Source organism: Vibrio sp. 1978, assembly GCF_033344345.1.
This window is the reverse complement of the sequence record NZ_JAWPOP010000010.1, coordinates 115,343-173,013: the sequence shown is the minus strand read 5'-3', so window position 1 is coordinate 173,013 and position 57,671 is coordinate 115,343. Positions and strand designations below refer to the sequence as shown.

The 57,671-nt window shown below is 44.4% G+C and carries 52 protein-coding genes and 1 other annotated feature (1 of these 53 cut by a window edge); of the genes, 20 read left to right on the top strand and 32 right to left on the bottom strand.

Annotated features, from left to right (window positions below; all coding sequences use genetic code 11):
- The first annotated feature begins 96 nt into the window (after positions 1 to 96).
- Positions 97 to 218, top strand: a sequence feature (Phe leader region).
- 12 nt (positions 219 to 230) lie between these two features.
- Together pheA and yjjX are read left to right on the top strand one after the other, a co-directional pair.
- Positions 231 to 1,409 carry a prephenate dehydratase gene (pheA, locus tag R8N49_RS12310; protein ID WP_017636154.1) on the top strand — a complete coding sequence of 393 codons (1,179 nt, stop codon included), beginning with the start codon at positions 231 to 233 and terminating at the stop codon, positions 1,407 to 1,409.
- Positions 1,410 to 1,433: 24 nt separating this feature from the next.
- Entirely contained in the window at positions 1,434 to 1,967 is a 534-nt protein-coding gene (gene yjjX / locus R8N49_RS12305) for an inosine/xanthosine triphosphatase (protein ID WP_005381891.1), read from the top strand.
- A gap of 110 nt (positions 1,968 to 2,077) precedes the next feature.
- Here yjjX and trpR read toward each other — a convergent pair whose 3' ends face one another.
- Positions 2,078 to 2,386 carry a trp operon repressor gene (gene trpR, locus R8N49_RS12300; RefSeq protein WP_005381892.1) on the bottom strand — a complete coding sequence of 103 codons (309 nt, stop codon included), beginning with the start codon at positions 2,384 to 2,386 and terminating at the stop codon, positions 2,078 to 2,080.
- Between the two features lie 13 nt (positions 2,387 to 2,399).
- On the bottom strand, positions 2,400 to 4,346 hold the full coding sequence (sltY, locus tag R8N49_RS12295) for a murein transglycosylase (RefSeq protein ID WP_031777190.1): 1,947 nt from the start codon (positions 4,344 to 4,346) through the stop codon (positions 2,400 to 2,402).
- A gap of 364 nt (positions 4,347 to 4,710) precedes the next feature.
- Between sltY and ettA the strand changes: the two genes are divergently transcribed.
- The 3 genes from ettA to R8N49_RS12280 all read left to right on the top strand — a co-directional run bounded on the left by ettA (position 4,711) and on the right by R8N49_RS12280 (position 8,009).
- Positions 4,711 to 6,378, top strand: coding sequence for an energy-dependent translational throttle protein EttA (gene ettA, locus R8N49_RS12290; RefSeq protein WP_005381894.1), 1,668 nt, complete (start codon positions 4,711 to 4,713; stop codon positions 6,376 to 6,378).
- A gap of 230 nt (positions 6,379 to 6,608) precedes the next feature.
- Positions 6,609 to 6,968 carry a PilZ domain-containing protein gene (locus R8N49_RS12285; RefSeq protein ID WP_318189992.1) on the top strand — a complete coding sequence of 120 codons (360 nt, stop codon included), beginning with the start codon at positions 6,609 to 6,611 and terminating at the stop codon, positions 6,966 to 6,968.
- Between the two features lie 39 nt (positions 6,969 to 7,007).
- Positions 7,008 to 8,009: a M23 family metallopeptidase gene (locus R8N49_RS12280; protein WP_005381900.1), complete on the top strand. Its 1,002-nt coding sequence runs from the start codon at positions 7,008 to 7,010 to the stop codon at positions 8,007 to 8,009.
- Positions 8,010 to 8,086: 77 nt separating this feature from the next.
- On the opposite strand, the gene tyrA is transcribed toward R8N49_RS12280, so the two are convergent.
- The 3 genes from tyrA to nagZ form a co-directional block, all read right to left on the bottom strand.
- A complete protein-coding gene (gene tyrA, locus R8N49_RS12275) occupies positions 8,087 to 9,214 on the bottom strand; it encodes a bifunctional chorismate mutase/prephenate dehydrogenase (protein WP_065274195.1) in 1,128 nt (375 codons plus the stop codon).
- 21 nt (positions 9,215 to 9,235) lie between these two features.
- A complete protein-coding gene (locus R8N49_RS12270; RefSeq protein ID WP_005381904.1) occupies positions 9,236 to 10,312 on the bottom strand; it encodes a 3-deoxy-7-phosphoheptulonate synthase in 1,077 nt (358 codons plus the stop codon).
- Positions 10,313 to 10,519: 207 nt separating this feature from the next.
- Entirely contained in the window at positions 10,520 to 11,503 is a 984-nt protein-coding gene (gene nagZ, locus R8N49_RS12265) for a beta-N-acetylhexosaminidase (RefSeq protein ID WP_065274194.1), read from the bottom strand.
- Positions 11,504 to 11,602: 99 nt separating this feature from the next.
- Between nagZ and R8N49_RS12260 the strand changes: the two genes are divergently transcribed.
- Together R8N49_RS12260 and murQ are read left to right on the top strand one after the other, a co-directional pair.
- Positions 11,603 to 12,715: an anhydro-N-acetylmuramic acid kinase gene (locus tag R8N49_RS12260; protein ID WP_033906112.1), complete on the top strand. Its 1,113-nt coding sequence runs from the start codon at positions 11,603 to 11,605 to the stop codon at positions 12,713 to 12,715.
- Between the two features lie 36 nt (positions 12,716 to 12,751).
- Positions 12,752 to 13,681, top strand: coding sequence for an N-acetylmuramic acid 6-phosphate etherase (murQ, locus tag R8N49_RS12255; protein ID WP_017636161.1), 930 nt, complete (start codon positions 12,752 to 12,754; stop codon positions 13,679 to 13,681).
- Between the two features lie 51 nt (positions 13,682 to 13,732).
- Here murQ and R8N49_RS12250 read toward each other — a convergent pair whose 3' ends face one another.
- Complete coding sequence (locus R8N49_RS12250; protein WP_053306896.1) at positions 13,733 to 14,005, bottom strand: hypothetical protein; 273 nt, start codon at positions 14,003 to 14,005, stop codon at positions 13,733 to 13,735.
- Positions 14,006 to 14,119: 114 nt separating this feature from the next.
- On the bottom strand, positions 14,120 to 14,461 hold the full coding sequence (locus R8N49_RS12245; protein ID WP_005381912.1) for a DUF2799 domain-containing protein: 342 nt from the start codon (positions 14,459 to 14,461) through the stop codon (positions 14,120 to 14,122).
- 280 nt (positions 14,462 to 14,741) lie between these two features.
- On the opposite strand from R8N49_RS12245, the gene R8N49_RS12240 reads away from it, so the two are divergent.
- The 4 genes from R8N49_RS12240 to R8N49_RS12225 all read left to right on the top strand — a co-directional run bounded on the left by R8N49_RS12240 (position 14,742) and on the right by R8N49_RS12225 (position 19,395).
- The gene (locus R8N49_RS12240) at positions 14,742 to 16,226 is read left to right on the top strand and encodes a carbon starvation protein A (protein WP_005381914.1); all 1,485 of its coding nucleotides are present in this window, start codon (positions 14,742 to 14,744) and stop codon (positions 16,224 to 16,226) included.
- 193 nt (positions 16,227 to 16,419) lie between these two features.
- A complete protein-coding gene (locus R8N49_RS12235) occupies positions 16,420 to 18,090 on the top strand; it encodes a sensor histidine kinase (protein WP_318189991.1) in 1,671 nt (556 codons plus the stop codon).
- Positions 18,091 to 18,121: 31 nt separating this feature from the next.
- Positions 18,122 to 18,850, top strand: coding sequence for a two-component system response regulator BtsR (btsR, locus tag R8N49_RS12230; protein ID WP_005381917.1), 729 nt, complete (start codon positions 18,122 to 18,124; stop codon positions 18,848 to 18,850).
- A gap of 71 nt (positions 18,851 to 18,921) precedes the next feature.
- Positions 18,922 to 19,395 (top strand): low molecular weight phosphatase family protein, encoded by a 474-nt coding sequence (locus R8N49_RS12225; protein ID WP_017636163.1) that lies wholly within the window; start codon positions 18,922 to 18,924, stop codon positions 19,393 to 19,395.
- Positions 19,396 to 19,441: 46 nt separating this feature from the next.
- Here R8N49_RS12225 and ispH read toward each other — a convergent pair whose 3' ends face one another.
- From ispH to murJ, 6 genes are all read right to left on the bottom strand, one after another.
- The gene (gene ispH / locus R8N49_RS12220) at positions 19,442 to 20,407 is read right to left on the bottom strand and encodes a 4-hydroxy-3-methylbut-2-enyl diphosphate reductase (RefSeq protein WP_017636164.1); all 966 of its coding nucleotides are present in this window, start codon (positions 20,405 to 20,407) and stop codon (positions 19,442 to 19,444) included.
- 24 nt (positions 20,408 to 20,431) lie between these two features.
- On the bottom strand, positions 20,432 to 20,863 hold the full coding sequence (gene fkpB, locus R8N49_RS12215; protein ID WP_005381922.1) for an FKBP-type peptidyl-prolyl cis-trans isomerase: 432 nt from the start codon (positions 20,861 to 20,863) through the stop codon (positions 20,432 to 20,434).
- 144 nt (positions 20,864 to 21,007) lie between these two features.
- On the bottom strand, positions 21,008 to 21,514 hold the full coding sequence (lspA, locus tag R8N49_RS12210) for a signal peptidase II (RefSeq protein ID WP_005385948.1): 507 nt from the start codon (positions 21,512 to 21,514) through the stop codon (positions 21,008 to 21,010).
- A gap of 73 nt (positions 21,515 to 21,587) precedes the next feature.
- On the bottom strand, positions 21,588 to 24,416 hold the full coding sequence (gene ileS / locus R8N49_RS12205; RefSeq protein WP_017821497.1) for an isoleucine--tRNA ligase: 2,829 nt from the start codon (positions 24,414 to 24,416) through the stop codon (positions 21,588 to 21,590).
- Between the two features lie 64 nt (positions 24,417 to 24,480).
- Positions 24,481 to 25,416 (bottom strand): bifunctional riboflavin kinase/FAD synthetase, encoded by a 936-nt coding sequence (ribF, locus tag R8N49_RS12200; RefSeq protein WP_005381933.1) that lies wholly within the window; start codon positions 25,414 to 25,416, stop codon positions 24,481 to 24,483.
- A 69-nt stretch (positions 25,417 to 25,485) separates the two neighbouring features.
- Positions 25,486 to 27,048, bottom strand: a complete 1,563-nt coding sequence (gene murJ / locus R8N49_RS12195; protein WP_167415019.1) for a murein biosynthesis integral membrane protein MurJ — start codon at positions 27,046 to 27,048, stop codon at positions 25,486 to 25,488.
- A gap of 305 nt (positions 27,049 to 27,353) precedes the next feature.
- Between murJ and rpsT the strand changes: the two genes are divergently transcribed.
- Positions 27,354 to 27,614, top strand: coding sequence for a 30S ribosomal protein S20 (gene rpsT / locus R8N49_RS12190; protein WP_005381938.1), 261 nt, complete (start codon positions 27,354 to 27,356; stop codon positions 27,612 to 27,614).
- 304 nt (positions 27,615 to 27,918) lie between these two features.
- Here the strand turns inward: rpsT and R8N49_RS12185 are convergent, their stop codons facing one another.
- Together R8N49_RS12185 and nhaR are read right to left on the bottom strand one after the other, a co-directional pair.
- On the bottom strand, positions 27,919 to 28,227 hold the full coding sequence (locus R8N49_RS12185) for an ArsR/SmtB family transcription factor (protein WP_005381940.1): 309 nt from the start codon (positions 28,225 to 28,227) through the stop codon (positions 27,919 to 27,921).
- A gap of 288 nt (positions 28,228 to 28,515) precedes the next feature.
- Positions 28,516 to 29,406, bottom strand: coding sequence for a transcriptional activator NhaR (nhaR, locus tag R8N49_RS12180; protein WP_005381942.1), 891 nt, complete (start codon positions 29,404 to 29,406; stop codon positions 28,516 to 28,518).
- Positions 29,407 to 29,792: 386 nt separating this feature from the next.
- Here nhaR and R8N49_RS12175 point away from each other — a divergent pair, with 386 nt between their 5' ends.
- Both R8N49_RS12175 and R8N49_RS12170 read left to right on the top strand, forming a co-directional pair.
- Positions 29,793 to 30,938 carry a Na/Pi symporter gene (locus tag R8N49_RS12175; RefSeq protein WP_025768431.1) on the top strand — a complete coding sequence of 382 codons (1,146 nt, stop codon included), beginning with the start codon at positions 29,793 to 29,795 and terminating at the stop codon, positions 30,936 to 30,938.
- 147 nt (positions 30,939 to 31,085) lie between these two features.
- The gene (locus R8N49_RS12170; protein WP_047102047.1) at positions 31,086 to 32,228 is read left to right on the top strand and encodes a flavohemoglobin expression-modulating QEGLA motif protein; all 1,143 of its coding nucleotides are present in this window, start codon (positions 31,086 to 31,088) and stop codon (positions 32,226 to 32,228) included.
- Between the two features lie 70 nt (positions 32,229 to 32,298).
- On the opposite strand, the gene R8N49_RS12165 is transcribed toward R8N49_RS12170, so the two are convergent.
- The 5 genes from R8N49_RS12165 to rppH all read right to left on the bottom strand — a co-directional run bounded on the left by R8N49_RS12165 (position 32,299) and on the right by rppH (position 37,637).
- Positions 32,299 to 33,150 carry a thymidylate synthase gene (locus R8N49_RS12165; protein ID WP_005381947.1) on the bottom strand — a complete coding sequence of 284 codons (852 nt, stop codon included), beginning with the start codon at positions 33,148 to 33,150 and terminating at the stop codon, positions 32,299 to 32,301.
- 9 nt (positions 33,151 to 33,159) lie between these two features.
- Positions 33,160 to 33,981 carry a prolipoprotein diacylglyceryl transferase gene (gene lgt, locus R8N49_RS12160; protein ID WP_005381948.1) on the bottom strand — a complete coding sequence of 274 codons (822 nt, stop codon included), beginning with the start codon at positions 33,979 to 33,981 and terminating at the stop codon, positions 33,160 to 33,162.
- A gap of 87 nt (positions 33,982 to 34,068) precedes the next feature.
- A complete protein-coding gene (locus R8N49_RS12155) occupies positions 34,069 to 34,860 on the bottom strand; it encodes a sulfite exporter TauE/SafE family protein (protein ID WP_005385965.1) in 792 nt (263 codons plus the stop codon).
- A 6-nt stretch (positions 34,861 to 34,866) separates the two neighbouring features.
- Positions 34,867 to 37,113 carry a phosphoenolpyruvate--protein phosphotransferase gene (gene ptsP / locus R8N49_RS12150; protein ID WP_262635413.1) on the bottom strand — a complete coding sequence of 749 codons (2,247 nt, stop codon included), beginning with the start codon at positions 37,111 to 37,113 and terminating at the stop codon, positions 34,867 to 34,869.
- 2 nt (positions 37,114 to 37,115) lie between these two features.
- A complete protein-coding gene (gene rppH, locus R8N49_RS12145; RefSeq protein ID WP_005381953.1) occupies positions 37,116 to 37,637 on the bottom strand; it encodes an RNA pyrophosphohydrolase in 522 nt (173 codons plus the stop codon).
- A 619-nt stretch (positions 37,638 to 38,256) separates the two neighbouring features.
- Here rppH and mutH point away from each other — a divergent pair.
- Positions 38,257 to 38,937 carry a DNA mismatch repair endonuclease MutH gene (gene mutH, locus R8N49_RS12140; RefSeq protein WP_017821501.1) on the top strand — a complete coding sequence of 227 codons (681 nt, stop codon included), beginning with the start codon at positions 38,257 to 38,259 and terminating at the stop codon, positions 38,935 to 38,937.
- 15 nt (positions 38,938 to 38,952) lie between these two features.
- Here the strand turns inward: mutH and R8N49_RS12135 are convergent, their stop codons facing one another.
- Positions 38,953 to 39,264 carry a DUF6482 family protein gene (locus R8N49_RS12135; RefSeq protein ID WP_005381772.1) on the bottom strand — a complete coding sequence of 104 codons (312 nt, stop codon included), beginning with the start codon at positions 39,262 to 39,264 and terminating at the stop codon, positions 38,953 to 38,955.
- A 154-nt stretch (positions 39,265 to 39,418) separates the two neighbouring features.
- On the opposite strand from R8N49_RS12135, the gene R8N49_RS12130 reads away from it, so the two are divergent.
- Positions 39,419 to 40,453, top strand: a complete 1,035-nt coding sequence (locus R8N49_RS12130; protein WP_005381774.1) for an NADP(H)-dependent aldo-keto reductase — start codon at positions 39,419 to 39,421, stop codon at positions 40,451 to 40,453.
- 131 nt (positions 40,454 to 40,584) lie between these two features.
- On the opposite strand, the gene R8N49_RS12125 is transcribed toward R8N49_RS12130, so the two are convergent.
- The 7 genes from R8N49_RS12125 to xerD all read right to left on the bottom strand — a co-directional run bounded on the left by R8N49_RS12125 (position 40,585) and on the right by xerD (position 49,313).
- Positions 40,585 to 40,836: a hypothetical protein gene (locus R8N49_RS12125; protein WP_005381776.1), complete on the bottom strand. Its 252-nt coding sequence runs from the start codon at positions 40,834 to 40,836 to the stop codon at positions 40,585 to 40,587.
- 527 nt (positions 40,837 to 41,363) lie between these two features.
- On the bottom strand, positions 41,364 to 42,698 hold the full coding sequence (vpsR, locus tag R8N49_RS12120) for a cyclic-di-GMP-binding transcriptional regulator VpsR (protein ID WP_318189990.1): 1,335 nt from the start codon (positions 42,696 to 42,698) through the stop codon (positions 41,364 to 41,366).
- Between the two features lie 242 nt (positions 42,699 to 42,940).
- Complete coding sequence (lysS, locus tag R8N49_RS12115) at positions 42,941 to 44,458, bottom strand: lysine--tRNA ligase (RefSeq protein ID WP_005382861.1); 1,518 nt, start codon at positions 44,456 to 44,458, stop codon at positions 42,941 to 42,943.
- 34 nt (positions 44,459 to 44,492) lie between these two features.
- A protein-coding gene (prfB, locus tag R8N49_RS12110; protein WP_100068604.1) for a peptide chain release factor 2 occupies positions 44,493 to 45,591 on the bottom strand; the annotation gives its coding sequence in 2 pieces (ribosomal slippage) (positions 44,493 to 45,515 and positions 45,517 to 45,591; 1,098 coding nt in all).
- A 173-nt stretch (positions 45,592 to 45,764) separates the two neighbouring features.
- Complete coding sequence (recJ, locus tag R8N49_RS12105; protein ID WP_258495167.1) at positions 45,765 to 47,504, bottom strand: single-stranded-DNA-specific exonuclease RecJ; 1,740 nt, start codon at positions 47,502 to 47,504, stop codon at positions 45,765 to 45,767.
- Between the two features lie 43 nt (positions 47,505 to 47,547).
- The gene (gene dsbC / locus R8N49_RS12100) at positions 47,548 to 48,336 is read right to left on the bottom strand and encodes a bifunctional protein-disulfide isomerase/oxidoreductase DsbC (RefSeq protein WP_005381786.1); all 789 of its coding nucleotides are present in this window, start codon (positions 48,334 to 48,336) and stop codon (positions 47,548 to 47,550) included.
- Between the two features lie 59 nt (positions 48,337 to 48,395).
- Positions 48,396 to 49,313: a site-specific tyrosine recombinase XerD gene (gene xerD, locus R8N49_RS12095; protein WP_005381788.1), complete on the bottom strand. Its 918-nt coding sequence runs from the start codon at positions 49,311 to 49,313 to the stop codon at positions 48,396 to 48,398.
- A 157-nt stretch (positions 49,314 to 49,470) separates the two neighbouring features.
- Here xerD and fldB point away from each other — a divergent pair, with 157 nt between their 5' ends.
- On the top strand, positions 49,471 to 49,989 hold the full coding sequence (gene fldB, locus R8N49_RS12090) for a flavodoxin FldB (protein ID WP_005381790.1): 519 nt from the start codon (positions 49,471 to 49,473) through the stop codon (positions 49,987 to 49,989).
- A gap of 85 nt (positions 49,990 to 50,074) precedes the next feature.
- On the opposite strand, the gene brnQ is transcribed toward fldB, so the two are convergent.
- A complete protein-coding gene (gene brnQ / locus R8N49_RS12085) occupies positions 50,075 to 51,385 on the bottom strand; it encodes a branched-chain amino acid transport system II carrier protein (protein WP_005382851.1) in 1,311 nt (436 codons plus the stop codon).
- Between the two features lie 330 nt (positions 51,386 to 51,715).
- Between brnQ and R8N49_RS12080 the strand changes: the two genes are divergently transcribed.
- Both R8N49_RS12080 and srmB read left to right on the top strand, forming a co-directional pair.
- A complete protein-coding gene (locus R8N49_RS12080; RefSeq protein WP_104978805.1) occupies positions 51,716 to 52,435 on the top strand; it encodes a tRNA1(Val) (adenine(37)-N6)-methyltransferase in 720 nt (239 codons plus the stop codon).
- Between the two features lie 107 nt (positions 52,436 to 52,542).
- Positions 52,543 to 53,766 (top strand): ATP-dependent RNA helicase SrmB, encoded by a 1,224-nt coding sequence (gene srmB / locus R8N49_RS12075; protein WP_005381797.1) that lies wholly within the window; start codon positions 52,543 to 52,545, stop codon positions 53,764 to 53,766.
- Positions 53,767 to 53,876: 110 nt separating this feature from the next.
- Here the strand turns inward: srmB and yaaA are convergent, their stop codons facing one another.
- A complete protein-coding gene (gene yaaA, locus R8N49_RS12070; protein ID WP_005382848.1) occupies positions 53,877 to 54,653 on the bottom strand; it encodes a peroxide stress protein YaaA in 777 nt (258 codons plus the stop codon).
- A gap of 110 nt (positions 54,654 to 54,763) precedes the next feature.
- Positions 54,764 to 56,197, bottom strand: coding sequence for an alanine/glycine:cation symporter family protein (locus R8N49_RS12065; RefSeq protein ID WP_005381800.1), 1,434 nt, complete (start codon positions 56,195 to 56,197; stop codon positions 54,764 to 54,766).
- Positions 56,198 to 56,918: 721 nt separating this feature from the next.
- On the opposite strand from R8N49_RS12065, the gene R8N49_RS12060 reads away from it, so the two are divergent.
- Positions 56,919 to 57,104, top strand: coding sequence for a DUF3545 family protein (locus tag R8N49_RS12060; RefSeq protein ID WP_005381805.1), 186 nt, complete (start codon positions 56,919 to 56,921; stop codon positions 57,102 to 57,104).
- Positions 57,105 to 57,340: 236 nt separating this feature from the next.
- On the opposite strand, the gene R8N49_RS12055 is transcribed toward R8N49_RS12060, so the two are convergent.
- A protein-coding gene (locus tag R8N49_RS12055; RefSeq protein WP_318189989.1) for a hemerythrin domain-containing protein crosses the window boundary here: on the bottom strand, positions 57,341 to 57,671 show its 3' portion. The gene runs 221 nt beyond the window's last position; only the last 331 of its 552 coding nucleotides appear in the window; the start codon falls outside the window, past its right edge — the gene reads right to left on this strand; it ends in the stop codon at positions 57,341 to 57,343.

The following is a 57,671-nucleotide window of genomic DNA, read 5'->3' as shown; positions in this document are numbered from 1 at the left end:
GAGGAAATAGCGCCGAAAGGCGCTATTTTTTTGCTTGACGCTCTCCCCAGCCTTGCTTATTGTGTTTAAACACTCATAAATTAAGCACTATTTATGCATTTAACCTCACTGTTTATTTTTGACTTCTTTTTCCTCCCATAGTTGGAGGGGCGAACTCGTTTGTGAAAGAAAAGTCAAAAACAAACAGAAAGCCTCCCAAATCGGGAGGCTTTTTTATAAGGAAAGAATTGATGACTGACCAACCTATTTCCCTCGAAGAAATTCGTTTACGCTTGAATGAGTTGGATGACCAACTTCTCAGCTTATTGTCTGAGCGCCGTAAACTCAGCATTGAAGTAGCCAAAAGCAAAGTACAAACCTCAAAGCCTGTTCGCGACGCCGTCCGTGAACAGCAATTATTGGTCAAGCTGATTTCTAATGGCCAAGATAAATACGAACTTGACGCGCAGTACATCACCAAACTTTTCCATACCATCATTGAAGACTCAGTTCTGCTTCAACAAAGTTATCTGCAAAATCTCGTTAACCCACAGCAAAGCCGTAAGCCACTTGCTCGCGTCGCTTTTTTAGGAGCCAAAGGCTCTTATTCGCACTTGGCAAGTCGCGAATACTTCAGTCGTAAAAATACGGAGCTTATCGAGCTCAACTGCGAGCACTTTAAAGAAGTGACTCAAACGGTTGAATCTGGCCATGCTGATTATGGCGTTCTGCCAATCGAAAACACCAGCTCAGGCTCTATTAATGAAGTGTATGACTTACTACAACACACGACGCTTTACATCGTTGGAGAGCTAACTCAACCAATCGAACACTGCTTGGTTGCGAAAAAAGACATTCGTCTGGAAGATATTAAAACGCTGTATTCTCACCCTCAGCCACACCAACAGTGCAGTGAGTTTTTAAGCCGTATGAAAGGGGTAAAGCTGGAATCCTGCGCGAGCACAGCAGATGCAATGCAGAAAGTCCAAGAGATGGATCGTGATGATGTGGCTGCAATTGGTAATGCATCAAGCGGTAAGCTATATGGCTTGCAAGCAATTCAAGGCAACATCGCAAACCAAACCGAAAACCATACTCGCTTTATCGTGGTTGCTCGTAAACCGGTTGAAGTTTCTACTCAGATTCCAGCAAAAACCACATTGATCATGTCGACCTCCCAAGAGGCAGGCTCATTGGTTGAAACACTATTAGTGCTGCAACGTTACGGCATCAATATGACCAAGCTGGAATCACGCCCAATTATGGGGAACCCGTGGGAAGAGATGTTCTACGTAGACTTGACATCACATCTTGCTTCGACAGAAATGCAACAGGCACTTGAAGAGCTAACAAAAATCACTAAGCACTTGAAAGTATTAGGCTGTTACCCGAGTGAGAACGTAAAGCCTACGCAAGTAAAATTGAGTTAATAGACACCAGTGAGTAAAAAGATCATGGCAACCCAAAAAGTCGTAATCGCATCGCTAAACCCAGCCAAAATTAATGCAGTTCAAAGTGCATTTCGTAATGCATTTCCGCATCAAGAATTCAACTTCGTTGGCATCAGTGTACCGAGTGAGGTTGCAGATCAGCCCATGACGAATGAAGAAACTCATCGTGGTGCGCTAAACCGCGTTAAAAACGCAAAAGTAGAGATGCCAAACGCGGATTACTATGTCGGTCTCGAAGCGGGAATTGAAGCAAACGTGACGTTTGCTTGGATGGTGGTTGAATCAGAGACTCACCGCGGTGAATCTCGTTCTGCAAGCTTAATGTTGCCGCCAAAAGTCTTGGAAAAACTCAAGGATGCGAATGAATTGGGAGATGTAATGGACGAAGTGTTTGGTACTGATAATATCAAACAGAAAGGTGGCGCTATTAGCCTGCTAACCCAAAACCAGCTAACTCGAAGCTCGGTCTATCACCAAGCCTTGATTCTGGCTTTAATTCCATTCACAAACCCTGAGCACTTTCCTTCAAATTTATAACACTCAGCCTATTCTCTAGATACGCAAAAGGGCGGATATTTCCGCCCTTTGTAATACGTTATCTTAGTCACTTGTAACACCAAGGCCTAAAAGCAAATTGGATATACTGTCTACTTAGATACTGCAACTTGTTCTAACAAGACTTTCAACTTGTCTTTTTCTTCATCAGATTTCGACTTTAGTTCGTTAGAGCCACGAGTAATGGTGGCAATGCCCACACCAAGCATCTGACTGATCTGACGTTGAGATAATTCTCCTTTAAGAAGTTCGTTAATTATATTAACGCGTGATATTAATGACTCTCTCTCATCACGTGACATCAGCATAGTTAACAGCATGTCATCTTGCTGGGTGCCCATACTTGTTCGAATTAGCTCAATAATCTGTTGCCAGTCTTTGTACTCGGGTTCGTGCGACATCAAGTTACCTCACTCAATACTTGGTATTGATCTCATGTTGATTCAAGAACGCGCCATCGATACCCAAAAGATCACGATAGTATGTTTCAAACATCAAGATGTTTTGTACATAACCGCGCGTCTCTTTAAATGGAATTGCCTCAATAAAGGCATAAGCATCCACTTTTCCTTGGGTACGCTCTCGCCACGTTTTTACTCTGTTAGGACCTGCATTATAAGCAGCAAGAGCAAAAATACGATTATTATCGTAATCCTCTAATAAACCTTGCAAATAATGGCTACCAATTTCGATATTTTTTCCTACATTGTAGAGGTCCTGCGTACCTTGATAACTCAACTTATATTTACGTGCCGTGTACTTCGCCGTCGCAGGCATGATCTGCATAAGACCACGAGCGCCAACTGGAGAGCGGGCTTCAACATCTAACGCACTTTCCTGTCGAGCGAGAGACATCATCGTGACGGGATCAATGTTGTGCTTTTTCGCATAAAAGTTAAACCACCAGCGGTGTGCTATTGGGAACCTAAGTTCGATATTATCCCACATCTGCGCTTGAATACTCGCGGTCACCGTTAGGTTATGCCAACGTTTAAATGATGCATAAGCCGCCAACATCGCCTTTTCATCTTTTCCTACGCGGCGCAGTAAGTGTGCCCATTCACTCTTCGCTGCTGCGATTTTATCCGTCGCGATCAACTCTTCGATACGAGCTAACGAGTCTTGATAGGGTTGAACAACTTTCTTATCCAACTTAACCGTATGCGTTGGGTATTTGATTGATTGTCCGATTGCATTTGCGGCAGCCACACTGTAGAAGTTTCGTTGCCCAAGCAGAGTTGCTAAACGCTGTTTCCCCGCGATGTCATCACCTAACGCAATTTCACTTCTTCCAAGCCAATATTGCCAGCGTAGCGTGGCTTGTTCTTCTTTATTTAGAACAGCAATCCACTCTTGTACGCCTTTCCAATCTGCATTTTGAATCGCTAAGCGGATGCGCGTTTCAATCAACGGTAAGTACTGACTGGTTTTCGTTTTATCATCGCGCCATTTAGCTAATGACTCAGACTCCGTACGAGTCAATCGAAATGCAATATAGTCGGCAAGTTCTTGCGCTTTTTCTGGAGAAAACTTCTGTCCTTTAATGACGGCATCGTACGCACCTTGTGCTTGGCTAGTGTTCATGCGAGCCAACTTTTCTAACGCATATTCACTTTGCGCTCGATTAAAATCATTCGCAGGTTTTTTCTTCGCGAATTCCGCAACACTTGAAGGATTATCAAACAACGCTTTCATTTCTTTGGCTTGTTGCTTTGCCTGCGCGGATTTAGGCAGTTTGAGCAAGTAACTCATCAAACCGCCATTACGAGCATCAAACGCCAGTAACATACGCTGTAGAATCAGTTCATCGGTACGCTCACCCGCCTTGTCCCATGCTTCAAATAATGGGTCACACTCATCAGCAATGCTGATGCCACGTAACCACATATGTTCAGCCCCTTTAAACGCCGCGACTTTCTTGCCTTGCTTTAATTGAGCGACGTAGAAAATACATTGGTAACGCTCACCACTAGGAATGACTTTTTGAAACTCAGTAATGGTTTTCCAATCTTTTTGCTTATAAAGATGATTGAGGTATGGAGCGCGAACTCGACGAGAAAATGGAAAAGACTCGTGCTCAGAAATAAACTCGTTCACCTGTTGTGGTGACTTTTCCGGTAACTGTCTAATAAAAGTGCGGTAATCCACATAAGGCGTTAGTGGATAGTCAGAAATTTTAGGACGAATCGAAAGGTATCCGTCGATGTCATTTTTATCTAATAAATCTTGAGCTTGCTCATATACTTCGCGCTGCTTTTCCAAACTCAGCGCGGCATTAGCACTCAAACTCATAGCACACAACGCGGCGGCGCAGCATACGTTTTTAGCCAATTCAGATACGTTGAATCTCATTTGTGTCATTTTCCCCAGACATATACTGCCCTAAAGCCTAGTTTTGTTAGAGTTCATGTGATGTTAAGGCAATTTTCACACATGCATCTATTTACACAGAATGCAGATGTCCATGTAAAGCAACTTAGTGTATTAAAAATTGTACTCGTCAAACTTTTAAGACGATGGAGACAAAGCGTTTCTAACTCGCATAGAAAACACTTCGTCATTCTTAACGAATAACAAAAGTGTATACCCTAACCGTGTAAGTTTCCGGTCAGCTCAAAATAAGAAATCCATTCGTTAGGGAAATTCTTGCAATGCGGTAACAAAAACAAAGCACTTGGTATAAAATGATGGGTTTGAATGACAGTTAATTTAGGAACGATCGGCAATGGCTGAATACGTATATACCATGTCGCGGGTGAGCAAAATTGTGCCACCTAAGCGTCAAATTCTTAAAGACATCTCTCTGAGCTTCTTCCCTGGTGCGAAAATCGGTGTTTTAGGTCTGAACGGTGCAGGTAAATCCACACTGCTACGTATCATGGCAGGTATCGACACGGATATCGACGGTGAAGCGCGTCCACAACCTGGTCTAAACGTAGGTTACCTACCTCAGGAACCAGTATTAGACGAATCAAAAACCGTTCGTGAAGTTGTTGAAGAAGCGGTTGCTGACGTTGCTGACGCTCTGAAACGTTTGGACGCAGTCTACGCAGCATACGCTGAACCAGATGCAGACTTCGACGCACTTGCAAAAGAGCAAGGCGAGCTAGAAGCCCTTATCCAAGCGAAAGATGGCCACAACCTAGAAAATGCGCTTGAGCGTGCGGCAAACGCACTTCGTTTACCTGAATGGGACCAAAAAATTGCGCACCTATCAGGTGGTGAACGCCGCCGTGTGGCTATTTGTCGCTTGCTACTTTCTAAGCCAGACATGCTACTGCTTGATGAGCCTACCAACCACCTAGATGCAGAATCAGTGGCTTGGCTAGAGCGCTTCTTAGTGGATTACACAGGTACCGTAGTAGCCATCACCCACGACCGTTACTTCCTAGATAACGCTGCGGGCTGGATCTTAGAACTGGACCGTGGTGAAGGTATCCCATGGGAAGGCAACTACACCTCATGGCTGGAGCAAAAAGACGCTCGTCTACAACAAGAAGCCTCCCAAGAGAGTGCTCGCCAAAAGACTATCGAGAAAGAGCTTGAGTGGGTACGTAAAAACCCTAAAGGTCGTCAAGCGAAGTCAAAAGCACGTATGGCTCGCTTTGAAGAACTGCAAAGCTCTGATCACCAAAAACGTAATGAAACCAATGAACTATTTATCCCACCAGGTGAGCGTCTAGGTGATAAGGTTATTGAAGTGAAGAACCTGACCAAGTCATTTGACGGTCGAGTTCTGATTGATGACCTGTCATTCAGCATCCCTAAAGGTGCAATTGTTGGTATCATCGGTGCTAACGGCGCAGGTAAATCGACGCTATTCAAGATGTTAAGTGGTACTGAACAACCAGACTCGGGCACAATTGAGATGGGCGATACAGTAAAACTGGCATCGGTCGATCAGTTCCGTGACAGCATGGACGATTCTAAAACCGTATTCCAAGAGATCTCTGAAGGTGCTGATATCATTAAGATCAACAACTTCGAAATCCCAGCTCGTGCATACTGTTCACGCTTTAACTTTAAAGGCAGTGACCAACAAAAGATTATTGGTGAACTATCGGGTGGTGAGCGTAACCGTGTCCACCTTGCGAAGCTGCTTAAAGCGGGCGGTAACGTGTTGCTACTCGACGAACCAACCAATGACCTTGACGTTGAAACACTGCGTGCTCTAGAAGAAGCGTTACTAGAGTTCCCTGGTTGTGCAATGGTTATCTCGCACGACCGTTGGTTCCTTGACCGTATCGCTACCCACATCATTGACTACCGTGACGAAGGCCAAGTTAACTTCTACGAAGGTAACTACACAGAGTACATGGATTGGTTGAAGAAAACATTGGGTCCTGAAGCCGCAGAACCACACCGTATCAAATACAAGCGTATTGCGAAGTAATCGCAACCCACAAAGTTTGATTGTAATTTGTACAAAGGCCGCTATCATAGCGGCCTTTGTTTTCTTTGTTATAAAAAGAGCTCATTAGCCCGTCTCGTTCGTTAAGAACATGACATTGCACTTACGTCACTCTGTAGCGACTTCGACACTTTTCAAACAACAATCGAACATTTTTTGTTCGTATTGATATACTATTCAATTCTGTTTGACGACCTGACGAGAATATTCATATGACAGAGAGACGACGCTTTTCACGTATTCTCCATCAAGCTCCAGCTAAGATAGAACAACGTGACTTGGCAATTGAAGCTAGGATTCAAGATCTTTCCTTGCATGGTTTACTCATGAAAGTGGAAGAGACTGAGGCTTTGGATCCAACCCTTCCAGTCCATGTGACTTTTTCATTTGATCAATCCGAACAAGTGATTACGTTAAAAGCGCAAGTTGTGAATGTCTCTAAGTGTGAGGTTAGGTTGAAGATCGCTAAGATAGACATCGAAAGCATTAGCCAACTAAAACGATTTATAGAATTGAATGTAGGCAATAACGACCTTCTGAATCGAGAGTTAGAGCACCTCTCTGGTTTTTAGGAGAAAAATAAATGAACGCCTATTTAAGTAACAATAACTATGTCTAAAAAAATCATCATGCAGATCCCGACGAAAGACGGCGATCAGCAGTTCTATTTGGGCCGCAGTTCGGTCCTAGCAGTATTTGCTTCAGTATTGGCATTACCCGCCGTCGTTGGTGGCGCGTGGTACCTTAATCAGCAGCAGATGCACAATAAAGACGAACTAACACAAATCATCGCCAAACTGGAAAGTGAAAAGGCCGAAGTGACGGCTCTTTACGAAGAGCAGCTTGATACCAATCATTCGCTTTCCCAATCTTTGACGGACAAAAACAATCAAATTCAGCTATTGGGCAAACGGGTATTCGACGTTGAATCGGTTTTAGGTCTCGCAGACGAAGAGTTGATGATCGATGAGAACAGCATGGGGTTAGAGGAGCGAATTGACGCAGCCGCTATCGATTCTGCTGTTCGCGCGACGATGTTCCGTTTGATACCAAATGACAGTCCAGTCACATACCAACGTATTTCTTCTTCTTACGGCAGTCGTATTAATCCGATTTCAGGTAAGAGGCATGTTCATACTGGTATCGATCTGACTTGTAAAAGAGGAGAAGAGATCCTGGCACCGGCTGACGGTGTGGTGGAAACCGTTCGCCCGAGCAATCGTGGTTATGGTAACTATGTCACCATTCGTCACTCATTTGGCTTTATGAGCTCCTTTGCTCATCTACAACGCTTCAAAGTGAAAAGCGGTCAGTTTGTTAGTAAAGGCGACATCATTGCTCAATGCGGTAACTCTGGCAACTCCACAGGGCCACACTTGCACTATGAAGTACGCTTCCTCGGACGAGCACTCAACCCTCAATACTTAATGGAGTGGACACCAGAAAACTTCAATGACGTCTTTGAAAAAGAGAAAAAAGTGAAATGGGGACCTTTGGTTCAATTGATTGATAACGTTGTACGCCTACAAGTCAATTTAACCAATTCACCCTATCGCGATACCAGTATCAACACAGTATCAAGTGAAGATACGAGTAATACTGCGACGAACTGATTTGTCCATCAACACGAAAAAGAGCAGCTTACGCTGCTCTTTTTGTTTCGGACTCTGCACGGCTAAATGACCCGTGATTAGCCGCGATGAATATTATCATTCGCCTGTTTGAGTAAGTTTTGGCTCTCATTCATAAATTGTTGAGAATAAGTACCAAACCAATCACTCACCTGCTTAAAGCTTTCGATGAATCGCGCTTTGTCTCTGCTATCCAGAATCGCTACCGCATCACCTAAACGCTGATGGAATCGCTTGATCATATCGATATTCTCTTGAGAAGAGAAAATGATATCACCGTACAAGTTCGGATCCTGACCAAACAGTCGTCCCACCATCGCCAATTCAAGGCGGTAGATTGGCGAGCTTAACTTCAACAACTGATCGATGTTCGGATTCTCTTTGCTAAGGTGCATACCGTAAGCAAACGACGTGAAGTGGCGTAACGCCTGAATCAACGTCATGCCATGATCGTGCTCTTGTGCATCGATTTGGCACAAGCTTGCGCCCCAAATTCCAAACTGTTGCAATAGCCATTGGTAATGCTCGTGACCACGACCATCACAGTACACAATAACCTGCTTGGCAAGGCTCGGAACATCTGGGCCAAACATTGGGTGTAAACCAACTACAGGACCTTGGTGCACATTCAACATTGCTTGCAGAGGCTTCGACTTGATAGAAGTCAGGTCACACAGAATGCAGTCTTGCGGCAAGTTCCCCAGTTTTTCGATCACCCCTTCCGTTAGATGAATCGGCACCGTGACCACGACTAAACCCGCGTTGTCTAGACTCTCATCCGCATGATCCCAGTCTTTACTGCCGAGAACTTTGACCTGGTAGCCCGACAATTTGAACATACGCCCAAACAGGCCACCCAATTGACCATTACCACCAATAATAACAACTGAGCGTAAATCAGGGTTCAAACACTTAAAACCGGAATCTTTCTCGCTGGCATAAGACTCACGCATTGTTCGACGCAGAATATCTTCAATAAGCTGTGGAGGAATTCCCATTTTTTCAGCTTCAGCGCGACGAGAAGCTAACATCGCCGCTTCGCGGTCTGGAGCATAAATTGGCAAACCATGTTCGCTTTTTACTTCCCCAACTTTCTCTACGAGCGCTAAACGCTGAGCCAATAGCTCCAACATTTGCTTGTCGACTGCATCAATCTGATCGCGTAATGCGTTAAGTTCAACTGCCATTGATGTTCCTTAAATCCTGTATTAATTAGCCTTTAGACGATTTTCTAAGAAAGGCACTAGCTCTTCATGTGCATGACGTAATAGTGCCTCAGTTGAATCCCAATTGATACATGCGTCAGTGATAGATACACCGTATTTCATCTCTTCAAGAGCTAAGTCAGAAGATTGATTTCCTTCATTGATATGGCTTTCAATCATAAGACCGATAATAGATTTATTGCCTTCACGGATTTGATGAATCACATCCTCCGCGACTAATGGCTGGCGACGGTAATCTTTACGTGAGTTGGCGTGACTGCAATCCACCATTAATGAAGCATCAAGACCAGATTTCGCCATCTCTTGCTCACACTCAGTGACTGATACCGAATCGTAGTTAGTTTGCTTGCCGCCACGTAAGATCACATGTCCATTAGCATTGCCCTGGGTGGTTAACAGTGCGACTTGTCCCTCACGGTTAATTCCCATAAAACGGTGGCTAGAGGACGCAGCTTGCATCGCGTTAATTGCGGTTGCCAAACTGCCATCGGTGCCATTCTTAAAACCGATTGGCATAGACAGGCCGCTTGCCATTTCACGGTGAGTTTGTGACTCCGTCGTACGTGCGCCGATTGCAGCCCAGCTAAAAGTATCCGCCAGGTATTGTGGGCTAATTGGGTCTAGAGCCTCAGTCGCGAGCGGGATTTCCATTTCTGCCAACTCCACCAGAAGTTCGCGTCCAACATGCAGACCGTGTTCAATATCGAAACTGCCGTCTAGGTGTGGGTCATTGATCAGGCCTTTCCAGCCGACCGTGGTGCGCGGCTTCTCAAAGTAAACACGCATAACAATATACAGTTGGTCACTTAGTTGTTCAGAGAGTGCTTTAAGTCGCTTTGCGTAATCCTTCGCCGCTTCCACGTCGTGGATAGAACATGGACCGCATACAACAAGCAGGCGGTGATCCTTCTTGTGAATAATATTAGCGATAGTTTGACGAGACTCTTGAATAAAGCGACGTGCTTTTTCACTCAAAGGAAGCTTGGTTTTTAGTTCCTCCGGAGTAATAAGAACCTGTTCTTCGATAATATTAATATTGCTCAACTCACTTTTCTGCATAACTCTAACCTGTATATTTATTTTTACACCCAACCAAACCTTTGGTGAGACAACTAAGCTTTAAAGACAAGATAACAGGCTAAAAAAGAAAAACAAGCGTACAGAATAAAAAACATTTAGTGTAAATTAAAATTTACAGTCAAATAAAAAGCCAAAGCATAATTAACTTTGGCTTCTCATCGCTGTTTTGAATCTTTTACAAGAGGTTTAGCTAGTCAAGCGTTTCATCGCTTCACTCGCCGCTTTCCACTCTTGAGATAGCTTAAGTTCGCTTGGAGAAAATGACTGTTTTTTCAGTAATCCATCCGCGAGTGGCACGGTTGAAACCTGTAAGTTGTCTAATACCTCAACGTGCGCTTCTCGTTTATTACACATTAACAACATATCGCAACCAGCTCTCAATGCTTGAGCACCTCGCTCGGCTGGGCTGCCCATAATCGCAGCGCCTTCCATGGTCAAATCATCCGAAAAAACCAAACCTTTAAAACCCAATTGCTGACGCAGGACCTGTTTTAACCAGTATTCAGAACCGCTGGCTGGTTGAGCATCATAATGTGGGAAAATCACGTGAGCAGGCATCATGGCATCTAAAATACCGGCATCAATTTGCGCTTTGAAGATCGCCATATCTTGTTCAAAAATGTCGCTGCGCTCGTCGTATGGTGTTTCTAGATGTGAGTCTGCAATCACGCCACCATGTCCAGGGAAGTGCTTTCCTGTCGTTGCCATGCCAACACTCTTCATTCCTTGCATATAAGCAGTGCTATAGCGAAGAATGGTATCGGCATCTTCACCGAATGCACGGTTACCGATCGCTTTACATTGATGGCCTTGGTCAAGTACCGGGGCAAAGCTTAAATCAATATCATGGGCAATCAGCTCTGCTGCCATTAACCAACCGCCCATACGAGCAAGCTCTTCACCATTTTGATATTTAGCGTACTCATCAGCAGCAGGAATTAATGAGAAACCTTCACGAAAGCGCTGCACTCGGCCGCCTTCTTGATCCACACCGATCAAAAACGGGCGCTTAGCCGCCTTTCGGATGGATTGAGTAAGTGCTTGAAGCTGTTCGCTATCATGATAGTTGCGAGCAAATAGAATTAATCCACCAACCGTAGGATGCTCCAAGATTTCTTTGTCTTCAGCGGTCAGTTCATACCCCGCAACGTCAACCCATAACGGTCCCATGTTTTCTCCTCAAAATCGGCTGAATATCTCGTATTCGATGAGGTTATTCGCTTCAGATTTGCTTTACAATAAGTGAATGAAGAATTGACGAGATCGGCTATGAAATTTAACGAACTGTACATTGGTGTGATGTCTGGAACGAGTATGGATGGCGTTGATACCGCTCTAGTTGAAATAAGCGATGAGCATGTTCGTCTGATTGCGCACGACGACTACCCAATGCCCGCAGCGCTAAAAGACATGCTGTTATCTGTTTGTACCGGTCAAGCAACAAATTTAAAAACCATAGGTGAACTTGACCACCAGCTCGGCCACCTATTTGCAGATGCTGTGTTACAGCTACTCAATAAGTCTGGCTACGTCGCAGAGCAAATTCGTGCGATTGGTAATCACGGTCAAACAGTGTTCCATCAGCCTACCGGAAACTTGCCGTTTACCACTCAATTGGGCGATGCAAACATTATCGCAGTCAAGACAGGCATTGATACGGTAGCGGATTTTCGTCGTAAAGACATGGCGCTAGGTGGACAAGGTGCCCCACTCGTCCCTGCTTTCCATAAAAGCATTTTTGCGATGCAGGATTCCACAATTGTGGTGCTTAACATTGGAGGCATTGCCAATATCTCGGTACTGCATCCAGAACAACCAGTCATTGGCTATGACACAGGCCCGGGCAATATGTTGATGGACGCATGGTGTGCGCTGCATACTGGGCAAAGCTTCGACGAAGATGCACAATTTGCACTTAAAGGAACGGTAAACGCTACTTTGTTGACTCAATTACTCAAAGAAGCTTACCTCGCCATGCCTGCCCCTAAAAGTACCGGGCGAGAACTGTTCAATATTGACTGGCTGCATCAACAACTGGCCCATCACAATTTACCAATCGAAGACGTACAACGTACACTTTGCGAGTATTCTGCAATTACCATTGCCAACGAAGTCGACAAGTTTTCTCATGGCATCACACCTCAACTATTAGTCTGTGGCGGTGGAGCAAGAAACCCGCTTTTGATGCAGCGACTAGCTAAGTTATTGCCACAATGGAGCGTTGCGACAACGGCAGAAAAAGGTGTTGATGGCGATTACATGGAAGCAATGGCGTTTGCTTGGCTTGCGCAGCGCCATATTCACGGCCTCCCTAGCAACTTACCGGAAGTTACGGGGGCAAGTCGTCTCGCTTCACTGGGTGTACTCTATTCAAAAAATTAAGGGCAATAGATCCTAAACAAAAAGGCTTAATTCATTATGACGAACGATGCACTTATCGCAGCTTTATCCCATCTGGTATCTGAAGGGCGAAACCCAGACACCATGGACATCGACTTGCTGCCTTCTCTCGATATTGTTCAACGCATCAACCAACAGGACAAACTCGTTCCTCTTGCCGTTGAAAAAGTGTTGCCTGAGATCGCTGAAGCCGTTGATAAGATCACGGAAGCATTTAAGGTCGGAGGTCGGTTGTTTTACATCGGTGCGGGTACCAGTGGTCGACTTGGCGTTTTGGATGCTTCAGAATGCCCACCAACTTTTGGCACAGATCCAGAGATGGTCGTTGGTATTATTGCCGGTGGAAAAGAGGCAATGTTCCGTGCAAAGGAAGGGGCGGAGGACGATCCAGCATTGGGTGAGCAAGATCTTAAAGAGAATACGCTAACACAACGCGATGTCGTCGTTGGTATTGCGGCAAGTGGACGAACACCTTACGTGATTGGTGGCTTAGAGTATGCGAACGAGCTTGGTGCCACCACTGTAGCACTATCTTGTAACCCTGACTCTCCGATTGCAGATATTGCTGATATTGCGATTAGCCCCGTTGTTGGACCTGAAGCGTTAACGGGATCCACTCGCTTAAAATCAGGGACGGCACAAAAACTCGTACTAAACATGCTCACTACCGCAAGCATGATTCGCCTGGGCAAAAGTTATCAGAACTTAATGGTAGATGTGAAAGCGACGAATGCAAAGCTAGTTGCAAGAGCGGCTCGTATTGTTATGCAAGCAACAGATTGTACTAACCAAGAGGCTAAAACGGCGCTCAAAGAAACGGACTACGACGCCAAGTTAGCGATTTTGATGATTTTAACCGGGCTGGATAGAGAAAGCGCGACTGAGCAACTGAACGCCAAGCAAGGATATTTAAGAAAAGTCGTGATCGCGCAAACTAATCAATCTTAATCAATAAAGCGCCTCACTTATTTAAAAGTCAGGCGCCTTTTATGGCTTAATTTAGTAGTTCAATCGTTCAATGTGAGTAATACCGACTTTACCTTCAAGGTCACTGAACATATGAACCATTGCTGGGTATGGTTGTGCTCCAGGGTAGACAACTTCTGCATTACAGAAAAACGCATAGTTTTGTCCGGCTACGACTTGAGTAGCCACAACCAAAGGGGAGTATTTGACACAGACAAACCCCTCGATACCTTTAGCAAATACTTCTTTATTCTCTGCTGTGAGTTCATGAAATGGACTCCAGCCACCAGCCATTTGCGTTGACATAATGTGATTCCTTTTTTTCTGTGCTCACTATTAAGAAATATGAGCACAGTTTAATAAGGAAGATTTTGCCACATTTATGTGATGCAGACAGTGTAACAACGGCTTTATTGACTATTAATTTGAGTATTCATTCCAACCACGTTGCCATTCCATGCGGAATTTTTGCGCTTGCTCAGTACCTTCACAAACCCCTTCGTAATACTGACCAGATAACCCCATTTGATACGCAAAAGCAGGATTACAGTACTCACGTAAACCTTCTAAATAACCTTGGTCGTAGTCACTTTGCTTAACACTACCCAACTCACGAAGCTCGCTCATCGTGCGCGATGTGTGTCCGGTTATGCCATCTTGATATCCGATCTGATGCCAATCTCCCGACTTGGCAAGATCTGCTGTCGTTGCTGTGCATCCTGCAAGTAAAGCCAGTGCCAGACCTACCGTTACCTTTTTCATGGTTCTTCCTTAAGTAATTGTTTTCAAAAATAAGCTTACCACTAATTATTGGCGCTTGCCGCTGAGCTTGCAGATTTAACCACTGATGACTCAAATCAGCCGCTCAAGACTGTCATCAACCTTTCGCCATTTTTAAAAACCGCTCAAGCAGCATATCGACCACTCAGTGCTCTATTCGACCACTCATCTACTAACCGAATGCATTTAACACAAGTGACGCATAACATGCATCCTGAGATTAAAAAATTACCCTACCCAACTAAGACCAAGGACAATTGCTATGATGTGGTTTCTAACCTGTGTCGCAGCCCTAATCGGCGGATACTTCATCTACGGCGCTTTCGTCGAGAAGATTTTCGGCATCAATGAAAAACGCCAAACGCCAGCTCACACCAAATCGGACGGTGTTGACTTCGTTCCAATGTCAACAAAGAAAGTTTACCTAGTTCAACTACTTAACATCGCAGGTGTTGGTCCAATTTTTGGCCCGATCATGGGGGCACTATACGGTCCTGCGGCGATGCTTTGGATTGTAGTCGGTTGTATTTTTGCTGGTGCAGTACACGATTACTTCTCAGGCATGCTTTCAGTGCGTAACGGCGGTGCATCTGTACCTACCATTACAGGTCGCTACCTAGGTAATGGCGCAAAACACTTTATGAATATTTTTGCCATTGTCCTATTGCTTCTAGTTGGCGTAGTGTTCGTTTCAGCCCCTGCTGGCATGATTACTAACCTCATCAATGATCAAACAAGCTTGAGTGTAAGCATGACAACGATGGTTATTGCTATCTTTGCTTACTACATCATTGCGACGATTGTTCCTGTCGATAAAATCATTGGTCGTTTCTACCCACTGTTTGGCGCCCTACTTATCTTTATGTCTGTTGGCCTAATGACAGCCGTTGCTTTCTCTAGCGAACACACAGTAATGGGTGACTTCCAAGTTTCGGACATGTTCTCTAACCTCAACCCAAATGACATGCCGTTATGGCCTGCATTGTTCATCACTATCGCATGTGGCGCTATCTCTGGCTTCCACGCAACTCAGTCTCCACTGATGGCGCGTTGTATGGAAAATGAGAAAAACGGTCGCTTCGTATTCTACGGTGCAATGATTGGTGAAGGTGTTATCGCGCTAATTTGGTGTGCTATCGCTCTGTCTTTCTTCGGCTCTCTAGACGCTCTATCAGAAGCTGTGAAAAACGGTGGCCCTGGTAACGTGGTATACAGCGCATCATTTGGTCTGCTAGGTGTGTTCGGTGGTATCCTTGCGTTCCTGGGTGTGGTTATCCTACCAATTACGTCTGGCGATACAGCGTTCCGTTCAAGCCGCTTGATCCTTGCTGAATACTTCAACATGGAACAAAAAACGCTACGTAACCGTCTACTGATGGCACTTCCACTGTTCGTTATCGGCGGTATCTTAACTCAAGTAGACTTCGGCATTATCTGGCGCTACTTCGGTTTTGCAAACCAAACAACAGCGGTAATGATGCTTTGGACTGCGTCCGCTTACCTACTGCGTCACAACAAGCTGCACTGGATTACCACTATCCCAGCTATCTTCATGACCACGGTATGTGTCACGTTCATCTTAAACAACAGCTCGCTAGGTTTTGGTCTGCCAATGCAACTATCAACTATCGTAGGTATTGTGTTTGCCCTAGCTGTGACAGGTTACGTTATCAAAACCTCTAAGGGTAAAGGTGAAACTGAACTGGCTGACGAAGAGAAACCACAAGCCGTATCAGAAACAGCGTAATACTCGTCACATCTGAGTGACTAAGATAGGAGCCTGCCAATTGCAGGCTCTTTTTGTTTTATACCCAAGTCACTTTAAGACTCAGAAAGCACAGCGCAGCATCATTTACTTAGCTGTTCTTATCTATCTGAGCCAAGCATCTTGAGGTTACTTAGGTATACAATAACAACATTGATTCTAGGTTAGGTTCACTATGGAACTGGTCATCTCCCTTTTACAACAGATGTGTGTGTACTTAGTTTTGGCTTACATGCTAAGTAAAACGCCAATCATCTTACCTTTGCTGAGTATTTCTTCGCGCTTAAGCCACCGCCTAATTTGTTACGTACTCTTCTCTGGCTTTTGTATTCTCGGCACCTATTTCGGTCTGCACATCAACGATGCTATTGCCAATACTCGTGCGATCGGCGCAGTTATGGGCGGGCTGTTTGGTGGACCTGTTGTAGGTTTCGCCGTCGGATTTACTGGTGGCATCCATCGATACTCTCTTGGTGGCTTTACTGACCTAGCCTGCGCAATTTCAACCACCGCCGAGGGCGTAATTGGTGGCTTGCTCCACGTTTACCTTATCAAGCGAAATAAAGGCGCATTGCTGTTTAATCCAAGCGTCGTATTCAGCGTCACGTTTGTTGCAGAAGTGGTGCAAATGATTTTGCTGCTCGCCGTCGCGAAACCTTTTGATCAAGCCTATGAACTGGTGTCCGCTATTGCAGCGCCTATGATCATCGCGAACTCATTTGGTGCGGCGTTGTTCATGAGTATCCTGCAAGACAGAAAAGCAATCTTTGAAAAGTTTTCTGCGACGTTTTCGCGTCGAGCGCTCACCATTGCTGATCGCTCAGTGGGAATTCTAAGCAACGGCTTCAACACCGAAAACGCAGAGAAAATCGCACGTATTATTTACGAAGAAACCAAAGTGGGCGCTGTCGCGATTACTGACCAAGAAAAGATCTTGGCGTTTGTGGGCATTGGCGATGATCACCATAAACCGAACACGCCGATTTCATCGCAAAGCACATTAGACTCCATGGAGAAAAACGACATCATTTATCTTGATGGTGCGGAGCGTCCATACCAATGCTCCATTGCAAAAGATTGCAAGCTCGGATCTGCGCTGATCATCCCACTGCGTGCAGGGAAAGAGGTCATTGGTACCATAAAGCTGTATGAACCGAAGCGTAAATTGTTCTCGACGGCCAACATGTCGATGGCGGAAGGAATAGCCCAGCTTCTATCTAGCCAAATCCTTTATGGCGATTACCAACAACAACAAGCCTTACTCGCCCAAGCAGAAATAAAATTGCTTCACGCTCAGGTGAATCCACACTTTTTGTTTAATGCACTCAATACTATTAGTGCGATTACTCGTCGTGACCCTGACAAAGCGCGCGAGCTAATCCAAAATCTATCGCACTTCTTCCGCAGCAATTTAAAGCAGAACATTAATACCGTGACGTTAAAGGAAGAGCTTGCACATGTGAACTCGTACTTGAGCATCGAAAAAGCGCGTTTTACGGAACGCTTAGAGGTTGAAATCGATATTCAACCTGAATTGCTGGACATCAAATTACCAAGCTTTACACTCCAGCCTTTGGTTGAGAATGCCATTAAGCATGGCATTTCAAACATGCTTGAAGGTGGTAAAGTTCATATATACAGCGAAGCACACCCACAAGGTCACTTGATTACCGTCGAAGACAACGCAGGCAGTTTTGAGCCGCCAAAAGAAAACCACTCAGGGCTAGGTTTAGAAATTGTCGACAAGCGTCTCACTAATCAATTTGGACGTGATGCAGCGCTAAAAATTACGTGCGAGCCACATCAATTTACTAAAATGAGCTTTATCATTCCCCCAAAATCATAAAAGCACGCTGAAGCAATAAAGGTAATGTTGGATGTTAACCGCACTCGTCATTGATGATGAACAGTTTGCTCGTGAAGAGCTAGCAGAGTTACTGGATGAAACAGGCCAAGTTGAGGTCGTGGGCGATGCCTCAAACGCAATCCTCGGCCTAAAAAAAATCAATGAACTCAAGCCTGATGTGGTGTTTCTCGATATCCAAATGCCTCAAGTCACGGGGATTGAATTACTAGGGATGCTTGATCCAGAAACCATGCCTTATGTGGTTTTTGTCACGGCTTATGATCAGTATGCGATTCAAGCATTTGAAGACAATGCCTTTGATTACTTGCTCAAACCTGTCGACCCATGCCGGCTAACTAAAACGGTAAAACGACTAAACAAAGTCATTAGCCAATCCGCCCTAACGCAACAACTGTCTGCTATTACACCTGACACGTTGGATCAAATACCGTGCATCGGACACAACCGCATCGTTATCATGGCCACCGACACGGTGGAATGTGCTTACAGTGATATCAGCGGCGTGCATGTACGCTCCACCAGCCAAACCGCGAGCACCCAACTGACATTAAAAACGTTGGAAGAGAAAACCCCTCTAGTCCGCTGCCATCGTCAATACTTAGTCAGTATTAAAGCGATTAGCGAAATCAAGTTACTGGAAAATGGGTTAGCGGAAATCATCACCAAAACAGGCTTTGAGATACCAGTAAGCCGCCGCTACTTAAAGGTGCTCAAAGAGATGCTCGGCATTAGCCACTAACACAAAAACTTCACACATCATCGCTGAGTTTCCGCTAGCGTATAAATAGGACGCTCTGAAAAGACGAGGCGATGATGTATAAAGTTTTATTCATATGTAAGCACAACGCTGGACGAAGCGTCCTCGCGGAGTCAATCGCAACCAATATCCTGCCAGCAGATTTTAGTGTCACCAGTGGAGGCTCACATCCCACAGGCAAGGTGCACCCAGTGGTGCAAAAATATTTAGATGACCACCAACTCCCCATTCCGCATATCCACACGCATTCATGGGAGGAGCGAACTCAGTTTCTTCCCGACATCGTTATTATTCTCTGTGATTCTTTACATCAAGAAACCGCTCCTCAGTGGCTTGCAGGTGGTGTTCGAGTAAACTGGCAAGTTGATGCTTTTCCGACCGATGGTTCTGATGAAGACATGTACGCACATTGCGAAAAGGTTGCTCAATCGCTTGAGCGAAGAATCACGAAGATGTCTGATATGATTATCGATGGTTTAGGAAAAGACCAAATTCGTGATTACCTAAATGAGTTAAGAGAGATGTAAAAAAGGCGACCCACAGGTCGCCTTTTGAATATTCGATAAATGGAGACTAATCCACTTGCTTGATTTGCAGTTCTTTAGGTACTTCAAAGAACATATTCTCTTCACGGCCAAGTACTTCATCAACCGCTTCGGCACCAACGAGTTCTTTGATTCGCTCTAGAATCTGATTAACGAGCTCTTCCGGAGCAGATGCTCCCGCAGTCACGCCGACCTTTGTTTTGCCTTCGAACCACTCAGGTTTGATATCTTCCGGACAGTCGGTTAAGTAGCCAGGTGTCCCTAGCTTTTCAGCTAGCTCTTTAAGACGTGTGGAGTTTGATGAGTTTTTAGAACCCACCACAACCATCACATCTACGTCACCAGCTAATTCACGTACGGCATCTTGGCGGTTTTGTGTCGCGTAACAGATATCGTCTTTACGTGGACCTTGGATATCTGGGAACACGCGGCGTAGCTCTTCGATAACATCGGCAGTTTCATCGACAGAAAGCGTCGTTTGGCTTACGTAATGAAGATCGGATGGATCTTTCACAATCGCCTTCAGTTTCTCAACATCGGCTGGAGTTTCAACCAAGTACATACCACCGGTTTCACTGGCGTATTGCCCCATCGTACCTTCGACTTCAGGGTGACCTGCGTGACCAATCAGAACCACTTCCATATTACGACGGCTCGCACGCGCCACTTCCATATGCACTTTGGTTACTAAAGGACACGTTGCGTCAAATACGGTCAAATCACGCAGCTTCGCTTCCTGACGAACCGCCTGCGATACACCATGAGCAGAAAAAATCACAATGTTGTTGTCTGGCACTTCGTGCAGTTCTTCAACGAAGATAGCACCACGCTGTTTTAGACCTTCAACCACAAAACGGTTATGCACCACTTCATGACGCACATAAATCGGTGGCTGATACATCTCTAGCGCACGCTCTACGATGCTAATCGCGCGGTCAACACCAGCACAGAAACCACGTGGGTTAGCTAACAGGATTTTCATTTCATTGCTCATGGAAGTTATCTTTTATTTGGTTCGCTATTCTACTGACAAAATTTCAACTTCGAAAGTCACGTCTTGTCCCGCTAGAGGATGGTTGAAGTCCACAGTGACTGAATCGCCTGCAATCTCTGTAATAATGCCCGGGATTTCCATGCCATCAGGGCCACTGAAGGCCATGATTGTACCAACTTCCACTTCTGCATCACCTACAAATTTAGTGCGATCCATATAGTGAATATGATCAGGGTTTGGCATACCAAACGCGTCTTCTGCCTTTAGCTCAATCGCTTTTTGTGCGCCTGTTTCGAGGCCTATCAAGCACTGCTCAAAGTTTTCACTCAAGCTGCCATCACCCATAACAAATTTCGCTGGTTTACCCATGTTATGAGTACTATCTGCAACCGATCCGTCTTTCATTTTAATCGTAAAGTGAAGGGTTACTACAGATTCATTGGTTATTGTTGTCACGTTAATGCTTCCTTGTTCTTGGGTTATTACGCTGTCAGCTTGGTCTTTTTATACATTGATATGCTGATTGGCGCTCCAACATAATAAAAAGCATCGCTCGAATCAACGGACGACGCTTAGGGTTATTCGATATACCGCAAAAGATTACTTGTCAGCGTCTTTTTTACGGAAGCCATCCAGAATAATCATTGCCGCACCAATACAGATCGCCATGTCAGCAAGGTTGAATGCTGGCCAGTGGTAGTTACCCCAGAAGAAGTCTAGGTAATCAACAACAAAGCCATGAACGACGCGGTCAAACACGTTGCCCACTGCACCACCAATAATCAGTGCATAAGCAATGTTGTTCCATTTTTCTTTTGCTGGAAGCTTGCTCATCCAGTAGGTCAAAAGACCCGTCACAACAAACGCGATACCTGTAAATAACCAGCGCTGCCAACCAGCTTGATCGCTCAAGAAGCTGAAAGCGGCACCGTAGTTATGAACGTAAAGTAGGTTGAAGAATGGCAGCACCTCAATTCGGTTTGCCCACCCGTAGCCCATGTTGTCCATCACCACCAATTTGATGCCAATATCTGCAATAAATACCAGAATTGCTAACCACAGCCAGCGAACTCCAGATTGCTTTAACGTCAGTGCTTTTTCACTCATTACTTTACCTACAAACAGCCCCAGTAAATACTGGGGCTGTTAATTTTAAAAAAAGTTCAGTCGTTCTAGGCAATTACGCGAATTTACGTACTTCACCTTCGCCGTCTACGTTAGACACACAACGACCACAGATCTTCTCGTGACCTTCGATTGTGCCTACGTCTGGCGTATGGTGCCAACAACGGTCACACTTCTCGCCTTCAGCTGCTGCTACTTCAACAAACAAGCCTTCGATATCTGTCGCTTGTGCTGCATCCGTCTTCTCACCTAGAGGCTTAACTTTCGCAGCAGATGTTAGTAGAACAAAGCGCAGTTCATCTTCAAGTTTGTTGATCTTCGCCGCTAGTGCGTCATCAGCAAATAGAGTCACTTCAGCTTGTAGTGCACCACCAATGGTTTTCTCTTTACGCGCATCTTCTAGAAGTTTGTTTACCGCACCACGAACCGCTTGGATCTCAGACCAGAATTCGTTGTTCAGCTCTTCACCTTCAGCAAGACCGAATAGACCGTCGAACCACTCACCAGTGAATACGAACTTGTCGCGTTGACCTGGCATTTCGTTCCAGATTTCATCTGCAGTGAACGACATGATTGGCGCCATCCAACGAACTAGCGCTTCTACGATGTAGTAAAGTGCAGTCTGACAGCTACGTTGAGCGTTGCCGCCACGTTTTGCTGTGTACTGACGGTCTTTAATTACGTCTAAGTAGAAAGAGCCCATTTCGATTGAACAGAATTGCATTAGACGCTGAGTTACACCGTGTGTGTTGTACTCTTCGTATGCTTTAACAATCTCTTCTTGTGCTGCTAGTGCACGACCAACTGCCCAGCGATCTAGCGCAACCATCTCTTCAACAGGAACGATGTCTGTTTCAGGGTTGAAGCCGCTCAGGTTAGCTAGGAAGAAACGCGCTGTGTTACGGATACGACGGTAAGCATCTGCGCTACGTTTTAGGATTTCATCAGAAACCGCAACTTCACCAGTGTAGTCTGTTGAAGCAACCCATAGACGAAGAATGTCAGCACCTAGCTTGTTAGTTACGTCTTTTGGCGCAACCACGTTACCGATAGATTTAGACATCTTACGCCCCTGACCATCAACCACGAAACCGTGTGTCAGTACTTGTTTGTAAGGCGCTTCGTCTTTCATCGCGATAGATGAAATTAGAGAAGACTGGAACCAACCACGGTGTTGGTCAGAACCTTCTAGGTATAGGTCAGCACTGTTGCCGTTGTACTCTTCACGAGCATCAACAACAGAGAAGTGAGTGACACCTGAATCGAACCATACGTCTAGCGTATCTAGCACTTTTTCGTATTGGTCAGCGTCAGCACCTAGTAGTTCAGCGGCATCTACATCCCACCATGCTTGAATGCCTTTCTCTTCAACCAGCTTCGCTACTTTCTCGATCAGCTCTAGCGTGTTTGGATGAAGTTCTGCTGTTTCTTTATGAACAAACAGAGCAATTGGCACACCCCAAGTACGTTGACGAGAGATACACCACTCAGGGCGACCTTCGATCATACCTTCGATGCGGCTTTGACCCCACTCAGGCATCCACTCTACATTCTTGATTGACTCTAATGCTTTAGCACGTAGGCCAGCTTGGTCCATAGAAACGAACCATTGAGGTGTAGCACGGAAGATGATTGGAGTCTTATGACGCCAACAGTGTGGGTAGCTGTGCTCGTAAGCGTGGTGGTGTAGTAGTGCACCTTTTTCTTTTAGTACTTCTACTACTGCATCGTTCGCTTTAAATACGTGCTGACCAGCAAATAGCTCTGTATCTGGTAGGTAAACACCGTTTGAGCCAACTGGGTTTGCTACTTCTAGGTTGTACTTGTTACCAACCGCGAAGTCTTCTTGACCGTGACCAGGAGCAGTGTGAACAACACCAGTACCTGAATCAGTCGTAACGTGATCACCAAGGATCGCCGGTACAGTGAAATCGTAGAATGGGTGTTGGAATTGAGAAAGCTCTAGGTCCGCACCTTTAGCAAAGCCAAGGTTGTGGAAGTGCTCGATACCCGCACGGTCCATTACGTCTTTCGCTAGCTCAGCAGCAACGATGATACGCTCAGCGTTGTCGCCTTCTGTTTGGATAAGCACGTACTCTAGATCATCACGTAGACATACCGCGCGGTTTGCTGGCAGTGTCCAAGGTGTTGTTGTCCAGATAACGATAGATACGTCACCGTGACCTTCATGACCTTCAGTCAGCTCAAATTTAGACAACAGTGCCGCTTCGTCAGCCGCTTTAAAACGAACGTCGATAGATGGCGATACTTTATCTTTGTATTCTACTTCCGCTTCAGCAAGAGCAGAACCACAGTCTGTACACCAGTGAACAGGTTTGAAACCTTTTAGAAGGTGACCATTGCTTGCAATCTTACCAAGAGCACGAATAATGTTCGCTTCAGTTGCGAAATCCATAGTGCGGTATGGCTTGTCCCACTCACCCATGATACCAAGGCGTTTGAAGCTCTCTTTCTGACCTTCAACCTGACCTGCTGCGTATTCACGACATTTCTCGCGGAATTCCGCTGCTGTCACTTTTTGGCCTGGCTTACCTACTTTCTTCTCTACCATTAATTCGATTGGTAGACCGTGGCAGTCCCAGCCTGGGATGTAAGGTGCGTCAAAACCTGAAAGTGTTTTGGATTTAATAATAATGTCTTTAAGAATCTTGTTTAGTGCGTGACCAATATGAATGTCACCATTTGCGTAAGGAGGGCCATCGTGCAATACGAATGACTTTTTGCCTTTCTTAGCTTTACGGATTTCACCGTAAAGATCTTCTTTGTACCAACGCTTAAGCATTTCTGGCTCACGATTGGCCAGGTTGCCGCGCATTGGAAACCCTGTTTCAGGTAAGTTCAGGGTATCTTTATACTCACTCATCGATTCTTAATTCCGTTATATTGGGCGAAAATTAGACATTATGTTGAACGGTGGAATAAACCGCTCAACGCTTAAGCTGACGCAGCCACACCCTTGCTGCTTCAGCATCCAATTCGATTTGTTGTTTAAGTGCTTCAAACGACTCAAACTTTTGCTCATCTCGAAGTTTATGCAAAAGTTCCACTTCTAGTTGCTTGCCATATAAATTGGCATGAAAGTCGAATAAGTGCACTTCTAACTGTTGGCGAACACCATTGACGGTTGGTCTTTGACCAATATTAGCAACACCACCAACTGGCTTATTTCCTAAGCCAAGCGCTTGAACAACATAGACTCCGGAAACCGGAGAAACACAGCGTTTCAAAGGAATATTTGCAGTAGGGAACCCAATGGTTCGACCTAGCTTTCTTCCGTGAGAAACACGACCGCTGATGCTGTAGTTTCTTCCCAGCATCTGTTGCGCGGAATGCAAATCGTCACGCGCCAGCGCTTGACGGATAGCCGTACTGCTGACACGTAATTGTTGTAAACAAAAGCTCTGGGTACTTACGACATCAAAGCCGTATTTTTCCCCTGCTTCCTGCAGCATTGCAAAGTTACCTGTACGGCCTTTGCCAAAGCAGAAATCATCACCAACGACAAGAAACTTAACACCCAAACGCTCGACCAACAAGTCACGGATAAACTCTTCCGCGGTTAAACTTGCAAAATGGCGATTGAAATTGACACACAGTAAGCGGTCAATATCGAGCTTACTCAATTGCACGAACTTATCGCGTAATCGCGTCAACCTTGCAGGTGCCTTGTCTTTGGCAAACAGCTCCATCGGCTGAGGTTCAAAGGTCATCACAACAGAAGGCAAGGATAGCCTGTCCGCTTGCTCAGACACTTGCTGCAATACTTGTTGATGGCCTTTATGGACACCATCGAAATTGCCAATAGTCAGCACACAACCATGATGTCGCGGGTTGATATTGTGAATGCCTCTAATCAGTTCCATTGGATACTGCTTTCTGCCTCTGTTTTACTTTACACTGTGTGAAACTGACGGATTATATACTAATCACCCTCAGTCTGTCCCAGCTTTTAGGTCTTTTAAACGCGCACCAGTTAAAAATAGAGCCACTAGGTAAACTACGGCTCCTAAACCGATCAACATCCCTAGCACCGCGCTTCGGTGAGCAAAGCTCCAGCCCAGCCATACTGACATATCTTCCAGTTGCCATAAGATTGCCGCCACCATCGCCGCGCCAGCAATAGCTAAACGTATAATAAAGAAGACGGTTCGCTTAGTGATTTGGTATACCTCTGCGATGTGCAGGCCACGATACAGCAGTGCCATATTCACAAATGCCGATAGTGCCGTCGCGATAGCCAAGCCAACGTAGCCATAGAAGTACGCAAAAATTGCATTAAATACCATGTTGGTCACCATCGCAATGATGCCGTATTTCACTGGCGTTTTAGTGTCTTGACGCGAGTAATAACCCGGAGCGAGCACTTTAATCAGCATAAAGTTCAACAAGCCTGAAGCGTAAGCAAAGAGTGACAATGATGCTTGATGTACGTCTTGTGGCGAAAACTCACCTCGCATGAATAACACCATCAACATAGGTTTTGCCAGTACCATCAAACCAAGCATTGCAGGAAGGCCAAGTAAGATCACCATGCGCACCCCCCAGTCCATGGTTTGTGCGAATCCTTCATTTTGTGCGTCAACATGTTTGCGTGATAATGCTGGTAAAATCACCGTTGCAATCGCAATACCAAACAGACCTAACGGGAATTCCAACAAGCGATCTGAATAGTACAACCAACTGATCGAACCGGTTTGCAGAAAGCTGGCAATAAAAGTATCAAACAACAAGTTGATTTGGCTTACCGACACACCGAACAAAGCAGGAATCATTAAGGTTCGGATCTTCACCACGCCCGGATCGCGCCAGCCCCATTTTGGCTTAACCATAACCCCCGCTTTAATAAGGAAAGGGATTTGAAATAAGAACTGAACCAAACCACCAAGGAAAACACCGATGGCAAGACCAATCTCTGGCTGTGACATCTGCGGCGAGATAAACCATGCTGCCAAAATGATCATTACGTTGAGGAAGACGGGAGTAAACGAAGAAACCGCAAACTTACCTAGTGTATTGAGAATGGCTCCCGATAGGGCAACAAAAGTGATGAACCATAAATAAGGAAAGGTAATCTTGAGCATCACGCTAGCAAGTTCGAACTTCTCAGCCGCGGGACCACCATGCATCCAGTCTAGGAACCAACCAAAACCAAACAGTGCAGTCACCACTCCGGAACCTAGAACACCTAAGATGGTAACAATTGAGACTATCACCCCTAATGTACCCGCCGCACGAGCAATGAGCTCCCGAGTTTTATCCATGTCGCCTTGAGCATGGCTTTCCGTTAAAACAGGTACAAACGCTTGGGAAAAAGCACCTTCAGCAAACAAACGTCGTAAAAAATTAGGAATTTTATTGGCGAAGAAAAAGACGTCTGCGCTTGCTCCTGCCCCCATTAAATTTGCCACTACAACATCACGAACTAGGCCAAGAACGCGGGAAATAAATGTCATAGCACTGACGATCATGCCAGACTTGAGTAGTCGTTTACTCACTGTAACCTCGGAATATCACCATAAGACAGCTAACCCTATACTGTTTCTCTGACAGGTGCTGTAAATAGACGTCAAAAATCTATCCGCGGGTTGTAAGGAATAAGTGTGCCTTTCGCGGATAATTATTAGCATTGGTATAAAAATGCTGTTAGAATCCCCGCCATCTTAACCGCGATAACCTCTCTTACCAAAATTTGTTTTGGCTTAGATCGGTTTTTGCACAAATCATTTGACATTTAAGCGCAAATGAGGGATATTCCTCGCCCTTAAATTGTCACAGAACTAAGTTTTTGGGAGTTAGACCCTTGGCAAATAGTAAATCTGCTAAGAAGCGCGCTATCCAAGCTGAGAAACGTCGTCAGCACAATGCTAGCCGTCGCTCAATGATGCGTACTTACATGAAGAAAACTGTTGCTGCTATCGAAGCAGGCGACAAAGAAGCTGCAACTGCTGCATTCGCTGTAGTTACACCTATCCTAGACCGCATGGCAACTAAAGGCCTTATTCACAAGAATAAAGCAGCTCGCCATAAGTCTCGTTTCGCTGCACAAATCAAAGCTCTTTAATAGAGTCCTGATTTTACAGTGAAGAAAAAACCGACCTTGTGTCGGTTTTTTTATATCTACAAAGTTTTCTTAATAAAAAAAGCTGGCAATGCCAGCTTTTCTTTTTCTGAATGTCCCATTTAAAGACATCAGCTTATTCATTACCCATATAACGCTCAAACTAGAAAGCACTAATAAAACACTTGAGAACAAAGCAAATTGGTCGATGAGTAGTACCCTATCATCAAAAGTTTAACGCCACTCTCAAATATTCCAACAAGTTAGATTCACACTCTAAGATGAGCAGTATATTAGGACTATTTAATTAATGTTGAGCACTCTCAGCACAATAAAGACTATGCAGTGTTTTTATTAACGCTTTCACTTCATCACTCTTTAATGTGTAGTACACCGTCTGTGCTTCTTTCCTTGTCGTGACTAACTCATCACGGCGAAGCCAAGCAAGATGCTGAGATAATGCCGACTGGCTTAGCTCTAACTTTGCACACAGCTCTCCCACGGACAGCTCTTGGTTATGCAGCATACAAAGGATTTGTAGGCGTCTCTCGTTTGCCATCGCTTTGAGCAACACGACGGCTTTTGCGGAGTTCTGCTCCATTTCTTGTAGATTCATGTGTTGGACCTCTAGCTACAACTTACTTATTCCAACCCTGGCCAGCTTGTTGTGTTGCACTGATTTATATATCTAAGAAAATCAAGATACACTTCCAGAGTCTTCATTATTAGAACCTCTAATTTAGTTGTTAGTGATACACCAATATTATCCACCAAGGATTTTAATTGGTGCGCCATCAATAATTAATAGTTTTGCTCACTAAAACAAGTATCTTGCTTACTTAGATATTATTTAGAATTATATTTTTATTGATAGTAATCTATTTATTTACGCAACGATACGGGTTTACTCAAACATTTGACTGAAATCAGCATCACAAACATTTTTTACCGCGGGGTGTTGGATCATTCGTTCCGCAAAAATCACGTAGTACTCTTCTTTTAGCCCATCGACATGGCCAATTAGCTGTAAATTTCGGTCGTCTTCAATCTCCGACATGTATACGGTCGGTGCCAAGAAAATCACATCATCGTGGTACCGAGCAAAAGCTTTCATCAACGCAACATCATCAAACTCCCCTAGCACATTGGGTTGAAGGCCTTGACGATCAAACCATTGAATAACTTTACGCCCCATAGCCGTTCGGCTCGCGGGAATCAGAAGTTTTTTTTGTTCCAAGATCTCAGGGAATCGCACATTTTCAATTTCAGAAGAAGCAAAAAAGCTCATGCTACTTTCACCCAACTTTTTGCTATAAAGGCCAGGACTTTGAGTAGAATCAACGGGACAATCCGAAAGGATCATATCTAGCTTGTGCTGAGAAAGGCGTTCAAGTAGCAGTTCGTGGGTCGATTCATAACAGCGTAAATGAATACTGTTATCTTCCGGGACGGTCGTCATCAGTACTTTACTGACCAAGCGTTTAGATAATGCATCGGCTACACCAACTTCAAATAGAATGTTCGAGTGCTGGCTGTAATTGACGATATCTAACATCTCATAGCTCAAACCGAACATCCGGTCGGCGTACTTAAACACAAGCTGACCTAACTCAGTGGGCTCAACTGTACGACCATTGCGCTTGGTTAACTTTCCTTTCATGCGCTCTTCAAGCGCTTTAATCTGTCCTGTCACGGTTTGCGGTGTCAGGAAGAGCGCGTCAGCCGCCTTAGTTACAGAGCCCTGTTTGCACACCATCCAGAAATAATAGAGATGGTTGTAGTTTAGATGTGACATGATCGAGTCCCGAAAAGAAAGTGATACTTTTTATACCAAATGTGACAGAGACAAACAATAAACTCGACAAAACCATACAATACCTTACAAAAGCATAAGTTTTACCGAAAGTATAAAGTCAATACTGTCATAAAAGTTGAACTGAGGCGCATTTTCTCTACAAAAAAAACGCAAAAACCAAACAAAACGAAACCAAAATTTAACCACTAAAATCAACAAGTTAAAAATTAATTTTCTTCTTCTTTTACGCCATTATCAAAAAGAACAATAAAAATCTCTCACAGCAAGAAATCTGTAATATTACTGAAATATTTGTTCTCTAACATCGCCCGCAGATTCAACTACAGACCGAAAAATGAACTGAAAGGTCAACGGAGAAAATTATGATGAACCAAGCTACTTCAACAGTGGCACCAATTTCGAGCACAGCTCGTTGGTTACGCTGGGCTAACTTGGCATTCATGTTATATCTGCTTCTTCTAGCAGTATCTATGGTTGGTAGTGGCTTTAAATGGGCAACTGGCGATCAAGCTAAGGTGCTATTTGAATTTGCCGCACACCCAGTTGCAGGTCTAATGATCGGCTTGGTGGCAACAGCCTTAATTCAGTCTTCAAGTACTGTAACGTCTATTATTGTAGGCTTGGTTGCAGGTGGCTTACCTGTAGAAACCGCTATCCCTATGGTGATGGGTGCTAACATTGGTACCACAGTGACCAATACGCTTGTATCTCTTGGCCACGTGCGCTGTAAAGAAGAGTTCAAACGTGCATTTGCAAGTGCAACCATTCACGACTTCTTCAACTTGCTTGCTGTCGCTATTTTCCTTCCGTTGGAAATGATGTTCGGCATTTTAGAGAAAGTTTCTCACTGGCTTGTTTCTCCACTGCTTGCTACTGGTGATATGAGCATTAAAGGCTTCAACTTTATTAAACCAATTACAAAGCCAGTCGTAGGCGCAATTAAAGAGCCACTTTCTACCTTCGGTGATACTGTTGGCGGCGTCATGCTTATTGCTTTGGGTATTGCGACTATCTTCGTTGCAATCACAGTGATGGGTAAATTAATGAAGAGCCTAATGGTTGGTCGCGCACGTGAAATTTTGAAAAACGCCATCGGTCGTGGTCCTATTCACGGCATCGTATCAGGCTCAATCGTGACCGTTCTAGTACAATCTTCCTCAACCACGACAAGTTTAATGGTTCCGTTGGTTGGTACTGGCGTGTTGAAAGTACGAGATATCTACCCTTTCACTCTGGGTGCTAACATTGGTACTTGTATTACGGCACTACTAGCAGCGACAGCGGTATCTGGAGAGTTCGCAGTATTCGCACTTCAAATCGCTCTAGTCCACTTAGTATTTAACATCATGGCGACGCTGTTTATCTTTGGAATTCCATTCCTACGTGAGATTCCGGTTAAAGGCGCTGAGATGATTTCTGAAATGGCTATTAAGAATAAAGCTGTTGTTGGTGGCTACCTAATGTCAGTATTCGTTATTCTACCAGGTGCGATTCTAGCCCTAACAACGTAACAACAACGACATACCATCGCTTATTGTTTAGGCTCCACATCGTGGAGCCTTTTTTATGATAATTAAACTGTTCAAATCGATTGTCCGGTGATAATTTGAGCCACATCAGCATGCTTATGCTGAGCTATCTCATTTGGAGTCGACAACATGACGCAGCTTAATGACGCTATTTCTGATCAGCTACTCGCAATAGACGAAAACCTAACCCAACTGGTTGCTGATATTGATATCCTCAGTAGCGTGAATCCTCTTAATTATGCTCAAGAAAGAGAACGTTTCATTAAAAACAAATATTCTCAAGAGCCTAATTTTCAATATTCAATTACTAACGTAGATACCCACAGCGCAAAGCGACGCCTATATGAGCTACCTCTAGAAAACATTCAAGACACCCAACTGCAGAGGCTATACGCGGATGTAATTCAGTCTTATGCAGATAAACTGGATCAAGTGAATACCATCGGCACGCAAGAGTTTCTTTATAACTCCTTACGCTATTATGGGGAACCGAGCGCCAAAGATATTGCCAACGCCCATTTCATATTGCACCTTCCTACAGAAGAAGAAAAAGAACCTCAGCACGATAGCCGTGCAATAGCACGTTTCATGCAAAATTTTGCTCAACGCAATGGGTATGAATGTGAAATACAGGTGTTGGACGGGATGTTAGCAAACGCACTAGTTTCAGGGTCTCGAGTCAAAATTAACCACGCGGCGTACATCACCACTGATGAGCTGGAGGCTCTTGCACATCATGAAATGGGAGTACATCTCCTGACTACGCTTAACGGTCGTCAACAACCGCTAAAAGTCCTGAGCTTAGGTTGTCCTGCCAATACCAACACTCAAGAAGGGCTGGCTATATTATGTGAGTATCTGTCAGGACATTTCAGTATCAAGCGCCTAAGAACCTTAGCCTTACGAGTTCTGGCAGTAGAGTCGATGATCAAGGATCGCGATTTCCGCCATACGTTCATGCTATTAAAAGAACAGTATAAAGCTTCTGATCTTCAAGCATTTACAACGACTGCCCGAGTCTATCGAGGTGGAGGTTTAACGAAGGATTACTTGTATCTTAGAGGATTCCGAGAGGTGCTCAATGCCTATGATAGATTGGGCGATGACTTTTCACTATTGTTGTGCGGGAAAACAGAGCTGAAGTACTTTGAGCTTATCCGTTCATTAGTGAGTAAAGAAATATTCACTCAACCTAAGTTTATTAGCCCGGCACTGTCCAAACCGATGCAGACCAACCCAATTCACCGTTATATTGTCAGTGCACTAAAATAATACCTTCTAAGTACAAAAAAGAAAAAAGCTCCATTCGGAGCTTTTTCTATATCTTGAAGAACGATACTCGTTACACTGAGAATGGGTAACGAATAGGATCGTGATGCTCGTACCCTTCAACCCAAAAGTCATCCAGTGTGACCCATGTTTCCAAATCTTCTAGAGATTTAATCTCTGGGTTGATATGGAACGTCGGCGCTTTTAATGGCTCACGCTTCAACTGAACATCGCGCATCAGTTCAAGCTGGTCTTCATAAATGTGAGCATTCACAATCTTATGAAATGCCTGACCAGGTTTCTTGCCCGTAATTTGCGCCATAATCGCCAAGAACACGTAAACTTGAACCATATTGAAGTTTAAGCCAAGCGGTACATCACACGAACGCTGAGTACTATTCAGGTAAAGCGTATCATCCAGCAATGAAAAATGGTGACTGTACATACAAGGACGCAAGCACCCCATGTGGAACTCACCCGGGTTGTAGAAGTTCAAGATTTCACCGCGGTCATCAACACCACGCGTTAAGTCATCCACTATCTTACGTAGCTGGTCAACATGACCACCATCAGGTTTCGCCCAGGCGCGCCCTTGAACCCCATAGACACGGCCCATGTCGTCTTCACCTTTACGGTATGGGTTATTCAACCAGGCATCATTTAGGTTGGCATTGGCATCCCAGGTTTTCGTGCCCAGCTTACGAAAATCTTCCGCATTATCGTAACCACGAATATACCCTAATAGCTCTGCAACGGCCGCTTTCCAAAAACTTTTACGTGTGGTGACCAACGGAAATTGATTGTTCGCAACATCGTAGGTTAAATCCGCGTTGATTACGGTCAGGCAGCGCTTGCCTGTACGCTCATTTTCAACCCAAACACCTTGGTCAACGATGCGTTGACACAAATCTAAATACTGTTTCACACCAATACCTTACTTCGTCTTTTGTGGTAATTCGTCTTTGTAATGACCACGTTTGTATGCCCAAACCATCATGAGGACACCGATAACCACCATTGGCAGGGATAAAATCTGTCCCATGGAAATAAAGCCACCGAATAAACCCAAATGAGCGTCTGGTTCGCGCACGTACTCAACTAAGAAGCGGAATGTACCATATCCAGCTAAAAATAGCCCTGAAACAGAACCTAGAGGACGAGGTTTCTTGATGAACCAATTCAAGATGAAGAAAAGTACGATACCTTCAAGCGCCATTTCATAAAGCTGTGATGGATGACGTGGCAGTGGACCGCCATTTGGGAAAACGATCGCCCAAGGCACATCCGTTACTCGGCCCCACAACTCGCTGTTCATGAAGTTACCTAAACGCCCCATACCCAAACCAAATGGCACAAGCGGCGCGATAAAGTCAGCAACACCGAAGAAAGTTCGCCCGTTTTTGTGTGCATACCAGAACATCGCAGTAATCACACCCAGTAAGCCCCCGTGGAAAGACATACCACCGGTCCACACTTTAAATAGATACAAAGGGTCAGCCAGGAAGAGCTCAAAATTGTAGAAAAGCACGTAGCCTACACGGCCACCAATCACCACGCCAAGGAAGCCTGCGAACAACAAATCAGAAACCTGCTCTCGTGTCCAACCACTTCCAGGCTTATCCGCACGTCGGTTCGCTAACCATAGAGCAAACATAAAGCCCACAAGGTACATCAAACCGTACCAACGAACCGAAACAGGACCAATAGAGATTAAAACCGGATCAATATTGGGAAATTCAATATATCCCTGAGACATAAATCATTCTCTTCTTATCACAACAAAATAAATATACCCAAGTAACCTCTAGATGCTTGGTTCAGCGAGAATGACTTGGGTACAAACTTAGAGCAGCATGGTCGCTGCAACAAACATTAAGAACACCGCGAATATCTTTTTTAATACCGCAGTTGGAAGGTTAGTTGCGAGCTTCGCACCCACTTTTGTTGTGAGCATCGAGGCCATAGCAATCGCTAATAAAGCGGGAAGATAAACATAGCCAATACTGTATGAAGGTAAGCCTTCCACTTTATAGCCATGTAAGATGAAGCCGATCATACCAGAAATAGCAATCACGCAACCACAAACGGAGGATGAGCCCACCGCTTTACGCATCTCTATCCCATGTTTATTTAAAAATGGTACCGACAGTGAGCCACCACCAATACCAGCAAGGCTTGATACGACACCAATTCCCGTGCCGTAAACTACAGTCACAGGGCTGCTCGGCATAGGTTTACTGCTCGTAACTTTAATGGAACGAAACATTTGTACTGACAGGCAAAGAACAATGACACCAAACACTTTCGGCAAATAGTGTGTAGGGATCCACTCAGCAATATTGGCACCAACAAAGCCACCAATGACCACACCAGGCATCAACCATTTTACGACAAACATATCGACATTGCCGAGCTTAAGGTGATTCATCGCCGATGAGCCAGACGTGACAATAATACTCGCTAACGAAGTGGCTAAGGCCATGTGCATACTCATTTCTGGAGAGATCCCAGCAAGAGGAAGCAAATACAACAAGGCAGGAACAACAATCAAACCACCACCGATACCGAGTAACCCCGCCATCACACCCACAAAAGCGCCTAGCGCCAACAATAACAAAAATAAAGAGACGGTCACGATTTCCTACTTTTTACCTGCACGGATAAAGCCCGCAAAGCCCTGTTGAATGAAGAAGTCATGCATCATTTGATGAATGTCCTCCCCATAGGACTTTGTCATTGCTTGCTCCGCTAATTTTTCTAATTCTTCTTGTTGGCTATGACGAATCAAATATTTCACCTTAGCCACATTGGAGGTGTTCATACTCAAACTGGTATACCCTAACCCAAGTAAGAGAAGAGCGCCAAATGGATCACCCGCTAGCTCACCACAAATACACACGGGCACCTGATATTTATCACACACCTCATGGATTTGCTTAAGCGCTAACAGTACCGCAGGATGCATAGATTCATAGACATCCGCTACGCGCGAATTGTTCCTATCTACCGCTAATAAATACTGAGTTAAATCGTTTGTCCCGACAGAAACAAAATCAACACGGTGAGCGATCGTTGGCAACAGATACACCATCGATGGTACTTCAATCATGACCCCAATTTGTGGGAATTGAATTCTATCATCAAGCAAAACGGCTTCGCTGTGAGCTTGATTAATCAAGCTAATGGCATCGTCTAGCTCTTTTACCCCTGACACCATTGGCAATAAGATACTTAAGTTTCCGCTTTCTGCACTCGCTCTTAACATTGCACGCAGCTGGATCAAGAAAATGTCTGGATGATCCAATGTAAAACGAATGCCACGCCAGCCTAGAAACGGATTATCTTCTTCGATGGGCAAATACGGCAAAGGTTTGTCACCACCAATATCCAAAGTACGCATCACTACTCGTTGATTCGGATAGCTGTTAAGTATTGCTTGGTATTGATGATACTGTTCATCTTCCGAAGGAAAGTGATGCTGAAGTAAAAATGCAATCTCAGTTCGGTACAACCCAACACCATCAACACCTGTGTTGATGGCAATATTACTGTCTGCACTGAGTCCCGCATTCAGCATAATTTCGATATGGTGATTATCTTGCGTAACCGCAGGGAGTGCGAGGTCCTTGTTTACCATGGCAAACAGTTCAGACTCTTCGCTTACTAAGCTGCGATACTCTCGCAACAACTGGCGGTTTGGCTCTAAGAAGATCTCACCCGTATAGCCGTCGACTATCCCGCGTTTGCCATTCACCACATCCGGATTAATGTTGGCGCCCATGACTGCAGGGACCCCAAGAGCTCGAGATAAAATGGCAGCGTGAGAGTTTGCGCCTCCCTCTAATGATACGACGGCTAACAAAAACTCTTTAGGTACAGAAGCGAGCAAGGTGGCAGTGAGTTCGTTCGCCACCAAAATAATGGGACGATCAATTGCAGAATTTTCTTGCTCACTGTTGTGCAGAAAATAGAGCAGCCTTTGCCCTAACTCTCGGATATCTTGCGCTCTTTCACGCATGTATACATCCGACATTCTTGCAAATCGATTCGAGTATGACTCTACAACTTGGCGTAACGCCCAGTCTGCCCTGTCTCCTTTTTCAATCTGCTTCTTCAAATCACCGCGAAGCATCGGATCATTCAGTAAGTGAGTAAACAGATCGAAGATCGCCAGCGCATCTTTGTTGATTTCACTGTCCAGTTTTTTCCGCATGCGGCGAAAGTCATTTAACGCTCGCTCTATGGCCACCAGTAGTGTCTCGTGCTCGCGTTCCTTATCTAACGTGGACGAAGGGAAAATATCCGATAAACTCGGCTGGGTATTGTCGAACCAAAACTCTCCAATCGCGACACCAGTAGACGCAGGCAAACCTTTTAATACCGTGGGTTTAGATGCTAACTGCCAATGCCCAAGATTCTGCGCATGTGCAATGAGCACCGCTAACTGAGCGGATAAGGTAACAAGAAACGATTCTTCCATTTCACTAAACAAGCGCGGCGTTTTTTGTTGGATCACCAACACACCTAAAACTTGTTTACGATGAATGATTGGAGTAGCTAAAAAAGAGTGGTAAATCTGTTCGCCGAGTTGAGGAAAGAATTTGAACTCGGGGTGTTTTGAGGCTTCGGCAAGGTTAAGGGGTTCAGCGCTTCGTTTTACCAACCCAACCAAGCCTTCATTGAAGTTGATATGAATACTATCACCTTCAAAAATAAGGCCTTGAGTTGCCATTAACTCAAGGCGCTGCATTTCTTCATTAGCAAGATAGATAGTACAGCACTCAGTACTAAGGGCAGCACAAGTCTCTTTCACCAATATATCGAGTGCCAGATGCACATCATCGACCCTGGAGACTTTCTCAACTATTTCCCTTAGCTGACTGAGCATGATTATCCTCTACGTTGCTTTTTTCTTTTCCCTTTCGCTTTTCTCTCTCGAAAAGGCATGGCTAAGGATGCAAATTCTTTCATCGCTCGTCGATAAACATCTCGCTTGAAAGAAACAACTTGCCTAACTGGATACCAGTAACTTACCCAGCGCCAACCATCAAATTCAGGGGATTTTCCGCGTTGCATATTAATGCGAGACTCATCGCATTCTAATCTCAGCAGAAACCATTTCTGTTTTTGGCCGATACAAACAGGCTTGGAGTCCCAACGCACCAATCGCTTTGGTAGCTTATATCTTAACCAATGACGACTTGTTGCAATGATCTTAACGTCTTTTTTCGTTAAACCGACTTCTTCGTATAACTCCCTGAACATGGCTTGTTCAGGGGTTTCACCTTCGTCAATCCCACCTTGTGGAAATTGCCATGAGTGTTGCCCGTATCGTTTAGCCCAGAAGACCTGACCATGGTTATTACATATCACAATACCAACATTAAGTCGGTAACCATCGCCATCTATCACTGGCTAACCTCTATGAATAAATTTTTTATTACCGTGATTTTTCCACATATCCCCATTACTAGCAAACTTACTGATGTGATATGAGCAAGATTTATTACCTTTTCAGCATTTTTGGATATCTTTTAATCAAACCATACCTTATCAACACAAGAGTGAGACATTGCCCACATTTATTCACCTTTTCTGTGAATAACTTTGTGAAGAATTCAATTCAAATGAGTAATTCAGTTCAATCCCATCAAATGAAAAACAAATGAATAAACAAAAAAATAAACATAAAGCATTGATAAAAAAGTATTTATTTTTAAAAACAACGATAATTCGATCTTCAATTTCTTGATGATCTTTTCACCAAACTCAGATCGGTCAAAGATCCACCAACAGGCTATTTATCCACACTTACCTGCTATTCGTTTAGATGATTACAACAAAATCAACCCCAAAAATGCATTTTAACCCCTGTTTATTCATACAGACCTCGTCAGGATCTTATCAATACCTCCTCCACCTGTGGATAAGTTATGAATTGATCGTTCTTACACCGCCTCGGTGAAATCTTAAACAGTAGATTTGGTCGGAGTTTGATAAACTATATTTTTTGTAATACCACCTTGTAACTATGAAACCAGAACCACAAACAGAAGCAGAGCTATTGGAACGAGCGCATGATATGGCAGGACTCAGTTTTGCTGAGTTGGCCGCCGAGGCGAATATGATTGTTCCTGAAAACTTAAAACGTGATAAAGGTTGGGTGGGTCAATTACTCGAATGGCACTTGGGCGCTCCAGCTGGCAGTAAACCTCAACAAGATTTCGCAAAACTAGGGATCGAGTTGAAAAGTATTCCGATCAGTTACTCTGGCAAACCTTTAGAAACAACCTTTGTTTCTGTGGCCCCCCTCACTGGTGTTCATGGTCTTACATGGGAAACAAGTCATGTTCGAAACAAGCTATCTCGTGTGCTTTGGGTACCCGTAGAAGGAGAACGAGAAATCCCACTCGCTGAAAGACGTGTGGGCAGTCCACTCATTTGGTCACCAGATGAAGAAGAAGAACGGATTTTGCGAAATGACTGGGAAGAGTTAATGGAGATGATCGTCTTGGGAAGATTTGATCAAATTTCCGCCAGACACGGAGAAGCGCTGCATCTTCGCCCTAAAGCCGCAAATGCAAAAGCGCTCACCGAAGCATATAACTCAAATGGTAAGCCGATGAAAACTCTGCCCCGAGGCTTTTACCTTAGAACACAGTTTACTGAACAGATCTTACTCAAGCACTACATTAACACTCAACCAGAATAAAACTATATCAGCTATTTAGTGCGTCACGAGCGATAACTCAATATCGCAGTACGAGGCTGCCTCTTCAGTGCCACATTCGTCATACGCATTACGCAGCCTTAAATACGCTTTATCGACCCCTAGCCTCAATAATTCTTCTTTTACTAAGTCTAGAGAGCCAAAATGTATCGGGTCTTCACCGTCTTTAATCGGCTCAAGTTGATGCTTGTACTCCACAGCTAAAAGATAGTCAGAGACATCAGAACACCCAATCACAAATACTTTGGGAGTTTTATAAGTATCTTTATGTGGACCATGTAGCCACATGTCCAATTGATGCTTCTGCATAACATACCTCCTTCACACGATTATTTAAGTGTAGTTAGGCTAACTGTAGCTTTCGAGTTTGCTCTCCCTTTATACGTAAATCATTTGCGATTGCGGCTAAAAATCCCCTATATTGGAGTCACTTATTTAGTCGGTAACTCTTCAAGGACGTGATATGCAATACACAAAACTACCGCACTCATCACTTGAGATCAGTAAAATCTGCCTCGGCACTATGACGTTTGGCGAGCAAAACACAGAAAAGGACGCCTTTGAACAGCTCGACTTTGCCCTCGATCATGGGGTGAACTTCATCGATACCGCAGAGATGTACCCTGTACCGCCAAACTCGGAAACACAAGGGCTCACCGAGCAATACATCGGTAATTGGTTAGCAAAAAGCGGCAAAAGAGAGAAAGTAGTACTGGCAACAAAAGTGGCAGGCCCTCGCAATGTTCCTCACATTAGAGACAACATGAGCCTTAATCGTCGCCACATCCATACAGCAATTGATGACAGCCTTAATCGTCTACAAACCGATTATGTCGATTTGTACCAACTACATTGGCCGCAGCGTCAAACCAACTGCTTTGGTCAACTCAACTACCCATACCCTGACAAACAAGAAGAAGTCACGTTAATTGAAACGTTGGAAGCGCTTACTGAATTAGTGAATGCAGGTAAAGTGCGCTATATCGGCGTATCCAACGAGACGCCGTGGGGTGTGATGTCGCTATTGCGTTTGGCAGAAAAACACGATTTGCCAAGAATTGTCTCCATTCAAAACCCATATAACTTATTGAACCGCAGCTTCGAAGTTGGCTTGTCTGAAATCAGCCATTACGAAGGCGTTCAGTTACTTGCCTACTCTCCTTTGGCATTTGGCTGCCTGAGTGGTAAATACCTAAACGGGGCAAAACCTGAAGGCGCTCGATGCACTAAGTGGGAGCGTTTTGCGCGCTACTTCACTCCGCAAGGTGTTAAAGCGACCGAAGCTTACGTCAATTTAGCTCAAGAGCATGGTCTAAACCCTGCACAAATGGCGCTCGCGTTTGTCAATCAGCGTCCATTTGTTGCTTCTAACATTATCGGAGCAACAAACCTAGACCAATTAAAAGCCAATATCGACAGTATTGATTTGCAACTTAGCGACGAACTACTTACTGAAATTCAAGCAATAGGTACAACTTACTCGAATCCTTGCCCTTAACAGTACCACCTTCAAACGAAAACAGCTGATCTTCAAGATCAGCTGTTTATCCAATGAAGTCATACTTCATATAAAAAGTTAAGCGTGTTGAATGACTCGTTAGCAACTCAGTCAGCCCAACACGCTAACGATTACGTCATTATTCGCGACGTTAAGACTCGACGAAGGTGACGAACTCGACGTTCAACTTTTACTGCATCCGGAACATTGGCACGTGTAGAACGACCATCGCGATCTAAACCAATATCTCTCAATAGATGAACATTCGTCCATGGAATATCATGAGCAGTTCGGCGTATGGTGCGCTGCCATTGCTTTTCTTCGCGTTTAAGGTCTGCTTTCAATAGCAAAGTGGCCAATTGTAGGTAAATAGAGTGACGCATAATATTTTCTCCGATTATCGATGTATTCGACTGGGAAAAATAGTGCGTAAAATGAACAGAAATATTCTGTTGATACTAAGCCGCTACTTTTCCGCAGCCTAGTAAACATAAATTAGGTTACGGATTAATTTTTATCTTGTGAGCCAGTGGTATTGGTATCATCCGATTTAAGGGTTATCGGAGCGATAGGCATACGATCAGCGCAAGCAGTGGTGTTAACAACGTAATGTTTCATCTTGCGCCTCCTAGCTAAAAATTAATCCGTTTATGAAAGGTATAACTCATTGAGTTACGGTTAAATTGTAAGCTTTGATGAATATATATCAAACATTTTTTGCCTTTTTGATTAAAAACAAATCAATACACCGCAATTTAGTTTCATATACTTTTATGTATAACATATTCACCTGAGGAATATATAAATTTGCGGATTTTATAAATCAAACCAAACAAAAATAAAAAGAGCGGCTCTGTGGCCACTCTCTTTTATTGTATTTATTCGCCTATTTAACACAGGGAAAGGCCAACTACATGGCTTGTTCGGAAATCAAGTTATGTTTATTAAGTAGTCGATACATGGTTGCACGCGAAACTCCGAGCTCTTTCGCCGCATTTGAAACTTGACCAGAATGAGATTCCAAAACAACCAGCAACGCATCACGTTCACTCTTCTCTCGGATTGATTTCAAGCTGCGCTTTGAGTCATTACGTTGAGGTAAATCTAAGTGATGATCTTCAATCATTACGCTGTCGGACATTAATACCGCTCGCTTCACTTGGTTCATCAGCTCACGCACATTTCCAGGCCAGAAATAACGTGTCAGTGCCTTGAAGGCATCCTCAGAAAAGCTTTTTGCTTGCGAGTTGTACTCTTTTGAGAACTCTTGTAAGTAGAAACGAGCCAGCAATGCGATGTCACTCGCACGTTCTTTCAAGCTAGGGACATTGATGCGCAGAACGTTGATGTAATGGTAAAGCTCTTCATTGAAGTCACCGTCAATCAAAGCTTTTTCAACATCCGACGAGTTAGCAGCAAGAATACGCACGTTAACCGCTTTTACGCCATCTTTGGTATAAATGGTGCCTTCTTGCAAGAATCTCAGCAGATTCATTTGCTGCTCTTTTGAAATGGTAAGAATGTCATTAAACAACACGGTGCCACCATCTGCTTGTTCAAGCAGGCATGCTTCCATATCTTCATCGGCGTTAATACCAAATACTTCAGCTTGGAAACGTTGTTCATTGAGTGCGCGACGGTTAATTGCCATAAACGGTTTATGAGAGCGTGAAGAGACTTTATGGATGGCCCTAGCAACCGCCTCTTTACCAGTCCCACTTTCCCCAGAAATCAGAATGCTGACGTCCGTTGGACCAATGCGCTTCACTTGATCGCGTAAACGTTTCATCGGGATAGATTCACCGATCAAACCCATATCTAAACTGCTACCAAAACTAGGCCAAACTTTTTTCTCCAATTTAAGCATGCCAAGCTGGTGACCTATTGTGCTTAATAACTGTGCATCTGGGATCGGCGCTGTGAAAAAATCGATACAAAAGTTAACAATGAACTGGCATATGGTGTCAGTGCCAAGCTGAGATTCACGAATAAACGCTAACCAACGTACGTGTTTGTGAGAGCTGACTAAGTTCGCCAAACCATTCAAGCTGAACTCGTCATGGCTGAGATCAACAATACCGATACATGGACCAATATCTTCTAACAGCGTATTAGCTTTGCGTAAGTCACCTACTTGATGACACTTCCAGCCCACTTGCTCCAGTACCGATAACCAAGGCTCATAAGTACCGCCAACTACCACAAGCGATCCCGGGATGGAATCCATCTTAAACTGCCCAGCCATTCTCTAACCCTTTTTCATTGTTAATAGAAATTTTGTGCCACAAACTTATCTTTGCGAGCGGGTAACATTATCGAGACTCCGCCCCCTCACGTCTGTCTCAGTATTAAGACTATGCAATAGATTGAGATTTGGCGAATGTTTATTTGCATATCCCATTAAAAGGCAAGTGCAACAACTTGAATTACCTTAACTAAAAGGCAAAAAAAACCACCCGAAGGTGGTTTTTTACTCATCCTATCGAATTACGCTTGCGGGCGCATTGCAGGGAATAGGATCACGTCACGGATAGTGTGCGTGTTAGTCAGTAGCATAACCAAACGGTCGATACCGATACCTTGGCCTGCTGTTGGCGGTAGGCCGTGCTCTAGAGCAGTGATGTAGTCTGCATCGTAGAACATTGCTTCGTCGTCACCAGACTCTTTCGCTTCAACCTGTGCTTTAAAGCGTGCATCTTGGTCTTCAGCATCGTTAAGCTCTGAGAAACCGTTCGCTACTTCACGGCCACCGATAAAGAACTCAAAGCGGTCTGTAAAGAACGGGTTGTCATCGCTACGACGAGCTAGTGGAGAGATATCTGCTGGGTAGCCAGTGATGAACGTAGGCTGCATTAGCTTAGGTTCTGCTGTTTCACCAAAGATCTCTTCAAGAAGCTGACCACATGTCCAGAAAGGTTCTACTTCAACGTGAACAGATTTCGCGATAGAAACCATTAGATCACGGTTTTGTAGGTCTTCTTCTGTTAGCGCTTGGATTTGCGCGTGGTCTGGGTTGTAGTGCTTGATTGCTTCGAACATGCTCATACGAGTGTAAGTACCACCAAACTCAACCGTTTCATCACCGTAAGGCATTGACGTTGAACCTAGAACTTCTTGCGCCACTGAGCTTAGTAGTTCTTCAGTTAGGTCCATCAGATCTTTGTAGTCTGCGTACGCCATGTAGAATTCCATCATTGTGAATTCTGGGTTGTGGCGTGGAGAAAGGCCTTCGTTACGGAAGTTACGGTTGATTTCGAATACGCGATCAAAACCACCAACAACTAGACGCTTCAGGTATAGCTCTGGCGCGATACGTAGGTACATTGGCATGTCTAGTGCGTTGTGGTGCGTGATGAATGGACGCGCACTCGCACCGCCAGGGATAACGTGCATCATTGGCGTTTCAACTTCCATGAACTGCTTAGAGATCATGAAGTTGCGGATTGCAGACATTACTTTAGAACGTACTACGAACGCTTGACGAGAGTCTTCGTTAACGATCAGATCAACGTAACGTTGGCGGTAACGCATCTCTTGGTCAGTTAGACCGTGGAACTTTTCTGGAAGTGGACGTAGTGCTTTGGTTAGCAACTCGTACTCTTCCATGTTCACGTATAGGTCACCTTTACCAGACTTATGAAGTGCACCTTTAACACCGATGATGTCACCGATATCTAGACCTTGGTATTTTTCTTTAAGTACTTTTTGAACCGCTTTGTCAGCGTAAGCTTGGATACGGCCAGAAGTTTCTTGAATTACCAAGAATGGACCACGTTTAGCCATGATACGGCCAGCGATTGCTACTACGTGGTTAAGCTCTTCTAGCTCTTCCTTCGTCTTTTCACCGAACTCTTTCTGAAGGTCGCCCGCTAGTGCGTCACGACGGAAGTCGTTTGGATGGCCGTTCGCTTTGCAGCTCTTTCGGATTGCATCCAGTTTAGCGCGGCGTTCAGCAATCAGCTTATTTTCTTCTAGTACAGTTTCGTTTTGAACAGCATCAGTCATTTTCGATGTATCCTGTTTTTGTCGGTGAAAAGCTTTATAGACCTGATTTCAGGCTAGCTTCAATAAATTTGTCCAGATCGCCATCAAGAACCGCTTGAGTATTACGGTTTTCAATGCCCGTACGGAGGTCCTTAATACGTGAGTCATCCAATACGTAAGAACGGATCTGGCTACCCCAGCCAATGTCAGACTTAGCGTCTTCATTAGCTTGTTTTTCCGCATTTTGCTTTTGCAATTCAAGCTCAAACAGCTTCGCTCGAAGCTGTTTCATTGCCTGATCTTTGTTCTTATGTTGAGAACGGTCATTCTGACACTGAACCACTGTGTTCGTAGGTACGTGCGTAATACGTACCGCAGATTCTGTGGTGTTTACGTGCTGACCACCTGCGCCTGACGCACGGTAAACGTCAATACGTAGGTCGGAAGGATTAATGTCGATGTCGATGTTTTCATCAATCTCTGGATAGATGAACGCAGAAGCAAATGACGTATGGCGACGACCGCCTGAATCAAACGGAGATTTACGAACAAGACGATGAACGCCCGTTTCAGTACGTAACCAACCGTACGCATATTCACCAGAGATGCGAACTGTTGCCGACTTAAGACCCGCGACTTCACCTTCAGAGACTTCAATCACTTCAGCTTTGAAGCCCTTCGCTTCTGCCCAACGTAGGTACATACGCAGCAGCATGTTAGTCCAGTCTTGTGCTTCTGTACCACCAGAGCCAGCTTGCAAATCGATGTAACAATCAGAGCTATCGTGGTCGCCAGAAAACATACGACGGAATTCAAGCTTTTCTAGCTTCTCTTCCAACTCAGCAAGTTCTGGTTCAATTTCGTCAAATGTTTCTTGATCTTCTTCTTCTACAGCCAACTCAAGAAGACCTTCTACATCTTCCACACCTTGCTCTAGTTGATCAATGGTTTCAACAACCGCTTCTAGTGATGCACGCTCTTTACCCAGTGCTTGCGCACGCTCAGGTTCGTTCCATACATCTGGTTGTTCAAGTTCTGCGTTGACTTCTTCTAGACGCTCTTTCTTCGCGTCATAGTCAAAGATACCCCCTCAGGACATTTGTGCGCTGAGACACGTCCTGCAGACGGTTTTTAATTGGATTGATTTCAAACATGTTTACTCAACATTTTAGAATAGAATTTAACCGAGAAATTCTACTGAAAAATGTGACCGAGATACAGGAAAATTTCGGATGAGAAATCAGATTGCGGTGAGAGAGAGCACGGTCATAAAATTTCACGTCCACTTAGGGGCAACCGTACTCTATAAGAAAGGTTAATCTAGGTATTACTTAGCTTCGATATGGTCGATCATCAATTGCAATGATTGATTACCACGAAATTCATTCACATCCAGCTTATACGCGAGACGTACTGTTTTAACCGATGCATCTGGCCATCGACGTAGATCAACATTGAATGCAATACCGTCGATCATCACATTGGTAGGGTGACCTTTATAAAGCGGCTCTAACATCAATTTAAGATGCTTCTCACCCACCAGCTTTTGATGCAGTACTTTAAACTCACCATCAAAGATTGGCTCTGGGAAAGCTTGTCCAAAAGGACCACCCGATCGCAGCTGTTCAGCAACATGCATAGAGAACTCTTCCGGCTTAAGTTCACCATCGGACATGATCACGCCTTTTAGCGCCGCTTCATCGAGTTCCTTTTTTACCACTTCATCAAACAAACGACTGAAACGCTCAAAATCCTGCTCTTTAATCGTTAAGCCTGCTGCCATAGCGTGTCCACCAAACTTGATGATCAAACCCGGGTTTTGTGTGTCGATGAAATCCAACGCATCGCGCATGTGTAGCCCCGGAATAGAACGACACGAGCCTTTAATCATCCCTTCTCCGCCATCAGCAAATGCAATGACTGGACGGTGAAACTTCTCTTTAATGCGCGAAGCCAAAATACCAATCACACCTTGGTGCCAATCACGTTGGAATAAGGCTAAGCCATAAGGAAGCTCATTGCCTTCACCAAACTGAAGGCGCTCACAGAAAGCCATCGCTTCTTGCTTCATGCCTTCTTCAATCTCTTTACGAGTTTGGTTCAAGCCATCCAATTCACTTGCCATGCGACGAGCAGCGTGGATGTTGTTACACATCAATAGTTCAACACCGAAAGACATGTCATCAAGACGACCTGCAGCGTTAATACGTGGACCTAAAGCAAAGCCAAAATCGGACGCAACTAAACGACGCGCATCGCGCTTCGCGACCTCAATTAATGCCTGGATGCCGGGACGCGCTTTGCCCGCACGAATACGTTGCAAGCCTTGGTGTACAAGAATGCGGTTGTTTTCATCCAATGGAACGACGTCGGCGACGGTACCCAGTGCAACAAGGTCAATCAATTCCATCAACTTGGGCTCTTGCATCCCCTGTTCTGCAAACCAATTGTGTTTTCGCATATGAACGCATAGTGCCATCATGAGATAAAACGCGACCCCTACACCCGCAAGCGCTTTAGATGGAAAGCTACAGCTCTCAAGGTTTGGGTTCACCATTGCATCCACATCAGGCAACACTTGTCCTGGTAAGTGGTGATCGGTAACGAGCACGGTAATGCCATTTTCTTTTGCGTAACGCACACCTTCGATTGATGAGACGCCGTTATCCACCGTCATGATCATCTCAGCGCCAAGCTCTAAGGCTTGGTCAACGACTTCTGGGCTTAACCCATAACCGTCTTCAAAACGATTTGGCACTAGGTAATCCACATTGTGACTACCAAGCATGCGCAGCGCGAGTACTGATAATGCTGAGCTTGTCGCGCCATCAGCGTCAAAATCACCGACAACGATGATGCGTTTTTGTTCTTTTATCCCCTGAAACAAAAGATCGACAGCTTGCTCAATCCCCCCGAGTTTTTGATATGAATGCAACCCACGGGCCGACGTTTCTAATTGTGAAAGATCCGTTATCCCACGGTTGATGTAGATACGTTTAAGAATCGGAGGAATGGAATCAGGAAGAAGGGAAAGATCAGGTTCAGGACGTCGTTGAATTTCTATCATGCTTAAAAGAGCCGACAACTTTGCCGACTCTGCTCCTAATGGATTATAGTTGCTTTAAACGTTTCAATAGCTCTGCAGGTGGTAGGTAGCCACCAACCATTTCGCCATTCGGTAAGAAGATTGCTGGCGTACCAGAAATACCCAATTGGCGACCTAGATTGTAATGCGCCTGGATGGTTTCTTTACACTGTTTCAGGTCTTTCGCAGGGTTATCAAATGTACGATTCACTTTCGCGTTGTGCATTGCCGACGCCGGATCTTCAGCACACCAAATCGTTGCCATTTGTTCTGCCACAGGGCCAGTTGCACCTTGGCGAGGGTAAGCCATGTAACGCACTGTAATACCTAGATCATTATAGCCTTGCATTTGGCTATGCAGACGCACACAGTAACCACATGTGATATCGGTGAATACGGTCACAACGTACTTTTCATCGTCGGCTTTGTATTCGATCATGCTATCGGAGAACTGCGCAATTTTCTCGGCGTTAAGCGGCGCTTGACGCTCTGCTATGACATCTTTGTAACTGCCATCATCATTAATGGCATAAAGCGTACCGGCGATAAAATGGCTACCATCATTTGAAGCAAACAGGATCCCGCCATTGGTTTGAATTTCCAATAAGCCAGCGACGTCTGATGGTTGAATATCAACGATAGATAAACCAAGCTTTGAGAACTTAGTTTTTAATGCTGCTTCATCAAAGCCGCTTTGTGCAGCTGGCGCCACTTGTTGCGCAGGAGTCTCCGTTTGAGCCTGACTTTCTTCTGCACCACAAGCGGTAACAAAAAATGGTAAAGTCAGCAGAGTTAGTCGGCGTAATACGCTCATGAAATTCACCTTAATGTAAAATCGTTTTTCCAAGAGGACATGGATGAATCTAACCATTGTTATGCTCTTGGGTGGTGTTGACTGTGGATCTGCTTCAATCGTTCAGTCGCCACGTGAGTATAAATTTGCGTGGTCGATAAGTCACTATGTCCTAAAAGCATCTGTACGACCCTGAGATCTGCGCCATAGTTCAATAAATGCGTGGCAAAGGCATGACGCAGTACGTGCGGCGACAGCTGATCAGTATCAATCCCTGCTATTAAAGCATAGTATTTAATACGGTGCCAAAACGTCTGACGAGTCATCTGTCTTGCGCGTTTACTAGGAAAAACAATATCAGATGATGTATCACCAAGTAACGCAGGGCGCCCTTGTTGAATGAACGTCTCGATCCAATCGACCGCGTTTTCCCCCATAGGAACCAGGCGTTCTTTACCACCTTTACCAGTCACGCGCACCACCCCTTGGCGCAAGCTAACATTTTCCATGGTCAAACTGACGAGCTCTGTCACACGCAACCCTGTCGCGTAGAGTAGCTCTAGCATCGCTTTATCGCGCAATTCTATAGGGTCATTCGGGTCTGGCGCTTCGAGCAACGCGTCCACTTGCTCTTCACTAATATCTTTGGGTAAACGTTGTGGCAGTTTAGGGCTAACCAAGAGCGCACTCGGGTCATCAGCGCGCACCTTTTCACGATGCAGGTATTGAAATAAACGACGAATAGCCGACAACATACGCGCACGGGACGTCTGTTTGTAATCTAAGTCTACAAGGTGGCTTTGATATTCTTGCAAGCCAGACAAACTGATAAAATCAAGACGGTATCGATGTTTTTCCATCCACACGAGCAGCTTCATTAAATCGTTTCGGTAGGAAGCCAACGTGTTCTCTGATAGACCACGCTCCATCCACATCGCATCTAAGAATTGCTCAACAAGCGAAAAATCTTGTTGATTGACAGGCTGTTGTGCCGTCATGAATGCTTCCTTATCTGTTTATATTTACAGTATTTAGATTAAAGCACCTGCCAATCCAATACCATAAAAAATCATCCCACATAGGATATTCGCTGCAATCTTCCTCAATTTATGGTTAGAATCTTCCACAACAGCAACACAAATAACGACGAATATAATGAAAATCGGACTCTTTTACGGCTCAACGACCTGCTACACAGAAATGGCAGCAGAGAAAATTCGTACCCTTATTGGTGAAGACCTTGTCGACATTCACAATGTGAAAGAGACACCGTTATCACTAATGGCGGACTACGACTTATTACTCCTTGGCATCTCAACTTGGGATTTTGGTGAAATTCAAGAAGATTGGAACGCGATTTGGCAAGACATCGCTACCACGCCACTGAAAGGCAAAGTTGTAGCGCTGTTTGGCCTGGGTGACCAAGAAGGTTACGGAGAGTGGTATTTAGATGCGATGGGCTTACTTCACGATGAATTACAAGCCACAGGCGCAACCTTTATCGGTTACTGGCCAAATGAAGGCTACGAATTTGAAGCATCGAAAGCACTGATCGAAGATGGCAGCAAGTTTGTTGGACTTGCGTTAGATGAAGACTCACAGTACGAACTGAGTGATGAACGCATCGAAAAATGGTGTGAACAAGTTCTTGTGGAATTCCACGACACGCTTTAATAGCGCAAACACGTCATCATTAAAAAGTAAAAAGCCCGATGAAGTAATTCATCGGGCTTTTTATTATCTTGATAACGCGAAGTGATTACGCGGTTTCTTGTGCTAGTTCTGGGCGAGGTTTCGCGATGAAGAACATGCACACGATAGCCGCAAATGTTGGAAGCACCCAACCCATGCCGACTTCGAATAGTGGCAACATGTTAAACGCAGAAACATCAATACCCGATACTTTTGCCGCATCAACCAACGCAAACAACAGAGATACAAGCAGTACCGCGCGGTAAGCAAAACGTGGATTTGGCAGTTTGCTGCGCACAAATGTTAGTGCAACCAACGCAATCGCCACAGGGTACAGCGCAAACAATACTGGCACTGACAGAGAAATCAGCTGTGCAAGACCAACGTTTGCAACCAATGCACAAACAGAACCATTAATCAGTACCCATTGCTTGTATGACAGTGGTGTTTTCGAGCTGAAGAAATCTGAACACGCAGAGATCAAGCCAATCGCGGTTGTCAGACACGCTAGCAATACGATGACAGACAGAACGATTTGACCGTATGGACCAAACAACGCTTGAACGTATTGGCTAAGCACTAGGCCACCATTATCAGCACCAGCAGCAACCGTTGCACTCGTCGCACCTAAGTAAAATAGTGAGATGTAAACAAACGCAAGACCAGCAGCAGCAATACAACCTGCATAGATCAGATATTTAGTAGTTGCAGAGCGCTCAGTAATGCCTTTACCGCGCAGTGCATCAACCATCAGCATACCAAACATCAATGACGCGAACGTATCCATTGTGTTGTAGCCTTCTAAGAAGCCTTTGGTCAGAGGTTGCGTTAGGTATTCACCGTGCGCGCCAATCATATCGCCCTGAGGATCAAGGAAGACAGCGACAGCAAGAATGATCAAACCAACGAACAATGCTGGTGTCAGCACTTTACCGATAAGATCGATCAAACGGCCTTGGAACCATGAGAACATCATCGCCGCAATAAAGAAGATCACTGAAAATGCAGTGAGATGCGTTTGTGACGCTTCAAGGAAGAAAGGTTTCACCGCCATCTCGTAAGCCACTAGGCCAGTACGAGGCGCAGCAAACGCAGGACCGATGATGATGAAGATCAACGCAGCCATAATAACCGCTGCTTTTTTCGGAAGGTCTTGCGTTAAGTGATCCCAAGAACCACCAGCAACAGCAATAGCAACGATAGTAATAAGAGGTAGACCTACCGCTGTCAGCAAGAAACCAAACATAGCTGGCATTAAGTTTTCACCCGCTAACTGACCCGCTAGAGGTGGAAAGATAATATTGCCCGCACCTAAAAAGAACGCAAATAGCATAAAGCCTACTGCGATAATATCTGTTAGTTTTAACGTCTGCTTCACAGATAACCCTTGTCTTTTAATTAATGAATGTTGTGTATGCTTAGACCACTTTTTGTATACCTAAAGTCAATAAGTACACGTGGTTCAATCTATAAAATTTTCGCCGCATAATGACGAAAGACTCATCATTTGGCAACCTTTAAGAAAAAAACACCATATTAATTTAGTTTTCAAACTTAAAAGCAGTGGATATAACCAGATCCAAATAACAGACCAGTTCTTTATCTCGATCAATTAACAATACAATTTAATAACCAACAAAACAACAATCTATACAATTAATAAACAATAGAGTAATCCACTTAATTATTGAGCAAATATAAAACAATCATGAAGAACAAAAAACTGAAAACTAAAGGTTTCAATTTTAAGCAATTTTGTATTGAGGGCGGCGAGAGTGGTATGCCAGTCAGCACAGATGGGGTAATGCTTGGTGCTTGGATTCAAAGCCCTAACGACGCTAAAATTCTCGATATTGGCACTGGCACTGGCCTGCTTGCCCTGATGTGTGCTCAACGCTTTACGGAAGCTCAAATAACCGCGGTCGATATCGAATTAACAGCCGTTGCTGCCGCGCAAAAAAATATGGCCCAGTCTCCTTGGTCAGATCGTGTAAGTGTGCATCACACCGACATACTGCACTTTACGCCGACACATTCATTCCAACGCATCATTTGTAACCCGCCCTACTTCAACAGCGGCGAGCAATCGAAACACAGTCAACGTGCAACCGCGAGGCACACTGATACGCTAGGCCATAACGCATTGCTACAGCGTTGCTATCATTTGCTTGATGACGAAGGGAGAGCTAGTTTTGTGTTGCCAATCACCGAAGGCGAGCAGTTCATTGAGCTAGCATTAAACCAAGGTTGGTATCTATCGAGGATCTGTCGTGTGCAACCATCAGAAAAGAAACCAGTACACCGATTGTTATTTGAACTGTCAAAACGACCTTGCGATTTGCAGACGTCACATTTAATTATCCGTTCAAATGACGGCTATAGTGATGATTTCATCCAGTTAACCCGCGAGTTTTATCTTAAGATGTGAAATAACATGTGATCCTTATCACCAATCACTTTATAATGTGCGACCTTTTTGTATTCTATGCTGTTGTGGCGAACCATTAACCAAGCTTTGCTTGTGGAGAACTCATTGTGATCAGAACCTTTGCTGAACTTGATCTAGACCAAAACCTACTTGAAGCCATTGAAGAGATGGGTTACGAACGCCCAACAAAAATTCAGGCAGAAGCGATTCCACAAGCGTTGGACGGTCGTGACATTCTAGCGTCAGCGCCAACAGGAACTGGTAAAACGGCCGCCTTCGTCCTGCCAGCATTGCAATACTTGCAAGACTTCCCTCGTCGTAAGCCTGGGCCTGCGCGTATTTTGATCCTAACACCTACTCGCGAACTGGCGATGCAAATTGCCGATCAAGCACGTGCTTTGGCAAAAAATACCAAACTCAACATTTTCACCATCACTGGTGGTGTTCAGTACCAAGAGCACGCCGACATCCTTGCAACAACACAAGACATTGTGGTTGCGACACCTGGCCGTTTAAAAGAATACATTGATGCAGAACGTTTTGATTGTCGTGCAATCGAATGGTTAATCCTTGATGAAGCAGACCGTATGCTAGATATGGGTTTTGCTCCTACTGTCGATCGCCTATCTAACGAATGTCGCTGGCGTAAGCAAACCCTTCTGTTCTCAGCAACGTTAGAAGGGAAAGGCGTAGAAGGCTTTACCGCTGATCTGTTGAATGACCCAGCAGAGATTGATGCAAAATCACCGCTGCGTGAGCGTAAGAAAATTGCTCAGTGGTACCACCGAGCTGATGATGCTGAACACAAACTAGAATTACTAAAACACATTATTACTCAGCAAGCAGAGCGCACTATCGTCTTTTTAAAGACTCGTGAGCGTTTGGCTGAGCTACGAGCGCAGCTTGAAAGTGCACAGATTCCATGTTCTTGGATTCAAGGTGAAATGCCGCAAGATCGTCGTAACAATGCAATTTCTCGCTTCCGCGATGGAACTGTGAACGTTCTGCTCGCGACGGACGTTGCTGCGCGTGGTATCGATCTTCCGGATGTATCACACGTTATCAACTACGACATGCCGCGCACGGCTGATGTTTACCTTCATCGTATCGGCCGAACTGCTCGCGCAGGTAAGAAAGGTAACGCTATCTCAATCGTAGAAGCACACGACCAACCAATGATGGATCGCGTTGCACGTTACGTGAAAGAAGACATCAAAGAGCGTTTCGTGAAAGAGATGCGTCCTAAACACAAAAAGCCCGTGTTTAAGAAGAAAAAGAAAAAAGACGACAAGAAAAAAGTAGCGAAAAAGAAAACCGCTAAGAAGAAGTAATCTTGTTGGGGCCAAGTAGCTCAAGCTAGAAAATAACAAAGGGTTGGCAATGCCAACCCTTTTTTCGTTTGTGCTGAAAGAGATTAACGTCGATTACGTCTCAATCAGCTTTATTTTTGCTCTTCGCGTTTAAATACTAACTCTGTTGGCGTCGATTCATCTTCCACAAAGTAGTAACCCGCCGTATCAAACTTAGTCAGGTCTGCCACGCTCTCAACACGGTTTTCAATGATGTAACGCGCCATCATACCGCGCGCTTTCTTCGCGTAAAAACTGATGACCTTGTATTGACCATTCTTACAATCTTTGAATACTGGCGTGATCACTTGCGCATCTAAATTCTTTGGCTTAACCGCTTTAAAGTATTCATTTGATGCAAGGTTGATAAGGACATTATCACCTTGAGCAGAAATCGCTTCGTTAAGCTTGTCCGTAATAACATTGCCCCAAAACTGGTACAAGTTCGTACCTTTGTCGTTTGCAAGCTTGGTACCCATTTCAAGACGGTATGGCTGCATCAAATCAAGTGGTTTTAGTAAACCATAAAGACCCGATAGCATACGCAGATGATCTTGAGCATATTCGAAGTCCGCTTCAGATAAACTTTCGGCGTCTAGCCCTGTGTAAACGTCACCTTTAAATGCAAGAATAGCTTGTCGAGAGTTTTCCGTGGTAAACGTTTCACTCCACTCTTGGAATCGGCCCACATTTAAATCGGCAATCTTGTCGCTCACTTTCATTAAAGAGGCAACATCAGCAGGAGTCAGTTTGCGGCAAACATCGATAAGCTCTTTTGAGTATTCGACCAACTCAGGTTGAGTAAATTTTTCTGTCGCTAACGGAGACTCGTAATCAAGAGTCTTCGCTGGAGAAACTACGATAAGCATGACTTTCCCTTCTCTAATTTTGTTTTTAATAGGGTACAAAAAAAGCCATGCATTGTCTGCATGGCTTTTTACATCGTACTAATAGCTTTCAACTATGAGTGATAGCTCACTTAGTCTTTTTTATCGTTGTACCAAATGCCTTCTTCAAGCTGAGATTTCAGCTCTGGGAAATCATTCGCATCAAATGTTGGCACTTTGCCTTCACCAAGCTGGCGATTGTAATCTTTGGCCAGTTTAATCACGATGCCAGATAGCAAGATGATCGCCACCAAGTTGACTATCGCCATCAGACCCATAGAGACGTCAGCAAGCGACCATACGACTGGTAACGAAGCTAGTGCACCAAACATCACCATACCAAGAACAATAACGCGGAAAATGCTTAAGCCCGCTTTATGATTGTGCTCTAGGAAGATTAAGTTCGTTTCAGCATACGAGTAGTTTGCAATGATTGAAGTAAACGCAAAGAAGAAGATTGCCACAGCAACAAAGATGCCGCCCCAATCGCCAACTTGTGAGCTCAATGCACGCTGAGTTAGCTCGATACCCGTCACTTCTGTTGCTTGACCGACATACTCACCAGACATCAGGATGATAGCCACTGTTGCAGAACAGATAACGATCGTATCCATGAACACGCCTAGCATCTGTACGTAACCTTGAGACGCTGGGTGTGGTGGGTAAGGTGTTGCTGAAGCTGCCGCGTTAGGTGCAGAACCCATACCTGCTTCATTCGAGAATAGACCGCGCTTGATACCGTTAATCATTGCCTGTGCAATTGCGTAGCCAAGACCACCTGCTGCTGCTTCTTGCAGACCAAATGCACTCTTAAAGATAAGCATCAATACATCAGGTAATTTCTCTAGGTTAGAGAACATGATGAACAGCGCTAGGGCTAGATAAAGTAGTGCCATGATCGGAACGATCATCTCAGCAACTCTTGCGATACGCTTGATGCCACCGAAAATAACAATTGCAGACAGTAAAACAACGGCAATACCGACATACAGGTTATTCCAACCAAATGCGTTGCTCATTGCATTGGCAATTGAGTTAGCTTGTACGGCGTTGAATACCAAACCAAAAGCGATGATTAGGAAAACTGAGAACAACACGCCCATCCAACGCATGCCCAGGCCTTTTTCCATGTAGTAGGCAGGGCCACCACGGTAGTTGCCATCATCATCTTTGGTTTTGTATAGCTGCGCCAGTGTGCTCTCAGCAAACGATGTTGCCATACCAAGCATTGCAATCAGCCACATCCAGAAGATCGCACCAGGACCACCCGCAGTCAATGCAACTGCAACGCCCGCCATGTTACCTGTACCAACACGTGCAGCAAGACTAGTACAAAGCGCTTGGAAAGAGGAAATACCAGCTTTGTCTGCTTTACGGCTGTTCTTAAGAACAGAGAACATGTGGCCGAAATGGCGGAACTGAATGAACCCTAATCGAACGGTGAAGTAAATACCAACACCAACAAGAAGATAAACCAGAATCGAACCCCAGAGGAGATCGTTCATCAAATTGATTAAGTCTGTCATGTGTACCTCAAAGTGAGTTGCGCCAGTCTATGCGTCCTAGCCATCCACCAAATTGCCTGCTAAGTGTCAAAGTGTGCTTAGCTTTTTAAGTAATGTTTATGGGCAATCTAGAATCGTAAACGTCGCTTCATGCATCCATTTTACGTACCAGCGTATTTTTTGACGGGCGGATAATGCAACCTAGGAGCGCAAAAATCAATATGCAACAATAAGAATAACATTGTTATTTTTCACTATAAAGTCACCAAAAAATAACATAAATAGAAGACTTAACACTCAAACTACGCAACATTTCAATTACCAAACACCAACATAAATAATTATTCTTCATTAAATGGAATGGCAAACCGTATAAATAAGAACAAGCTAGTATTCACAAGGTGTTACATAAATTTACGCTAGTGACTTACCATCTAATTGAACACTATTTCATCAAACTGATTTTATGCAACTTTAACCTTTGCGCAGTGCACCCATTCATCAAATCGAATTAACATAGAAAATTTCTCTATTTAATCGTTTTCTTGAGATCGTTTGTGCATTTTTTATCCACATCGTTGCAATAAAAAGTGTGATTTTGAGAATATTTTTGCACGAAAATGTCATGCTACCGACACAAATGCGAAATATATCATGGTTATTCTCACGGCTATTGTGGTACTTAAAAAACTCCACAAGGACTGGTTACAACAGTTTAGCTTAAGAAAGGTAAAGGTGGCTTATGGAAGGCTTTCAACTAGATGACATTTTTAATCTGGATACTACCTCAACAACCAAATCTCGTGCCAAACCAGTAAAGCGAAAGTGGCGTGAAATAGAAGAGATGAACGACAGACGCAATTTGCTTAAAGAGCTGCGCGAACTTGATGTCTGTACCGATTATAACTTGGAAGACATTAAACTCTAATTCAAACAAAAGGCACCTTACAGGTGCCTTTTGTTTTTTGTTTACAGTGACCGTAAACACCGTGAGTTTATGTACCAAGGTTTAAGTATGAATACCATTATTACTCAATGAGAATCTTCCGTACTTTTTGCCGAGAAATATGCACACTAAATTTTCGGTTGATTCCCAATAAATAAGAAATGTATCTCACAAACCCGAGAGACGGCTTTCGCTCGCTCAGGTTTCATCACTCAGGCTTAAACATACTCAGTATCACTTTGACGAACACGTTCGGCCAACTGCTTATAACGATCAGCAACCGTGTCACCAAACACAGGATCATCCTCACTGACGCTCCATAAGCTCTCGACATGCTGCCAATCTTCTGTGGTAAATAACTCTTCAATGAGAGGCAAAATTTTTCGCTCTTCTAGCTCCAAGTGGTGCCTTTGCGATTCTATGAAATCTTCTAGGTGAGCGACGAACATGTCTTGTGGCACAACAGCATCCTGAAGGATCATCTCTATCACGGATGAAAACTCTCTGGTTTTACTCGCTAACTCTAGATGTTCTTTCTCTAAATTTTCC

Bases quoted from the DNA above. Each gene is read 5' to 3' on its own strand.
- pheA (WP_017636154.1), top strand. From the start codon at position 231: ATGACTGACCAACCTATTTCCCTCGAAGAAATTCGTTTACGCTTGAAT.
- yjjX (WP_005381891.1), top strand. From the start codon at position 1,434: ATGGCAACCCAAAAAGTCGTAATCGCATCGCTAAACCCAGCCAAAATT.
- trpR (WP_005381892.1), bottom strand. From the start codon at position 2,386: ATGTCGCACGAACCCGAGTACAAAGACTGGCAACAGATTATTGAGCTA.
- sltY (WP_031777190.1), bottom strand. From the start codon at position 4,346: ATGACACAAATGAGATTCAACGTATCTGAATTGGCTAAAAACGTATGC.
- ettA (WP_005381894.1), top strand. From the start codon at position 4,711: ATGGCTGAATACGTATATACCATGTCGCGGGTGAGCAAAATTGTGCCA.
- R8N49_RS12285 (WP_318189992.1), top strand. From the start codon at position 6,609: ATGACAGAGAGACGACGCTTTTCACGTATTCTCCATCAAGCTCCAGCT.
- R8N49_RS12280 (WP_005381900.1), top strand. From the start codon at position 7,008: ATGTCTAAAAAAATCATCATGCAGATCCCGACGAAAGACGGCGATCAG.
- tyrA (WP_065274195.1), bottom strand. From the start codon at position 9,214: ATGGCAGTTGAACTTAACGCATTACGCGATCAGATTGATGCAGTCGAC.
- R8N49_RS12270 (WP_005381904.1), bottom strand. From the start codon at position 10,312: ATGCAGAAAAGTGAGTTGAGCAATATTAATATTATCGAAGAACAGGTT.
- nagZ (WP_065274194.1), bottom strand. From the start codon at position 11,503: ATGGGACCGTTATGGGTTGACGTTGCGGGGTATGAACTGACCGCTGAA.
- R8N49_RS12260 (WP_033906112.1), top strand. From the start codon at position 11,603: ATGAAATTTAACGAACTGTACATTGGTGTGATGTCTGGAACGAGTATG.
- murQ (WP_017636161.1), top strand. From the start codon at position 12,752: ATGACGAACGATGCACTTATCGCAGCTTTATCCCATCTGGTATCTGAA.
- R8N49_RS12250 (WP_053306896.1), bottom strand. From the start codon at position 14,005: ATGTCAACGCAAATGGCTGGTGGCTGGAGTCCATTTCATGAACTCACA.
- R8N49_RS12245 (WP_005381912.1), bottom strand. From the start codon at position 14,461: ATGAAAAAGGTAACGGTAGGTCTGGCACTGGCTTTACTTGCAGGATGC.
- R8N49_RS12240 (WP_005381914.1), top strand. From the start codon at position 14,742: ATGATGTGGTTTCTAACCTGTGTCGCAGCCCTAATCGGCGGATACTTC.
- R8N49_RS12235 (WP_318189991.1), top strand. From the start codon at position 16,420: ATGGAACTGGTCATCTCCCTTTTACAACAGATGTGTGTGTACTTAGTT.
- btsR (WP_005381917.1), top strand. From the start codon at position 18,122: ATGTTAACCGCACTCGTCATTGATGATGAACAGTTTGCTCGTGAAGAG.
- R8N49_RS12225 (WP_017636163.1), top strand. From the start codon at position 18,922: ATGATGTATAAAGTTTTATTCATATGTAAGCACAACGCTGGACGAAGC.
- ispH (WP_017636164.1), bottom strand. From the start codon at position 20,407: ATGAGCAATGAAATGAAAATCCTGTTAGCTAACCCACGTGGTTTCTGT.
- lspA (WP_005385948.1), bottom strand. From the start codon at position 21,514: ATGAGTGAAAAAGCACTGACGTTAAAGCAATCTGGAGTTCGCTGGCTG.
- ileS (WP_017821497.1), bottom strand. From the start codon at position 24,416: ATGAGTGAGTATAAAGATACCCTGAACTTACCTGAAACAGGGTTTCCA.
- ribF (WP_005381933.1), bottom strand. From the start codon at position 25,416: ATGGAACTGATTAGAGGCATTCACAATATCAACCCGCGACATCATGGT.
- R8N49_RS12185 (WP_005381940.1), bottom strand. From the start codon at position 28,227: ATGAATCTACAAGAAATGGAGCAGAACTCCGCAAAAGCCGTCGTGTTG.
- nhaR (WP_005381942.1), bottom strand. From the start codon at position 29,406: ATGTCACATCTAAACTACAACCATCTCTATTATTTCTGGATGGTGTGC.
- R8N49_RS12175 (WP_025768431.1), top strand. From the start codon at position 29,793: ATGAACCAAGCTACTTCAACAGTGGCACCAATTTCGAGCACAGCTCGT.
- R8N49_RS12170 (WP_047102047.1), top strand. From the start codon at position 31,086: ATGACGCAGCTTAATGACGCTATTTCTGATCAGCTACTCGCAATAGAC.
- lgt (WP_005381948.1), bottom strand. From the start codon at position 33,981: ATGTCTCAGGGATATATTGAATTTCCCAATATTGATCCGGTTTTAATC.
- ptsP (WP_262635413.1), bottom strand. From the start codon at position 37,113: ATGCTCAGTCAGCTAAGGGAAATAGTTGAGAAAGTCTCCAGGGTCGAT.
- mutH (WP_017821501.1), top strand. From the start codon at position 38,257: ATGAAACCAGAACCACAAACAGAAGCAGAGCTATTGGAACGAGCGCAT.
- R8N49_RS12135 (WP_005381772.1), bottom strand. From the start codon at position 39,264: ATGCAGAAGCATCAATTGGACATGTGGCTACATGGTCCACATAAAGAT.
- R8N49_RS12130 (WP_005381774.1), top strand. From the start codon at position 39,419: ATGCAATACACAAAACTACCGCACTCATCACTTGAGATCAGTAAAATC.
- R8N49_RS12125 (WP_005381776.1), bottom strand. From the start codon at position 40,836: ATGCGTCACTCTATTTACCTACAATTGGCCACTTTGCTATTGAAAGCA.
- vpsR (WP_318189990.1), bottom strand. From the start codon at position 42,698: ATGGCTGGGCAGTTTAAGATGGATTCCATCCCGGGATCGCTTGTGGTA.
- lysS (WP_005382861.1), bottom strand. From the start codon at position 44,458: ATGACTGATGCTGTTCAAAACGAAACTGTACTAGAAGAAAATAAGCTG.
- recJ (WP_258495167.1), bottom strand. From the start codon at position 47,504: ATGATAGAAATTCAACGACGTCCTGAACCTGATCTTTCCCTTCTTCCT.
- dsbC (WP_005381786.1), bottom strand. From the start codon at position 48,336: ATGAGCGTATTACGCCGACTAACTCTGCTGACTTTACCATTTTTTGTT.
- xerD (WP_005381788.1), bottom strand. From the start codon at position 49,313: ATGACGGCACAACAGCCTGTCAATCAACAAGATTTTTCGCTTGTTGAG.
- fldB (WP_005381790.1), top strand. From the start codon at position 49,471: ATGAAAATCGGACTCTTTTACGGCTCAACGACCTGCTACACAGAAATG.
- R8N49_RS12080 (WP_104978805.1), top strand. From the start codon at position 51,716: ATGAAGAACAAAAAACTGAAAACTAAAGGTTTCAATTTTAAGCAATTT.
- yaaA (WP_005382848.1), bottom strand. From the start codon at position 54,653: ATGCTTATCGTAGTTTCTCCAGCGAAGACTCTTGATTACGAGTCTCCG.
- R8N49_RS12065 (WP_005381800.1), bottom strand. From the start codon at position 56,197: ATGACAGACTTAATCAATTTGATGAACGATCTCCTCTGGGGTTCGATT.
- R8N49_RS12060 (WP_005381805.1), top strand. From the start codon at position 56,919: ATGGAAGGCTTTCAACTAGATGACATTTTTAATCTGGATACTACCTCA.